Consider the following 57671-nt stretch of genomic DNA (forward strand, 5'->3'; position numbering starts at 1 on the left):
GATATTTTTTGATTCAATTAACATACGAGAATGCTCGTTTCCATATTCCTTTACAGGCTTAACTAATTCCTCTTGAATCGTAGCTTCACTTGCCTCATCTTCACTTTCTTTTATATCTTTCTCTCTATAAGTAAGAATAAATTTATCACCAGGCTCACCAAAACGCTTTAGACATTCTTGAACAAAATTTAATGTAGAGAAGAGATTCCAACAATAAATCACCAATAATTTATCATCATCATAAAAATACTTTAAGTATTCAATAGTATTTCTATACTTCTTAAAATCTTCAACACTACGATAAATACCATATCTCAAATCACTATCTGGAGTATATCTACATATAGGAAATGTTTCTTTCTCTTCTTCAGATAGATTAATAATTTGTTGTTCAAAAATTTGAAGAGCCAATCTAGGCATTGTTTGATTAGAATTCTTTCTTTCACCTTTATTATATTTACGAGTTATAATATCTCCATTTGATTTTTCGAATTTCACATCAAGAGTCTTATAATTATCCCCAAGACTTAAATTATTAATATCAAAACGTTCATCTGTCGACACTGCATTATCCGCAGTAATAGTTAGTACAAATTTTTCTTGCTTTACAGCGTTATTCACTATTAAATCCCCTTTTCATATAACTTGCTATGGAATATATGATTTACTTTTTCGCCCTTCATTCATCATATATTCATTTTATATCAAATATTGGAATAAATACATAGTAAATAACTACTTTTAGATAGTATGAATTTACTTGGGAACAGCGTAAGTTGTCAGAGGTAACTACTTGTTTTGATAATTTAAGAGTACCAGTCACAGCATCAGATAGGGTACCTGGTAAAATACCGTATTATGGAGCAAATGGTATACAAGATTATGTATCAGGATATACACATTCTGGTGAATTTGTCTTAATTGCAGAAGATGGTGCCAATGATTTAAATGACTATCCTATTCAATATGTAAATGGAGCGATTTGGGTAAATAACCATGCACATGTAATAGCTGGTTATAAGGAAAAACTAGAAAATAAATTTTTATCTTATTCATTAAAAACTGTAAAAATGAGTACTTTTATTGTTGGTAGTGGAAGATCAAAACTTAATTTGAAAGCATTGTTAGAAATACCTATATCAATGCCTAATCATGATGAACAGTGTTGTATAGGAAAATTTATAGAGACTATAGATAAAACTATTACCCTTCATCAGTAAAAGCCATTTCTACAAAATAAATCTCAAGCTAATCCAGCCATCGACCGCATCACCAGATCAATATCTCTATTTTCCATTTCCTGAATTATATGTATATATGTTTTCTGTGTTGTTGTCATACTTGCATGACCAAGTCTTCTTGCTACGCTTGCAATCGACACACCTGCAAAAAGTAATAATGAAGCATGTGTATGTCGTAAACCATGAATCGATATGACTGGTATTCCTAACTTTTTACAATACCGTTCTAATACACCATTAATTGTTGAATTAAAGACACGACCATTCACAAATATAGGCTTATCTTCAGGTAAGCCTTTAATTAATTCTGAGAACTTTATAATCGTTTGCCAATCAAGTTGTATTTTTCGTACTGATGATCGATTTTTTGTTGGTAAGAATCCACCAATTCCCTTATAGTCCCAAGTTTTATCTACAATCAATGATTGATGTGAGAAGTCAAAATCTTTTGGAGTTAATGCTAAAGCTTCTGAAAATCTCATTCCAGTTTTTGCTATTATCAATATCAACCAATCCCAATTAATTTCTGACGTCAATTTCAAATTAACTAACAATGTATGTAATTCAAACTGATTCAGATATTTGATTTTCTTAATTCTCGGTGACCTACCTTTTATAATAGCCTTTCGTGTTGGATCTCTATCTATTAACCCTTCATCCACGGCATCTAATACAGCTGCTTTTATTTGATGATGAAAGTCCATCGTTGTTTGTCGTTCATGAAACTCCGCATAGTCATTTAATAGTTGTTGATATGATATCCTATTTAATTGTGAAAGCCTAAGTTCAGGGACCAATCTCTTTAGCCATAGTAGCGTTATCTCATATTTTCGCATTGTTACGTCACGAATAGCGCCTTCTTTATATATATGTATCCATTTTTCATAATAAATATAAAATAGTTCGGACTTTTCCTCTATTGTTAACATAGTTTCACCCCATAATTTACGCTGTTCCCATATAGAAATGGCTCTTGCTGATGAAGAGTAATAATACTATCTATTTTTGATAATACATTGGAAATCAGGTGTTGTTCTTGGCCCGAGCTAGGTATCGATATACTTTGCTCAATTAATTCAGTTTTTGTAATCCCTTTTATTGATGTTCCTTGAAGTACTTTGGCATTTTCTTGCATTAATCGATATAGTTGATATGCAAGAAATTTAATATCACTTCTATCAAAATCACTCAAAGACAAAAAATCTTGACTAGTAGTAAAATCTTGATTTATTACTGCAACTTTACCAACACCCACTCTCGTAACTAAAGCAATTGAATCACGAGAGATCAATTTAGCTGCTGAATTCTTTAACGCATTATTGTTAATAAATTTATTTATATTAACATGTGCAATATCACCTTCAACTAAATCTGATGACTGTATCCAAGGTATATTACCACTCCAATATTCAGGATTAGCTGTTTTAGGAGTTCCTCCACCAGTTTTAATTTTGGCAATATCATCTAGCTTACGCTGTTCCCAAGAAAACAAAAAGCCGTATTAAACACCATATTATGTCTAATACGACTTAAAGTAAACGTTCTTGACCATATATGGACAAAACTTCGGGTATTCTATTGTTTACAATTATAAATTAAAATTTTATCTTACTATTTCAACTCATCTCTCAAAGGAATAATATCTTCAAATAAACATTTTCCCCATGCTTCAATCATATGTTGTGGATATGAAAAGGGATCTGCATCTGGATGTTGTTGCACATAGGTAGGGTAATCTATACTATCTATTATTCGTTTCTTATTATAAATATCCTCCCCAACGGAAGATTGATTAACAGAGATTACTAATTCATCGATACTAACACACCACATATTAGAAAAATTCTCTACTACAGAATCATACTTATCAGTAAAATAGTCTCGTTTAAGCTGTAAAAAATTACTATCCTTTTTAATAACCTGTGCATCTATATCATCAAGTATCTGTTTATATATCTCACGAACTAACGCACTCTTATTTAACTTGGTAAGTGCATTCTCTATTTTTACACGAGTATCCTGACTATTAGGCTCATACTCCTTCAATAAAGCATCTATATAACTTTTATCAACAGTATAAGTCTGTACGGTGCTAGAATCAAAAAAGTCTATAAGTTCAATACCGGGGTCATTTTTATCATCAGGACTTAATGATGCTTTTATTGTATTATAAAGCCCAATATTATCTTCTATAATTGCTATCTTCTTAGCAAATTTTCCTGATTTATCAGAATCAAATTCTATATTAAATTCATCATATGAAGCAATCGCTCTATATGCTTTATTTAAATCTTGAAAGCATTTTACAAAATTAATACGATCTGATTTTGGCGCATGTTCTGTAATTGGATTATTCACATTAATTGCATCCAGCTTTATTAAAGCATTATATGCAGCATTAAACTTCTTTTTAGATTCTTCATAAGTTGGATAAATCAAACTATCATTATTATTGGCTTGCGAATACAATCGTGTTGCTGCAAAAACATGTTCTTTCATTGTTGCAGGCTTTCTAAAAGTTGTAATAAGCCCTTTCTCTTTACCTTTATAGGTTCGGTTAGTTCTAGAAAATGCTTGTATTAAACCAGCATATTGTAAATTACGATCTACAAACAATGTTTGACATCTAGGTGCATCGAACCCTGTAAGTAATCGATCAACGACAATAACTAAATCTAAATGATTACCAAACTCTTTGAACTCACCCTTCTTACGTGCTAAACGATTATTAATATCTCCATTATAACGTTCTATACTTTCAACACTCCAAGACGTCCCATACATTAGATTATATTCATCAATAATCCCTTGCATTTCAGACTGTTTTAATGCCGCACCTTTTGTATTTTCTTCTAATGAATAAGTAATAGCTACACGAGGAAAATCTGGGTCATTCATAACCGCCCCTTGTCGCAATGGGTGATGCGGAAATTGTGTTTCTAACCAATTTTTATCAGCTGTAAATTTCTTAATAGCCTTATAATAACGTTTTGCCATATCGATGGAACTAGTTGTCAAAATAGCAGACATGGTAGGCTTACCATCTTTAAAGACAAATTTCCTATATGCATTGTTGGGGCTTAAAATTTTACGAATTACAGATTGAATGTGATCATCAGACTCATAGTGTGCACTTTGTAAATATTTTTCTTTGTCAATATCCTTCATGGATTCAACCGTAGACACTAATTCCTCATCAGTATAATTAAGATTCTTTTCTTCTGAGCGCATTGCTCGATACACTACATTCGCAAGCTCATCCTTATGTATAGTTGATTCATGCTCTACTTGAAATCCTAATACGGAGCCATCTTCTAATGCATTTTTTATCGTATATCGATGTAATACTTCACCATACTGATCGTGTGTAGTACGTGCATATTGTCCATCAGAACTCTTTTTATTCTCTTCAAAAATAGGTGTACCGGTAAATCCAAACCATGTCGATTTTGGAAATACTTTTTTTATATCATCCATATTTTGAGCACTAATAGCTCTATGACATTCATCAACAATAAATACGATATGTTTTCCTCTAAGGTTAGCTAATTTACCTCGTTCTTTTTCTTTTAAAGACTCAATAGCTTTATTTAATTTTTGACGTGTAGTCACAATTACAACGTTGGAGCTTGAATCCAATTTAAGAGCTCTAGAAAGAGCTTTGGTATTCCCTGTTCCCACTATAAGTGTATTATCATTAGTATTTATACCTGTTGAATAAGCAGATGCAAACTTAGTAAACTCCGATGTTGTTTGATTATCTAAATCTTTTCTATCTAGCAACATAATAGTTCTATCTATACCACTTCTTTGGGCAAGTAGCTTTGTAGATACAAAACTTGTTATAGTCTTACCTGAACCAGTTGCATGCCAAATATACCCAGACTGATGTTTACTTGCAGCCTCAAAAATAGCTTCTATAGCATGAATTTGGTATGGATGTAAAACCATTAATACTTTACTACTTTGTTCTTCACTAAGAATCATATATTCAGATACTAGTTCATGAGCTCTTGGGATATTCAATACTTGCTTTGCAAATTCATTAATGTTCTCAACTCTTGTATTATCTCGAGTTCGCCAAGCGAACATATACTTCTCTTGTAACTCACCTTTTGGCGCAGCAGCCATATATCGAGTCGTTTGTTCATTAGACATAACATATAACTGTAACGTTTGGAATATAGTGTTTGAAAAGGTTCCTTCATCAATATATTTTTCTATTTGATAATAAGCTTGCTTAATCCCATCCTTAGCAATTGCTGTTTTTAATTCTATTTGAATAATCGGCAATCCACTTATCAATAAAGTAACATCAAAACGACGATTACGTTCTTCTAAGTTAGATTTATTTTTTGCAATTTGGTGTACTACCTCATAAGAAGAAAAACCGCCATTTTTCTCATTACTAGAATAAATAACTAATTCTATACGACCTAATCCATTATCTCTTTCAAGAATAATAGAACATTTTCCCATTTCACCACGCAACCATTTTGCTGCTTCAAAAGGCGTTTTCGTCTTTGCCAATATTTCTGATTGAACTCTCTCAAACTCACTATCAGTTAACGCATTATCATTAAGTTCACTTTTGTTCCGAATCTCAATAATATTACGTAAATTATTCCACAAATCTTCTTCTGTTTTTAAATCAGGGCGAAAAGTCCATTGTCCATGTCGTGCACAAAGTAAATCAATAAGATTTTGTTCTAGCTGCGCTTCTTTTGTATTATTTAATTTCCCCATATATCTATTCCTGTCATTCTATACAAACATTTTTTGAAACAAGCCTTTTTTCACTTCTTGTAATCTTTCTAACTTACGCTGATGAAGGGTAATAATAGAATTAACATTATTAAGTAGCATACTAATTTTAGTTTGTTCTTCTATAGACGGAATATCTATAATTAAATCTTTAATATCATTTGAATTAATTGATTCAAATGTCGACCCAGAACTAAGAGATACCCAATAGCGATTATTTTGTAGTTTTTGTAAAAACTGATATATATAATTGTTACCTTTAATCCCAGCAACACCACGACCAAGTACAACCTTATAATCAGTTTTAGCCACATCCCCTACTGGTGCACGAACAGTTAATATTATTCCATCTTTATCAATGGTTTTTGTAATCTCTTTAGTCCATAATCTAGGTACTACTTTTCCATCTTTTAAATCAGCATTTCCTTGAACTAAAATATTATCATTCGGATTATCTGTATAATTTTTAGAAGATGGAGATTGTCCCATTACAATCTCTGTAATATCAGACAACTTACGCTGTTCCCAAGCATCAGTAAAACCTTTAAATCTAATTTCAGGAATATGTTTTCCATTTTTAGGAAATAATTTTTGTAATAAAGCTTTTTTCGTTAATTTTAGCTTTTCAAGCTTACACTGATGAAGGGTAATATTTTTACTTAATATGCTTAATAGAGTTCCTATTTTCTTCTGTTCTTCAATATTAGGAACTAAAAGTTCCTGATTTAAGAAATGATTATGATCCAATTTATTTGATGAATTTCCTGATGAGGTAATAGATTTTGCAAATATAGGAGCCATCACTCGTTCACGTTGAATCGCATATTTCCAAAAATCCAAGTCATATTCAGTAATAGGTCTATAAATGGGAAATAGCTCTGAAATGATACCTGTACCTATATCATTCAATACAAATCGACCAAATTTAAATTCGTTATTTGGATGACCTTCAAAAGCTATATCGCCTTTTTTCATCACATAGGTGCGAGTATCTAAATTATTTGATTGTACCTTATCGGGATCCTGAAAATACATCTTTGCAACAGAAATCCATTTATCTCGCCCTAAAGTTCCATCATTACGGTCATTTACACGTTTATATAAATCCCCTAACTTACGCTGTTCCCAATCTTCAGTAAATCCTTTAAATCGTATTCTCGGTTTATTTCCCATGATTGAACACCTCGAGTACACCATTTAACCAGTCTTTATCTTCATCAGCACAGTCTAATTGAAGAAGCATATCATAAATTTCTTTTTCTAATTTTGCTTCTTCTTCATTAATAGATTTCATCTCTTTACCAAGTGCAACCATGTCAATAGGAGCTTCTTCTACGAATGTATCAACATAGCGTGGGATATTTAAGTTAAAATCATTATCTTTAATTTCATCAAACGATGCCAAATAAGAATATTTTTCTATACTTTTACGATTTTTATAAGTATCAACAATACGTTTAATGTGCTCTGGTTCCAATTTATTCTGATTTTTGAATTTTGTAAAATCATTGCTTGCATCAATGAATAATACATCACGTCCTGGGCGATTCTTTTTAAGAATAATTACTGTTGTCGGTATTGATGTACCAAAGAATAAATTAGCTGGCATACCAATAACAGCATAAATACTGCCATCTTCTAATAACTTTTTACGAATTGTGCCTTCTGCAGCCCCTCTAAATAACACACCATGTGGTAAAACAATTGCCATAGTACCTGATGTTTTTAAGTGATAAAATCCATGTAAAAGGAATGCAAAATCGGCTTTGGACTTAGGTGCTAACTTACCATAACGATTAAATCTTGCATCATCCATAAATGTTGGATCAGCAGACCACTTTGCGGAATATGGTGGATTCATAACTACTGAATCAAACATGTACGGTTCATCAACCGGCCAGTCTTTATTTAAAGTATCGCCATTATGTAAATTTTGATCATCCGAATTTACTTCATGCAAAATTAAATTCATACGTGCCAAATTGTAAGTTGTTACATTAAGTTCTTGACCATGGTATTGCACACGATCTGGGTTCTTCAGATACTTTCGCACATTCAACATTAATGAACCAGACCCCATTGTTGGATCATATACAGTAAATGCAGGTGTACTCTCTTGTCCTATTGTTACAATTTGAGCCATCATATCTGATACTTGTTGTGGTGTATAAAATTCACCTGCTTTTTTACCAGAGCCAGCCGCAAATTCACCTATTAAATACTCGTAAGCGTCACCGATAACATCACCATCATGACCTAATACATCAATATCATCAAGTTTCTTAATAACATCACTAATTGTGATATTGCGTTGATTTGCATCAACACCTAATTGTTTAGAATCTAAATCTATATCATCAAATAGCCCTTCAAACTGTGTATATGCTGTTTCTAGGCGCACAAAAGCATTTTTTAAATGTACTAATTCAAAAGAATTATTTTTAACAGAATTTGCTAATTCACTAAATAGATATTGAGGCTCAATATGATAACCTAATGTATCTGACATAGTTGCAATAAAAAATTCTTTACTTTTATCATTTAAAATGTAAGATTTATATAATTCTGTTTGCTTATCTAAAGTATTGTACTCATCAAGAGATTTATAGGCTTTTACCACTGTTGCTTCAAGTAGTTTATCTGACAAATATTTATAAAATATTAATCCTAATAAATAATCTTTATATTGATCAGCACTCATTTTGCCACGCAAACTATCTGCAGCACTAAATAATTTTTGATTTAATTCCGCCCCCATGATATCTCCTATATATTCATAATTTATTCATACTAATTAAGTTAATTTTACTATAAAAATAGCCACATATAAACACTTTACTACAGTAATAGTGAAATATGTGGCAAAAATAAAACATCTTCAAAATCAGATATTACCATATTCAATTGACGTTAAATTACTATATTACAATATACCAATATATTCCATAAATGGCACTCAATATAGATAGCGCACATAAGACTTCATCTATATATTCTGGCAATAACTTAATACGATATATATCAAGATATCTATATATAACTTTTACAGGAACATTCTTTGTAAACATAGATACAAAATAAAGATAAAACTCACAAGTACTTTCTACTGCTTCTATAAAGGCTAGAATCATAATGACAATAAGTAAATAATACATAAAAACTGGCATACTTATTGTTTGAATGATTAAATAAAAACCTACTGCGTTAATAAGGTTAAATATAAAGATGCCTAGACTAACAAGCGATATAATAACTCTTTTAATTTCAGGTGTGGCATTAGCAAAAACTATAAATCGATTGGACTCAACATAATCTTCCATATCCTCATTAATAGCATCTTCATCATCACTTTTAATTGGCCACCATGTAAAATCAACAGGACCACGGTATAACCGAACTACTAGCCAGAGTATAAAATACAATAATACTAATCCTGTGTAATGTTCCATAATGCAATACCTCCCATGAATCATATATAAATAAAATACCACATCATACGGGACAAAAAATTCCTATATGATGTGGTATTATTTTCTTTACGATCTACTCTATCACTATATATTCAATGTAATACTACTTTTAAGATTCTTCAATTTTGGAAAGCCATATTCCTCCAACGCATGTAAAATCTTTTGAATAGTCTCTTTGATAGTATCTTTAGAAATAGGTATAGAAATTACGATATATATGATTCCATCAGCTTTTGCAGGATAAATGCTTACAACACAATCATGACTATGTATGATACGAAGCAGATATACATCATAAGTAGACTCAACATAAAAATCAAACTCCTGATTTTCATGTATTACATCAGGTATGTCGTGAACTGGTGCTACAGTACAATCAGATATCTGAAAAGAATCTTCATCAAAATGTACTCTACAATTACGCTTTCGTTTCATCCGTTCAAATCGTTCATCTATCATGTTTCACCACATCACTAATTAGTCGTCCTAAATCAATAGCATTTTTAGATGTAATAACAGGTTTACCAGTTCTAGCTTCAATCGATTTACGTGCATCACCAGCAATAGAACCACCATCTTGAGCAACTTGTTTATTCTCGTCTAATCCTTGAGGATTAGTTGCCTCCGCAATATCCTTTGTAGCCGTTTCGGCTAACATATTTAAGATAAGTTCTGTAGATATCTTTTTTAGCATATCCTTCTAAGGCTCTATCTATAGTTAGCTCTGGGTCAATTATTTCATCAATACGTTCTTTATCAACTTCTGCTAACCACATTTTAAAAGGTTCTGCCTTAGGCGATGGAACAGATTGTATGATACGGAAAATACCTTGCATATCGGCAACATCTGTTAATCGCATTTTACCATCTGGAGCTTTCAATTTTAACTGTCGACAAATTGTCGACAGTTCACTTCGTTCCTCATCTGACATACGTTTTTTCACTCGATACCAATAATCACGTGGATTATTGCTTTCAGTCAAAGAACCTATAACATCGACTACACTAAAATACCACTCTTCCCTTTCATTATCCCACACAGAACGAATTTGACTACCTTCAAACATCTTTACATCATCATTCATACATCTTCCTCCTCTCTTTAAAAGACAAATATATGTTCTGTATTATTGCCTATAGTATACGCCTTTTAGCATAAGAAATAAAGATATTTTTAGCTTCCCTTACATTATCATATTTCGTTTGACTTATAGTTTGACTTATAGTAGTATAATATAAGTATGAAAACTAGGAGATGATTACTATGAAATTTACTAAACGTATACTCGTCATGACTACCCTAGCCGTGACTGCTGTAGTGTCCACAGGATTTGCTTACGATTATGTATGCAATAATTCTCAGTACAATTGCAATACTAGCACGCAATACAACTGCAATAACAATGCTAACTATGCACCATGTAACAATAACAACCAAAACTATTGCGGTCCAAATTCTAATACTAGAGGATGCGGCGGATATAGAAGATAAGATATTAGACATGACAGAAGCCTATAGTACGATTTTCGTGCTATAGGCTTTATGTTTTAATTTAGATAAAACGCCTAACGTATAAAAGCATTCGCAGTGCTTACACGTTAGGCGCATTTTAATGTATAACTAGTCCCGCTATCCCCCACATCACGGCCATAACGCCAAATATAAATCCCCATATACTAAGGAATAAATGGACCATAGAATAATGTGGATAGACTCTAATAGAATACGACCTATAATCATCATCACTACTAATTAAATAGCGACGAATCGTACCAAATATCTTTGCTATCCGACTAGGCTTATCGTTAAATAATAGCTGATACGTCCCCGGCTCAGCATGAAATGTATAGAGCTCGAGTCGTACGTCGATTACTTTAGCCACACTAACGGGTATCAAGTTAGCTCTTAATGGGACTTCCTTTTCCGTTTCACAGTTAATAAGCTGTAGTCCAAATAGCCCTAACGGAGCTTTTTTAAACCGATTACCATTAAGCCATATACCATAGCGACCAGCTGTTTGTATAGTAAATATCCCTTTGTCTGTTCTATAAGGCATATCATGTATGGCCGTTACCGTATACACTTTCACAGTATGCTTAATGCTCAGTACGAGTAACAACAGTCCTAGGGGAATCATCAGTCCGAAAACAAACAATATAACGCCACCTTTATTACGAGTTCATGCGGTTAAAGTATTCAATAGATTGCGGTGTAAATCCAATATAGGTTGTTCCATTAGAATAACCTCCCCATTGCAAGGTATGTACCTCACACTAGAGAGCCTAATGACATTATTTATTTATATACCTATTAATCAGCAAAGTGTGTATGTTTAACGCGCCAATGTGTCATTTTATTAAATAACCAGAAGCCATAGATGCCAAAAGTAATGAATGTTAACAGTAACCATTTAATATAATTGCCGAATAGTTGTGAACCCGTTCCATCAAAACGTAGACGTCTGCCATCGATAATGGTATTGCGGCAAACCCAACTTTGGAACATCACTTCCACCCAAGGGAATGCTAATCCAAACGTAAATATAGTTACTAAAGATGCTAAAATGCTATAACCGATATACTCAATTACAGATCCTTCAAATCTTGATTCCATAATTCTACCTTCTACTTTCTTCTTACAAATTAAAATATATACGAGGTTTATTATACAATAATTATTAAGTTTATTCAGCTTCTACAATAAAATAATGATTTATATTTTTGTACCAGTAAGTACTGCTAATATAATCCCTCCTACAAAGCTAAAGAATCCTAGTATAATTAACCAAGTGCATAGGAATAATAGTATAGTGGGTTTATTCTTATAGATTTGTATGGAGAACTGTGTATAATCAACGGCCTTTTTGCTCACCACTTTACCTAGAGCACCTGAAACTGTATCTAATAGAGATGGATCGTTCGTAAGTGATAAGGTATAGCTGCCAGCATTAGCACTAAAGGTGTATAATTCTATTCTAGAGTTTGTAAAGCCATTTACCCTAGTTCTCATGATGGATGGCATTATAGAAATACGCTTTCCTGTCTGTTCATTAACGATAGCAAAACCAAATTCCCCAATAGGTGCTTTAGTAAACATTTTGCCACTAAGCCAAATACCATATGTCCCACTTTCATCTAGCTGAAAGTTGCCCTCTTTATTCACATAGGGCATTTCAAACAACATCTTAGATTTAGCAAAGCGAAGTGTGTATTTAATGCCATTGTACAAAAGAAAAAGCCCTAATGGTATCAATAGGTAAGGTAGGTATTCTATGTATTGCATATATTCCATGTGTTCCATGTCTCTCTCCTTTTAACACAATACAACATAATTCTAGTAAGTCTCCCTTAACTAGAGTTCTAGATGGCACTAGGAATCTAAGGGGACTAGTACATATAGATACACTATATCATATTTTTACGATACAAAAAAGGACCCTCATTAGAGAGCCCTTAGTGTATTATATTATGTTATTAAGCGTTTTTAGCTACTTCAACAAGTTTAGCGAATGCTACTGCATCGTTAACTGCCAAGTCAGCCAACATTTTACGGTTAACTTCAACGCCTGCTTTAGTCAAACCAGCGATGAAACGGCTGTAAGTTGTGCCATTGATGCGAGCCGCTGCGTTGATACGAGCGATCCACAATTGACGGAATTCGCGTTTTTTCGCACGACGGTCACGACGAGCGTAGTACAACGCTTTCATTACTGTTTCGTTAGCTTTTTTGAACAAACGGGAACGTGTACCGCGGTAACCTTTAGCTAATTTTAAAATCTTTTTATGACGTGCATGAGCTGTAACGCCCTTTTTCACTCTTGCCATTGTATATTCCTCCTAAATTACGATGTTGTCGATTTAATAATTAACGATTAAGCGTATGGTAAGCATTTAGCTACGCGTTTGTGGTCAGCTTTTGCAACCAATGTAGCTTTACGTAAATTACGTTTACGAGCTGGAGATTTTTTCTCAAGAATGTGGCTTTTGAAAGCTTTTGCACGCTTGAATTCACCAGTACCAGTTACTGCGAAACGTTTAGCCGCTGCGCGACGAGTTTTAATTTTTGGCATAATTATAATCCTCCCAAAACATTATTTACTTACTAAAATCATGGTCATGTTACGACCTTCTAATTTAGCTGCTTTTTCAATAGACGCTGTTTCTTTGAGTTCTTCAGCGAAACGTGTCAACACTGCCATGCCTAATTCAGGATGTGAAAGTTCACGACCGCGGAACATGATAGTTACCTTTACTTTGTTACCTTCACCCAAGAATTTGGATGCGTTTTTCATTTTTACGTAAAAGTCATGGTCTTCAATATGTGGACGTAACTTAACTTCTTTTAAAGTTACGGTTTTTTGTTTCTTTTTCGCTTCTTTCTCGCGTTTTTGTTGTTCATAACGATATTTACCGTAGTTCATAATACGAGCTACCGGTGGTTTAGCGTTAGGTGCAATTTCCACAAGATCAAGATGCTTTTCTTCAGCCAATGCCAACGCCTCACGGCCAGACATGATACCGATTTGTTCGTTTTCAGGACCTACTACACGAAGTTCACGAGCACGAATCTCTTCATTAATGCGTGGTGTATCCTTGCTAATAGCGTTCACCTCCAAGAGAATAAAAAAAACGGATGGCAAACACCATCCGAATAGAGTTCTCTATATTAACCTTATACTTCGTGGTATTAGGTGAGTGGCGGATGGCCTCTGCTTCATAAATTACTTAATTATAATAACAAATAGAATTGTGAAAGTCAAGAACAATCTTAATAACTTTCAGCAAAACTATATATTTTTATAACTACTGTAGTATAACAAAAATTCTTGTCCTTGTACACTCTTTATTATATCGACAAATTTATATATATCATTATATAATAATAGTAGTTATAAATTATTTTTATGTTATTATTCTTTGTATTTATAGTATATTCTAAGGAGGTTTTATTATGAGTGCAACAAATAGTACTCTCCCACCTAAAGCACCATCTAATCAAGCCCCTCAAAAGGCTCGCACAACGGTGCAAAATATAGGTCTTATTCTTGCCTTTATCGTACTAGGCGCTATTTTATTAGTACCAACACCTGAAACATTATCTACAGGTGGTCATCGCATGATTGGAGTCCTCGCATTCGCCATCATCTTGTGGATGACGTCGGCTGTATCCTATCCTGTAAGTGCGACCATGATTACAGCACTCACAGCATTGCTATTAGGTTTCTCACCAAATCCAGAGGCACCAGCCAAAGCAATGGGCACAGCTAATGCTTTGAAATTGATTATTTCGGGTTATTCGTCCCCTGCCATGATCCTCGTTGGTGCGGCTATGTTTATCTCTGTAGCTATGCGTAAAACGGGACTTGATCGCCGCATTGCGATGCTTGTATTATCTAGCGTAGGCACTAAGGTGAGCCGCATTTATTTAGGCGTTATTATCACTGGTCTCATCCTCGCCTTCTTCGTACCGAGTGCCACAGCACGTATCGCCTGCTTAGCCCCGATTATTATTGGTATTGTTGAGAACTTAGGTATTGAACGTAAAAGCCGCGTTGCGGCCCTCCTTATGGTAGGTGCTGTACAAGCAGATACGTTCTGGAACATCATGATTCAAACAGCGGCAGCTCAAAACCTTGTAGCGGTAGGGTTCATGCAAACCCAAATGAAAGGCGCCGTAAGCTGGATTGACTGGCTCATGGCAGCGGCTCCATTCTCCATCATTATGGTTATTATTACGTACTTCTTAACACAAGCTTTCATTAAACCAGAATTCAAGGAACTCATTGGCGGTGATGTACAGCTCGCTAAGATGCGCCAAGAAATCGGGCCTATGAGCACTGATGAAAAAAAACTATTATGTATCTCCATTATGCTCCTTGCTTTATGGGCAACAGGTGGTAAATTACATTCCATCGATACTACAACTACAACAATTGTAGCTGTCGCATTATTCTTCCTTCCTAAAATAGGGATTATGGACTGGAAATTTGCTCAACCAAATATCGATTGGGGTTCCATCGTTATGTTTGGTGCTGGTATTGGTCTTGGCTCCGTATTACTAAAAACAAAAGCAGCTACTTGGCTCGCTCAAGTATTCGTGAATGCATTCTCCCTTGAAACAGCCAGCGTATTCTTATTAATTGCGGTTATGGCTGCATTCCTTATTCTAATTCACCTAGGCTTTGCATCTGCTACAGCCCTCTCCTCTGCTATGATTCCAATCGTTATTTCTATCGTTATGGGACATAACGCAGAAGGCCTTAACCCATTAGGCGTAACAATGCTCATGCAATACGCCATCTGCTTTGGCCTAGTACTACCTGTAAACTCACCACAAGGTATGGTGGCTTACGGTACAGACACATTCGACGTAAAAACATTTATGACTACTGGTATTCCATTGACTATTATTGGCTATGTAATGATGCTCGTATTTGCTCTTACATATTGGCACTGGATTGGAATCGCATAATACTATACTTTCATAACAATCATATATAAACCAAAAGGCTCTGTCAGAAGACAGAGCCTTTTCGATATTCACTATATTATTCTAATTCCTTACCTTTAAGTTCAGGGATTAAGAATAGGGTTGCAAGAATATCAAGTACGTAGATAATAGCTAGGAATGCAATTGCTACTTGGAAGGAGTACATAGAGATAATCATGCCTACTACCATTGGGCTAAAACCACCTACAGCACGACCGATATTAAATAGTACGTTTTGAGCCGTTGCACGAGCAGTTGTTGGGTAGGCTTCTGCCATCAAGGCACCGTAGCCACCCATCATACCATTTACAGAGGCGCCTAAAATAGCACCGGCAAATAGCATGGCAGTTGGATCAGATAGTTGAGAATAGATTAAAATAGATGCTACAGCACAGACTTGGAATAGGATGAATGTAGGTTTACGACCTATTTTATCAGCTAAGCGACCAAATAACCAAATACCTACCATCATGCCACAAACAGTAACCGCTGTCCACAAACCGGATTTTGTAAGAGAGAAGCCTAATTGCTTACTTAAGAAATTAGGTAACCAAATCATAATACCGTAATACCCAAAGTTTTGAACAGATGTTAAAATAGCAACACCAATAGATGTCTTTGTAGTTCTTACATCTTTTACTAATAACTTGAAAGAGTTTGTATGTGAATGCTCTTTATCTTCTTTACTTTGTACAAAGATTTCTGGTTCATGTAGTTTCGCACGGAATACCCAAGCAACTAGTGCTGGAATAATGCCAACCATAAACATACCACGCCATCCAATGATAGGAATGAGTAATGGTGTTAACAAGGCAGCAGCCAACACGCCTAATTGCCAACCAAGAGCAACATAGCTTGTCGCTTTTGCACGATGTTGTGCAGGCCAAGCTTCAGCAGCGAGTGCCATACCAATACCAAATTCACCACCTAAACCAATACCGGCTATTGTACGGTAAATTAGAAGATCCCAATACCCTTGAGCAAAAGCACAGAGACCAGTAAATACTGCAAATAGCACGATAGTCCAAGTCAATACGCGAACGCGACCAAATTTATCTGACAAAGTACCGAAGATGAAACCACCAAGTACGGCACCAACCAAGGTCCACGTCACCAAAGAACCTGCTTGACCAGTGGTCAAGCCTAAATCTCCAGAAATCAAGGTTAGCATAAAACCTAAAATCAAGAGATCAAAACCATCCATGGCATAACCAACGGAAGAACTAACGACGGCTTTCCAGCCATATGAATTTACTTCTTTCATAGCATTTCCTTTCGCTACTCACAGGTAACAATTAAAGAGATAGCCCCCACTATACAAATGACTAACTCCTAGACTTAAGTCTAATGAAAGGCTTTAGTATATGGGGGCTAAATTTATATCTGTTTATTTTGATGCATATAAGAAATTAGATCATAACAATTTCAAACATGACAACTCATCCATCAATAATATTGATGGATGAGTCATAATAGTCAATTAGTTGCGTTCTTTGATTTCAATTTTAATAGCATTGAAGAATTCTTCGAATGGTACGGAACCTAATTCGTCACCGCCGTGTTTACGAACGTTAACAGTGCCTTCTTCAACTTCTTTATCGCCTACCACAAGCATGTATGGAACTTTTGCCATTTGTGCTTGACGGATTTTGTAGCCAATTTTTTCGCTACGATCATCCACTTCTACACGTACATAGTCGCGATGCATTTGTTTTGCCAGTTCTTTAGCATATTCAACATGTTTTTCAGAGATAGGCAAGATTTTAACTTGTACAGGAGCCATCCAAGTTGGGAATGCACCTGCATAATGTTCAGTCAAGATACCAATGAAACGTTCCATGGAGCCGAAGCATGCACGGTGAATCATGATAGGGCGGTGTTTTTGACCATCTTCGCCAACGTATTCAATTTGGAAACGTTCAGGCAAGTTCATATCTAATTGAATAGTACCACATTGCCATGTACGGCCCAAGGAGTCTTCGATATGGTAATCAAGTTTAGGACCATAGAAAGCGCCATCGCCAGGGTTAATTACGTAAGGAATACCTTTGGCTTCAATCGCATTACGCAATGCTTCTGTAGCGGCTTCCCAAATTGCATCATCACCCATTGCATTGTCTGGTTTAGTGGACAATTCAACATGGTATTTTAAACCAAATTGGCTGTAAATCCGGTCAAACAATTCGATGACTTTCATCAATTCAGATTGCATTTGATCTGGCAACATGAATACGTGAGCATCGTCTTGAGTAAAGGCACGTACGCGGAACAAGCCGTGTAATGCACCGGATAATTCATGACGGTGAACTAAACCAAGTTCAGCATAACGCAACGGGAAGTCGCGGTAGGAATGCATTTCATTTTGGTACACCAAGATACCGCCTGGGCAGTTCATTGGCTTAATTGCATATTCTTCTTCGTCGATGATTGTAGTATACATATTTTCACGGTAATGGAACCAGTGACCAGATGTTTCCCACAATTGTTTATTTAAGATGATTGGTGTACGAATTTCTTCATAGTCAAATTCATGATGAACTTCACGCCAGAAGTTTTCCAATTCGTTGCGAAGAGCCATACCTTTTGGTAAGAAGAATGGGAAGCCAGGACCTTCTTCTTTGATAACGAACAAGCCAAGTTCTTTACCAAGTTTGCGATGGTCGCGTTTAGCCGCTTCTTCAAGCATGTGAAGGTATGCATCAAGTTCTTCTTTTTTCTCGAATGCTGTACCGTAAATACGTTGCAACATTTTGTTCTTTTCATCGCCGCGCCAGTATGCACCTGCAATGCTTTGTAATTTGAAAGCTTTTACCTTACCAGTAGATGCCACGTGAGGACCTGCACAAAGATCGATGAAGTCGCCTTGCGCATAGCAAGAGATAACAGCATCTTCAGGAAGATCTTCAATTAATTCTACCTTGTAGTCTTCGTTTTTAGATTTGAAGAACTCAATAGCTTCTTGACGAGACATTACGGATTTAGTGATAGGCAAGTTTTCTTTTACAATACGGCTCATTTCCTTTTCGATTTTGCCTAAATCTTCAGGAGTTAAAGTATGTTCCATATCGATATCATAGTAGAAACCTTTATCGATAGCAGGACCGATAGCCAATTTAGCTTCAGGCCATAAGCGTTTAACCGCTTGTGCCAAGATATGAGAAGCTGTATGGCGCAAAGTATGTTTGCCACCATCTTCTTCGAATGTTAAGAACGCTACTTCAGAACCATCTACGAGTTCTTCGCGAAGGTCTGTTAATTCGCCATTTACATTAGCAGCTAGTACTTTTTTAGCCAAGCTGTTAGATAGTTGTTTTACTGCTTCCCCAAGAGTAGTGCCGGCAGCGTATTCCTTTGCACTACCATCAGGTAAAATGATTTTTACATCTGCCATTTTTCTTTCCTCCAATTTATAAACTAGGATAGTCGGTTTTAGGTAATAAAAAAAGACCCTCTATCCCTACAAAACAAGGGACGAAGATCATTCGCGGTTCCACCCTAGTTAACTACCTATACGAATATATATGTATAGTAATTCACTTCATTAAGCCCGATAACGGTGGCGGCCGTATTTGCCTACTTAGGTTCGACAAATCAGTTTAAAGGGGGTAACTCTGATATATGTGTAAGGCATTTCCAGCATCTGCCTCTCTCTGGTACACAGGGATATGAGAATCATGTCCTTTGCATCACTTTTACTCAATCATCTTATCATAGACATTAAAAAATTTCAACTATACAATAAAATCACAACAGGCCTGTACTATCTTGAAAGAGCACCATATCAGCGCACCTTCAAATGTATTACAGGCCTGTAGTATTTCTGGAGAGTGTTAAAAAATCCCACCCTCTGCGTCCAACTTTAGTTTACCACTTCATTATTTTCTTTCAAAATGAGCGGACAACATGGATCCAATCACTTTTTCAATTTTAGCATTTGTAATGTCTGGGCCTTTGAACAAGATTAACATTACATCGTCAGAGTTGTCTTGCTTAGATACCATCAATACGCCGCTACCACGAGCACCATTATCATCGTAGTCTTTTGCAACGATAACCATATTGAGGTAATGATCTTTCATGTATGTGTATACCTTGCTTTGTTTAGCAGAGTTTCCAATGCTGCTAGCCATACCCATGGCACGATTAAATACGATTGTATTTGCATTGTGTGGATTGTTGCGAAGTTGTTGTTTTTCTTCGTCATTAAGTGGCAATAGGTTCACCATCAAGGATTCACCCATGCGGCCACGGAGCATAGCGGGCATTGTTTCACGCACATCGGCCGGAATATCGGTGCTAGGATTCAACTTTAATTCTTTAGGAACAGTCATGTACAATGTGCCTTTGCTATTTTCACCTAACACAGTCTTACTGTTATCGATAGCACCCATTGTAAAAGTATCTTTAATGATTTCCATTTGTACACCCAATGGTTTTTCAGGTACGCCACGGCTAGCCACTTGGATGTCACCAGATTTTGTTTTCTTAATGGTTTCTACGGACCAAGCTGCACCTGGTTTACCTTCATCACTAGGAGAGGTCAAAGCAGCAGGCACTTCTTTAGCACCTGTGAACACATAGGTTTGGGCTGGTACGATTGTATCAGGCGCACCTGCTTTGTTGAATACAGCACCATATAATACATTTGGCACTACAGCAGAACCAATTCGTAAGTTATTGTTTTCTTGGCTTTCAACATCAAAATTGATATTGCCCGCAAAGGTTACGTCTGGATTATGGTTAATAATAACAACAGTGCCTGGTTGTGGAATCATAACAGGACCAGTTGGCGCTGCAAAAGCAGCTGTTGCCATGGATGCCCCAAGAGCAGTTAATACCAATGCGCGTTTTAATACATTACATTTCATTATTATTCTCCTAGATTCGGATAATTCTCTACGCTACGTTTAGCATACTAAAGTAACTATAGGCAGGCTCGATAGAATATCAATAGCCAGTTCTCGTGTGTCAGGTGTACATCTAAGCATACAGCGTCCAGCTGTATCGACAGTAGTCATGACACCTACATATTCATAGCCTTCTAAGATTCGATTGACATAATTTGTATGTTTCGGATCGATGTGAAAGTACAAATAGGATTCCTCCCCTGTCCCTGTATAAACAGTTGGTTCTGGAAAGCCTTGTAACGAGCGAGATGCTACTAAAGGCACTTCATTAGAAGTTCTATAGGCCTCTTCATTACAAGCGGTCATATCAATGGTATGTGACTCCACCATATTAGTCTTCTTTCACCTTGCACTCGCGGCGCATCATGGAATACGGTTCTAATTTTGTATCCATGTACAAGCGAACCTTCATTTGTGCATGAGGTGCTACGTCGATAGGATTACCATCTTCGTCTGTCATTTTTTCAATAACCGCTTCTATAAGGTCACCCTTAGGTTGGCAGAATTCTACCTTATCACCAACCTTAAAGTTATTACGTTGTTCAAGGTCAACATATTTTTCTTCGTCGTTATAACCAAGAACTAGACCAATGAAGTCATGTGTTTGGGTATTCGTAGATTTGCCGTAGTTTTGAGCACTTTCATCAGGACGGCCATCAGCAAAACCATCTGTGTAAGGACGATGAGAAATTTTTTCTAACTCAGCAATCCATTCAGGACGAACGTACCAATTTTCACGCTCTTTCAAGTATGTATCGATAGCCGTGCGGTATACCTTAGCCACCGTTGCACAATAGTGAACAGATTTCATACGGCCCTCTACCTTAAGACTATCGATGCCTGCTTCGTATAATTCAGGAATGCGATGGATGAGGCACAAATCTTTGGAGTTAAAGATGTATGTACCATGTTCATCTTCCTCGATTGGATAGTATTCACCAGGACGATTGGATTCTACAATACTATATTTCCAGCGGCAAGATTGAGAACATTGACCGCGGTTAGCATCGCGTGTACCTGTCATATAGTTAGACAAAAGGCAACGACCAGAGTAAGAAATACACATAGAGCCATGTACGAAAGATTCGATTTCAATGTCTACATTCTTCTTCATCTCTTTAAGGTCTGCTACAGATACTTCACGAGCTGCTACAACGCGTGCTGCACCAAGCTCCTTCCACATTTGTACCGTATGCCAGTTCGTAGTAGATGCTTGTGTACTTACATGAAGCTCAAGACCTGGAGCCACTCGTTTAGCCAAGCTAAAGATACCCATGTCAGCCACAATAATCGCGTCTACACCGATACTTTCAAGAAACTTCAAATAATCCTCAAGGCCCTCAAAATCTTCATTATGAGGGATGATATTACATGTAACATGGATTTTTTTACCATGTTCATGCACAAATTGAACGGCCTCCTTCAATTCTTCGTCGGAAAAATTGGAGTTACCAGCGCGCAAGCCAAATCGTTTACCTGCACAATAAACGGCATCCGCACCATAGCGAATGGCCATTTTTAGCTTGTCCATATTACCTGCCGGACAAAGTAATTCCATAAAATGATCTGCCATTATTTGTTGTGTCCTTTCCACACACTCACACTCATACCATCCCCCATAGGGTAAATGGTGGTGTTAAATAATTCTTTATTTTCTACATATGCCAAATATGATTGTAATCGTTTAACAATCGTTTTAAAGCGATGTGGAGCCTCTTTATCGCCTCGTACATAACCTCTAAACAGAACATTATCTGCGAGGATGACGCCCCCTTCTTTCACATGAGGTAAAATCACCTCTAGTTGACTTAGGTATTGCCCCTTAGGACCATCTAAAAACACGAGATCGTATTCCCCTTTAATCTTAGTTAATACGTCCTTCGCATCCCCCTTAATCAATGTGATTTGATCCTTATAATCAGATTGACCGATATAATATTTCGCCATTTCGTAACGTACCTCATCAAGTTCGATAGACGTAATCCGTCCGCCTTGCTCAATAAGGGGTGCCATCAGTAATGTTGAGTAACCAATGGCGGTGCCCACCTCCAACACAGAGGTGGGCCTGTATAATCCAACCAATTCTTCAAATAAATGCACCTCAGATTCCCGAAGGATGGGCACATTATTAATCATCGCGTAAATACGCTGCTCATTTAGTATTTCATTTAATTCCATAAAATATATTATAAATTCCTAGTACATATATAACTGTGAAAGTAATCATATACGCGCAAAAGGCTGCACGTATATGACATAAGAATTAATGTAATGATATAGATACACTATCTATCAACACCGCCCTGTGTATTACCTGTACTTGGTAACGTTTGTGTGCTAGGGGTTGTACTAGGTCTCACAATACGAGGTTCCTCTACTGCTGGCGCAGATTGAACAGGTACAGATTGTTGAGGTACTACCTGTTGCATACTAGGTGGTATTTGACTATCTGTAGATGTTGTCGCCGGTTGTTGTTCTGGTGTAGGAACGGCAGCTGGCGTAGGTGTTACTTGTGTTGTTGACGGTACTGTAGATGGTTTATATGTATTTGTTGGTTCTACATCAACATATTTAGCATCCGCCTCTACAGCCTCTACAGGGCTATAGTTATAGTCTGGCTCAGACGTAGCCGCCACGTCATAGTTAGGCCCAGCCTGTGCCAATACAGGAGCTTGTCCTTGATCAGAGGATGATGTAGTAGCTTGATCCCCACCATAGATTTTTTCAATAGCTGCTAGATGTTCAGCATAAGTCTTGGAAAAGTGATTATGCCCTTCCTTGTCAGCTACAAAGTATAGATACTCCGTATTTTCAGAGTACAATACCGCATCTAAGGATTTTTTACCAGGATTTGCAATAGGTCCTGGCGGTAAACCTTTACTTACATATGTATTATAAGGACTTTGTAATTGCGTATCGCCAATCGATACATTTTCTTTTGCATAACCAAGTACATAAGAGATTGTTGCATCAGACTGTAATGGAATGCCGTGGGCTAAACGCTTTTTAAAGACCCCTGCAATAGTTGGGCGATCTGCATCAAATAAAGATTCACGTTCAACGATAGATGCCAAGGTTACAAAGTCATGAATACTCATGTGTTGCGCTTGAATTTGCTTTTTTACAGCTGGCGTTAAATAGCGATTCATTTCATCAGCCATCATCATAATGACATCTTTCGCCGTAGCACCTACAGGAATCTCATAAGTGCTTGGGAATAAGAATCCTTCTACAGGATATGTTGTCGGTTTAGTGCCTTTCATATAAGGGTAAGGAGTAAAGGTTTTTGCCTCTGCTAAGAATTCGGAAGCCTTCATAATTTGGGCTTTTTCTAGAGCGATAGCAATATCCCCTACTGTATAGCCTTCTGGAATTGTCAATTTAATAGACTCTACATGGCCTTCTTGTAATAAGTTTATTAATTCATGGACAGATACCTTATTTGGAATCTGATAATGACCAGATTGCAATTTTGAACCTGTCCCACTAAGAGCTAACCATAATTTAAAGACCTGTGTAGAACGAATAAGCCCATGTTCATAGAGCATATCGGCAATTTCTGTTCCTGTTGCATTCTTGCCTATCACTAGGACTTGCGAGCCACCATCATTAGAAAATGTGTTAGGTACGAAATAAGTTGCACCTAAGGCACCTCCACCTAAAATGGCAAGGCTAAGAATACCTACGGAAACATATTTTAAGGCTTTTCTCATGGATGAGTTCCTTTCTATTACAAACTATTGTAAATCATCTTATTATACCATATTAAAGCCTTTCGATGTATCTATTCTTTTACATAAAAAAGCCCTGATATAACATTTGCTATATCAGGGCCTTAGTATTATTCTTCTTCACCCATTGATTCGTATAGGTTTACTAATGCTTCGAAGTTTTCATCATCTTCATCTAAAGGAACGTATTCTTCTACGCCTTCATCATTTGTTTCGATGCGAGCCAAAATCATATATGTATCATCTTGACCTTCATGTTCTTCATCTTGTACATGAACGAGTACAGCGTATTCTTGACCTTCGTGATTTAAGATAACATCTTCAGTGAAATATTGTTTGTTACCATCTTCATCTTCAAATTCAAGATAGAAAATTTCGCCTTCATAATTTTGATCAACCATGGGAATTCCCTCCTTTATAGTTTATACACAAGGACTTTTTGTGTTCGTTACAATTAGGATTTACTAAATTGTAATCGGTCCAAATAGCCTTGTAAAATAACGACAGCTGCCATCTTGTCGATAACGTCCTTCCGTTTTTTACGGCTCACATCGGCTGCGATGAGCTGGCGTTCTGCCATTACGGTAGATAAACGTTCATCCCAAAAGGTAATCGGTAAATCGATGACCTCTTTCATTTTTTCAACAAATTCCTCGGTCTTTTCAGCTCGTTCACCTTTTGTGCCATTCATGTTTTTAGGCATGCCTACAACAAGTTCATGCACTTCGTATTCTGAAATCAATTCGCTTAGTCGCTTAAAATCATTTTCTAAGGATGTACGGCGAATCGTTTCAATGCCTTGTGCAGTCATCAACAATGCGTCGCTACATGCGATACCAATGGTACGACTGCCCACATCTAATGCCATAATTCTCATTATAGTTGTTTAGCCTTTGCGTATTCTTTTAATAATTCTTCGATTAAATCATCCCGCTCTAAACGGCGAATATCACTACGCGCATTATTATAGCTTGTAATGTACGCTGGATCCCCAGAGATTAAATAGCCTAAGATTTGATTAATTGGATTATATCCTTTTTCTTGAATAGATTTATAAACGCGAGTCAACACCTCTTCGGCCGTCATCGGTTCATCGTCTACTTTACGGAATAACATAGTTTCATCTGAAACGTTCATGGGTATCCCTCCTTGGTATGAATGGGCCACTATAGTGACCCTCATATGTATATTCGTGTATCTATTATAGCATATACTGCTATTATACCCCATTATTTATGCGTTAAGAGCTTCCTTAACAGCATCACCAGCCGCTTTTAAAGCATCCATCAATTTAGCTGGTTCTTTACCACCTGCTTGTGCCATATCTGGACGGCCGCCGCCATTACCACCAGCTACTTGAGCTGCCGCTTTAACGATATTACCTGCTTTTACGCCTTTACCGACAACATCTTTGGAAACTTTACATACAAAGTTTACCTTGTCATCGCCCATAGCAGCACCTACTAGGACTACGCCAGAACCGTCCAATTTATCGAGGCCCATATCTGCAAAGTCACGCAATTCATCGATAGAAGACGCTTTCACAGAAGCAGCAACAAATGCCACATCACCAATCATAACCTTACCAGCTACGATATCAGCAGCACCAGCAGCAGAGATTTCCTTGCGGATTTGGTCTAATTCTTTAGCTGTTTCTTTAGCATCTGCCAATACTTGGTGTAAACGTTCTTCTACTTGAGGCGCTTTCGTTTTAAGTTCCCCTGCCATGCGTTCGATAGTCAAGCGATCTTGTTTAGCTGCATCTAGAGCTGCACGGCCAGTGATAGCTTCGATACGGCGTACGCCAGAACCGATGCCAGCTTCAGATGTTAAGCGGAAGGAACCAACGAATGCTGTATTACCTACGTGAGAACCACCGCACAATTCAACAGAGAAACCTGGAACCTCTACTACGCGAACTACATCACCGTATTTATCGCCAAAGAGTGCCATAGCACCTTTTGCTTTTGCTTCGTCCATGGACATTTCAGCAATCGCAAGGTCAGTTGCTTTAAGGATTTCTTCATTTACAAGGGCTTCGATTTGATTAAGTTCCTCTTGTGTTACAGGGGAGAAATGAGTGAAGTCAAAACGCAAGTAATCTGGAGTTACTAAGGAACCAGCTTGGTTTACATGGTCACCTAGAATTTGTTTGAGTGCAGCATGCAATAAATGTGTTGCTGTATGGTTACGAGCCATCGCAGAACGACGGTTTGTATCCACCTCTAGTTCTACATCATCACCTTCTGAGATAGAACCCTCTATAACAGTACCGATGTGGTATACAGTACCTTCTGGTAAACGTTTTGTATTATGAACCTCTACCTTGCCCATTGGACCAACGATAAAGCCAGTATCGCCTAATTGACCGCCCCCTTCTGCATGGAATGGAGTAGTGCGAACAATTACAGTAATTTCATCGCCATCAGCAGCTGTTTGTAAGCGTTCAGAACCTTTACCAATCATCAATACAGAGGATGCTTTAATAGCTTCATCTTCAAGAAGTTCTTCATCTTTTAAGAATGTAATATCTGGTGTTGCTACCTTTGCATCTTCTTTTACACGTGCTTCACGAGCGCGTTCACGTTGTTCTTTCATGGCAGCTTCAAAGCCTTCATGGTCGATTGTGAAACCACGTTCACCGGCGATTTCCTCTGTCAATTCCCAAGGGAATCCATATGTATCATATAATTTGAATACTTCAGAACCAGGAAGTACAGTCGCTTTTTCAGCAGCTAATGTATCGATTAAGGAATTCAACAACTCAAGACCTTGTTCCAATGTTTGGTTGAAACGTTCTTCTTCGTTTTGAACTACACGTTTTACAAAATCTTGTTTTTCTGCAATGGATTTAATGCCAGGGCCAAGGATTTCTACAACTACATCAACAAGCGGTGTTAAGAAGATACCGTCGATGCCAAGCAAACGACCATGACGCACGGCACGACGTAAGATACGGCGCAATACGTAGCCACGACCTTCATTGGATGGTAATACACCATCGGAAATCAATGCTGTTACAGCACGAGCATGGTCAGCGATAACCTTCAAAGATACATCTGTATTTGGGTTTTCGTTATATGTAACACCAGCACGTTTTGCGGTAGCTTCGATGATTGGATAAATCAAATCTGTTTCAAAGTTTGTTTTGCAGCCTTGCAATACAGAAGCCAATCGTTCAAGGCCAGCGCCTGTATCGATGTTTTTATGTTGCAATGGCTCATATGTGCCATCTGGCATTTTATTGAATTGCGTGAACACAAGATTCCAGATTTCAAGGTATCGATCGCAATCGCAGCCTGGTGCACAGTTAGGATCGTCACAGCCATGTTCAGGGCCTTGGTCGAAGAAAATTTCACTATCTGGACCACATGGACCTTCACCGATTTCCCAGAAGTTGTCTTCTAAGCGGGAAATGTGGCTTTCTTCTACGCCACAATCGTTATGCCATGTATCATATGCCTCTTGATCATCTGGATATACCGTAACATATAATCTGTTTTTGTCGAGCTTAATAACCTCTGTTAAGAACTCCCATGCCCAGTGAATCGCTTCTTTTTTAAAGTAATCACCAAAGGAGAAGTTACCAAGCATTTCAAAGAATGTATGGTGACGTGCTGTGCGACCTACATTTTCAAGATCACCAGTACGCATACTTTTTTGACTTGTTGTAATACGACGACAAGGAGGTACCAATTTACCTGTAAAGAAAGGCTTTAATGGCGCCATACCTGCCCCAATCAATAATAGAGACGGATCGTTTTCTGGGATAAGAGAAAAACTTTCTAATTTTAAATGTCCTTTGCTTTCAAAAAACTGCAAGTATGCTTGACGCAGTTCATTACCTTTCATGTGTATATTCCTCCTAAAATAATTTACTCTTAATTATAACGTAAAATACAGAGAAAATCTATTATAACCTCTATTTATCCTTATATAATTGACTATCATTAGCCATGAATATTCTTTACGATTATAGTTAAGATAGATATAGAGATACATATAGATAATTAGCAATATAACATACAGAAAAGAGGTTATACAAATCAACAAAACTTAATTGATTCGTATAACCCCTCTTATGGCTTATATAGTTCGCCAATGGATTCCATTGTGGGAATACCAGGATATTACATAACGCGTTTAGCGCCGATATAACGTTCACCCCAATAGCCTGTGTCAAGATCAGCAACTGCTACGCCACGACTGGATGTAGCACTGATAAATTGACCATTGCCGATGTAAATGCCGGAATGAGACGGACCTGGTTCATATGTTTCAAAGAATACAAGGTCCCCAGCCTTAAGGTTTGCACGAGATACAGATGTACCTACATTGTATTGCTCATCCGCTAGACGTGGTAAAGCAATGCCTTGTTTCGCGAATACGTATTTAACATAACCGGAGCAGTCGAAACCGCTAGGTGTAGTACCGCCAAACACATAAGGAACGCCACGATATTTGTCAGCTTCCGCTAAAATAGCGTGAATGTTGCTTGGTGTTTGCACCTTTTTCAAGTTATTCAATTTAACGTTTTGGCCTGCAAGACGTTTAGATTGTGCATTTTGATTTGTGAAAGCAGATTTTGTTGCTACTGCTTTTGTAGCTGCATTATTAGACAATACTGCCTTAGTTGTACGAGGAGCACCCATCAACGCATTGTACGTTGCTGGTCCAATAATACCATCTACAGGTAAACCACGATCTTGTTGGAACAGGCGTACAGCCCATTTTGTTTCCTTACCATACACACCATTTTTATCGGTTGCATTGTAACCGTGTTTAATTAATTGTTGTTGTACAGCAATTACGTTTTTACCTTTATCACCATATTGTAATGTTGTGGCACTTGCCATCGCAGTGGTAGCGCACACAAACGTTAATGTTAATGCCGCAATTTTACTCTTACTATATTTTGACTTCATATTCTGCCTTCCTATACTTTAAAGTGAGTTTATTTATTCAAAATATACTAACCGTCTCATTATTTGCATATCCAACAAATACAGCTAGTCTTTATTTTCTTCAGGGCCAGGTACTTGATTGGCTATAAATACATCAGCTTTTGATGGTTCATAAGCTATTTCTGGATTTTCACCATCAAAATTTATAGCAGCTTTCACCCAATATAAAGGACGTTGTTTTACCTCTTCGAATACGCGCCCTACGTATTCACCAATGATACCAAGTCCTACTAATTGGATTCCGCCGATAAACAATATGGACACGCCCAAGGTGGTCCACCCATTTAATGCTTGCCCCGTTAAGTACACATAGAGTAAATGTAGAATCAAGAGAAAACTCAAGCCACCACATAATACACCTACGTACAAAGCCGCACGCAATGGTACACGAGAAAACGCTGTAACCCCATCAAGAGCAAAGCGAATCATTTTACGTACACTGAATTTCGAAACCCCTGCAAAGCGAGGTGGCGCTACAAAGTGAAGTTCTGCTTGGCGATAACCAAGGGCCCCCACGATACCACGCAAGAAACGTCCATGTTCACGGAAATGTTTCAATGTTTCTAGCGACTTACGATTCATTAAACGGAAATCAGATCCCCCTTCTACGATGGGAACATCTGCCATTTTATTCATCAGCTTATAATAATATTTAGAAGTAAAGGATTTTGCCCAGCTGGCATCCTCTGTAGAGTCTCGAATGGTGCGCACTACATCATACCCATTCTCCCACAACCGTATGAGTTCTGGAATTAATGCTGGTGGATGTTGCATATCACCGTCCATCGTAATTACTGCATCCCCTTTGGCGTAATCAAGACCACAAGTCAATGCAGTTTGATGTCCAAAGTTTCGCGCTAATAAAACGACTTTAACACGAGCATCTAATTTTGCAATTTCTCGCAAAATAACGACCGATGAATCTGTAGATCCATCATCAACATAGATAAGTTCATATTCATATGATAGGCCTGACATAACCTTTGTTACGGCATTGTAAAAAATAGCTATATTTTCTTCTTCATTATATACAGGCACAACAATTGAAATTAACATATATCCTCCGTCGATTACCTTTATATTTTACAGTCAAATAGTCAATATAGGCAAATCCAAAAGGTTAACAATAGCGAAGATGAACCCCATAAATCCAGTAAATAAGCTGTTTTATTGAATTTTGAGGTTTATTCTCTTCATTTTTATTTGTCATTATGACAGCTTATCAATAATACATATATTTATTAAAAAGTTATATTTATACAGTTTTATACATACTATATAAATAGGTGTTAAACCCTGATTTTATAGCCCTGCCGCATCAATCCATGTAGTAAGATCCTCTTCCGCAGTTATGATATCCTCATCATATGCTCCTACAACCTCAGGGTACCGAGATACTTCTACAGTGTGAAGAATTGAGTCATCACGGCCATTTTTGTAGGTACCAATCCAAATTCCAGAAAACTGGGACTCGTACCACTCTACTGGTTGGTCTGTTTCATTAAAGTTAATCGTAATATGTCCACGACCTAATGTTTCTAGTACCTCTACCTGTTCTTCTTCAGTAAGACCGGTTTTCTCAATATATATGGAATAAGTTTCACCTGTTTCACGTAATTGCTTTAATGCTTGACGTAATTCATTCAATATAGCACGCACATTATTATAATTCTCTATCATGCCATCCCTCCTCTCTTGTTAGTATTTTTTAACTTATTTAATCTATAAATACGTTTATCTATCAGATTTTATTTAGGTTCTATTTGTATGCCCCAGCCGCGAAGCACAGAAAGCACACGAGCCTTCACCTCTGGTAAGGCCTGTTGCACAGCTGCACTGGGTTCAAATCCAATTTCTAAGGATTCTGGCTCTACGCCAATGACGATAGCATCCTCTAAAGGATTTTCCTGAATGGCACGAATACGCAATATATCCTGCATACCTACTTCGTGAACGGAAATATGGTCCGTAAAATATTGTTCCAATTCCCGATGTGGAAATTCATATACAGTCCCAGGATTTTTTCCACCATTGATAGCATCGATTAATAGAATTTTTTTCATGCCCCTCATATAGGTCAGCAGTTCCATGCCCATCGTACCACCATCAATCAAGGTGACTTGAGGCGTGAAAGTATAATTAGCTTTTAAATCTTCTACGACATGAACGCCAAGGCCCTCATCGGTAAGTAAGATATTTCCTACCCCTAGAACCACTATGGAGTTATCATAATCATCATAAATGGCTTGTAAATCAATACGCGGGCTCTCAGAGCCCGCGTATTCTTTCAAGCCACTGATGTTTTCAGTACTTGTATCAATCATCTTCTTGTAATTCTCTTTCTCTTGGATCGTCAGGATTGCTTGGACGATATGTTGTGCCAGATGGTTTTTCGATACGTTCACCACGCCGGCGTTTACCATTGAGGTCCTCTAAATCAATTGGATCATGAGCATAATACTTCATGCCAGAAACCATGGCAGATACTTCGCCAGATTCTTCCATAACGTCTTCTCGGAATGCCATGTATACGTGAACGATAGTAAAGAACAAGAATCCCCATGCAATATAGTGATGGATTAAATGAACCTTATATTCACCACCGAACATTGTAACCAATGGTGCAAATATAGAACCTAAAATACCATTTGGATTAATCATGGAATACATTGTAATACCGGTGATGATTTCAAAGAAGAACATGATATACACCATCAAATACGCTGTTCTCGCCAAGGAGTTACGAAGCCAGTGATGTTCATGTTTTTGAGGAATCATCAAATAGTGCAATGTAGTTTCTCGAAGACCGTACCAATATCGTTTTTGACGGAATTTAGGTAATAATCTATCGCCGCGATTATAGAAACCACCCGCCACACGGAAGATAAAGGAGAATGTTAAAATAGCTCCAGCAGTGAAGTGAATACGGCGCATAGTCTCCATAGAGAACCAACCATCTATTGCAAAGGTTGGTTCAGGATTTCCTGTAATCGCCGCAAAGCCTGGGTCACCGATATATAGACCAGTCCAGAACAATGCAGTTACGCTAAGCACCATAGTCCAGTGGAATATACGCAGCCATAAACTAAATACGACATACGCTTTTTTGTCAGTATGTATTAACATAAGCCCACCACCCTTTATTTACACAATGCATCGGTATTGACGGAAACAATCTTTTCGCCTTTTTTATTGTATAAATGGGTTGCACATGCGAGACATGGGTCGAAGGAGTGAATTACCTTCAAGATTTCAAGTGGTTTATCCGCAATTTTAACATGTGTATCAATCATGGAATCTTCGTATGCGCCATGTTCATTGGCAACTGTCTTAGGACATGCATTCCACGTGGATGGTACGATACATTGATAGTTTGCAGAACGACCATCTTTGATGTGAATCCAGTGTCCCAAACCACCGCGAGGTGCATCTACAAGACCAACACCTTTTGCATCTTTAGACCATGTGTTAGGTTCAAATTTAGTCATATCCGCAACGGCAGTATCACCATTTTTAATATTAGTAACAAGTTTATTATAGAAATATTGGCTAATATTTGCTGCCACTTGTGCATCAAGGCCACGACATGCTGTACGACCAACCATTGTTGTCATCCACACATGAGCTGGTACACCCAATACTTGAGATACTGTATCGATTTGGCGAACAATCATCGCTTCTGCCCAAGTTGGGTCTTTAATGATACCCTGTTTTACCTTTGTATAGACTACAATGTATTTTGCTAATGGGCCGACCTCTGCAGTTTTACCTTTGAAAGTCGGAGATTTAATCCAAGAGTATTTTTTATCTTCATCAAGGAATTCCCATTTTTCTTTTGTACCAGATTTAGGGCCTGTGAATTTTGGTTCAGTCACACCATCAATGGGATGAAGTGTGCTTGTACCATTTGGATACGTAAACCAGGAATGATCAACCTCTTCGCTAAGGTATTGTGGATCCATGAAATCCTTACCTTCTAACGGAATAAATGTTGCTTTATCTACGCCAAGGGCAAAGTTCTCTACAACACCATTAGAGCGAACGATACATTTTTTGTGGTAATCGCCATCAGAAATGCCTGTATAAGACTCATCAGGATAGTCACCATAAGACATAACGCGTTTTTTCGCAAGGCCACCACCATCGATCATGCCTTTTTCAACGTACATCTTACCAATTGCTAATAAGTCTGGTACATAGAAGTTGTCTACTAAATCTTTAGCCAATGCAATAGATTGCTCTACTGCAGCAAGACGTTGTGTATTAATAGGTGCATTCATGTCATTCATAGAAATGGAACATGGCATGCCACCAATGATGTAATGTGGATGAGGGTTTTTACCACCGAATACAACGTGAGGAATTACGATGTCACGTTGACGGTCAAGAATATTCAAGTAATGGGATACAGCCATTAAATGAACCTCTGGTGGCAACAAATTATAATCAGGGTGATCCCACCATTGGGCGGAGAAAATCCCCAATTGGCCAGACTCAACGATTTTCTTAACCTTTTGTTGTACCGCTGTAAAGTATGCAGTGGTAGCCTTAGGGAATTCTTTAGGATATGCAGAATCCTTGGATGCTGTTTCAGCAGGTGCTAAACCACTTACATTGTAGGTTGCTAATACATCATTTTGTAATTGAGCTGTTTTTGCTGGATCAGCACTGAGAGCAGCTACAGGGCTCACCCAGTCAAGCGCATGCAAGTGATAGAAATGTACAATATGGTCATGTACATCTAAGCAGCTGTGCATGATATTACGAATGTAGTTTGCATTTCTAGGTATGGTAATACCCAACGCATCTTCTACAGCACGCAAAGACGCTAGTGCATGTGTTGTAGTACATACGCCACAAATACGTTGTACAAAAGCCCAAAGGTCGCGAGGGTCGCGGTCCTTTGCAACGAGCTCAATACCACGCCAAGCAGTACCAGAGGATAATGCGTCCTCTACTTTACCACTTGCTTCATCAACTTTTATTTCTACCCGTAAATGACCTTCAATACGGGAAATCGGATCTACTACTACGCGTTTCATTAGCGACCTCCTCAATTATTATGTTTCTTCTCATCCCACAAACCTTGTTCTTTCAAGCGTTTTTCCTCTTGAATATCAATGTATTTATTGCGAGCAAGGGTTGCAGCACCATGGACGATAACCGCCGCAGTAGCGCCAACAGCTGCTACTGTGCCGATTGTATCAGCCGTAGTAATGGTGTTTGCCAATGGAATATCAGGTAATCGTTTGTAGAATACGTCATTATCCCAAAAACCTTTTTCAGAGCAACCAATACAGCCGTGGCCGGATTGGATTGGGTAGGATAAACCATTCCACCAACGCAAATTACCACAAGAATTATATGTTTGAGGTCCACGACAACCTACTTTGTACAGGCACCAACCTGATTTAGATGCATCATCGTCAAATTTTTCAACGAAAAGACCGGAGTCAAAGAAGGCACGACGATAGCAAGTATCGTGAATACGATTGCCATAGAATTGTTTAGGACGACCTTGAGAATCTAGAGGCGGAATTTGACCGAATAATGCATAGTGCATAACTACACCAGTCATAACCTCTGGGATTGGAGGACAGCCAGGAACCTTGATAATAGGTTTACCAGATACAACAGAGGATACGGATACCGTATTTGTTGGATTTGGTTTTGCTGCTTGAATACCACCCCAAGATGCACAGGAGCCATACTCGATAATGGCCGCTGCACCTTTAGCAGCTTCTAATAAGGACTCCTTAAATGTACGGCCCCCTACTGTACAGTACACACCGTTTTCATCTAACGGAACGCCACCTTCAACAGCAAGGATATATTTGCCATTTTTCTCAGCAATGATTTTTTTGAGGTGTTCCTCTAATGGTTCCCCAGATGCTGCAGCCAATGTATCATCATATTCCAAAGAAATCATATTTAAAATTACATCGGATGTAAACGGTGAAGAAGAACGAATAAAGGATTCACTACAACCTGTACATTCATGACCATGAAGCCAGATTACTGTAGGTAATTCTGTCGTTTCCGCAGCTTTTACCACCGTATTAAGCATGGTAGGTGGCAAACCTAAAATAGCAGTCAGTGCCACGCAAGACTTCATAAATGTACGTCGACTGAGACGTCTCTCTTGAAAGAGAGTCCATAAACTGTTCACACGATTTTTCATGGAATGCAGCCTCCTCACAACAACTTTGAAGCAATATTTCTATATTACCTAATTAACTATTACTATCGAGAAATATCATCTCTTAATTAATTTATTATAACATTTTAATAATTATAAAACTATGACATAATACTCAGTTCTCTATATGTTTATCAAAAAAAATGCCCAGCTAAGTAATTATTATAATTACCTAGCCAGGTGTTATTCATGTATAAATTATTTTATCACTTCATTAATCAAAGCTTCTAATACATTTGCTTTTTTATAGCCAGCAATGCGATCCAATAATTTGCCATCTTTAAAGAATACCATGGAAGGAATACCTTCTACATCTTCTTTTAACAAGATAGGCCGCAAAGCTTTATCTTCTGCATCTACTGTGAAGAATTTAACACGGCCGTCCAATTTTTCTGCTACTGCTTCTACTTCCGGACGCATAACTATGCAAGGTTCACACCAACCAGCCCAGAAATCTACAATAACGAGCTCTTTAGAACCTAATACTAATTCATCAAATTGTTCTACACTAGTAATAGCAGTGATAGCCATCGAAAGGCCTCCTTTTTATAGTTCAATATAAATATCAGGTAAGAAGCAAGCAATCATTAAGCCGAGTTCTGTTCCGCTTGCGCGGTGACGATTATCTTTCTAGGCGTACAGTCGCCTGCACGCTCGAGCGACACAACCCGGAAGGTAGGCGGGACCACCGTTAACCCTTCCCTATTCGGTCTTGCTCCGGATGGGGTTTACCGAGCCAGCCTGTTACCAGACTGCTGGTGAGCTCTTACCTCACCTTTCCACCCTTACCAATTACGTGGCGGTTTCCTTTTCTATGGCACTTTCCCTAAGGTCACCCTCGCCAGACGTTATCTGGCATCCTGCCCTATGGAGCTCGGACTTTCCTCGAATCCAATGGACTCGCAACCGTCTTTCATACTTGCTTCAATTCAGTTTATCATAGCTCTATGCACTATGCAAGAATATCGAATTTTTCTGTTAGGATTATGAAAGTCTCTAATCAAAGAAAAAATCACATTGATTTTCAAAGGACTGTATAGTAATGCCCCAGTTACTTTCTGCTGATTGATTCATTAAATAATCACGAATTCCATCCGCTACGATTTCTTCCGTACCAAAATGTCCTGCATCAACAACGAGTACACCTAATTCTTTTGCTAATTGAGCATCGTGATATTTCAAATCACCGGTGACATATGCATCAGCCTTGATTGCATTCTTAATAAACTCTGCACCACCACCGGAGCAAAGTGCCACAGTTTTAACGGTCTCTTTTTTTATGCCTCCAAATCGTAAATTAGCATGAGGCAAAGACTCTTGTATATGCTCGCGGAAGCTTTCAAAATCCATAGATTCAGGCAATTCACCAACTCGCCCCAAGGTGCGACCCATATTCGGCTCATACATAGCAAATACCTCATAAGCCACCTCTTCATAAGGATGCGCTGCTTTCATAGCCTCAATAACAGCTTGTTTATGATTACTGTCCACAATAACATTGATAGCTACCTCAGGCACTACCGTTAATGAACCCGCTTCGCCTACTACAGGATGGGATTCATCATTACCTCTGAATCGACCTTCGCCGGTAAAACTAAAGCTACAAGCCTCGTAATTGCCAATGCGACCAGCCCCAGCCTTAGCCATTGCGTCGCGCACCGCATCAGCCGCATCAACAGGTACAAAGGTGGTGATTTTATATAGCGTATCAGCCCCTGTAGGAACAAATCCTTTCACATTAACTAACCCTAACCGGCTCGCCAACATATCATTGAGCCCCCCCTCAGCAATATCGAGGTTCGTATGAGCACTATATACAACAATATCGTTTTTTATAAGTTTCTCAATCACATGGCCTTGAGGGCTATCTAGATTTAGGGATTTAATGCCCTTAAAAATAAAGGGATGATGGCTAATAATCATTTGCGCTTGCTCTGAAATAGCATAATCAACCACTTCAGGTGTAATATCAAGGCTAGTTATAATCTTAGAAACCTCACGTTGTTTCGACCCAACCATAAGACCTACATTATCCCAAGATTCAGCATAATGAGGTGGAGCCCATCGTTCCATTGATTCAATAATTTGTTTTGCTGTAACCATAGTATCACTCCTAACGTCTCTAAAAATCAGCGTAATCTCGCTAATTCATCGATTTCACCTTGTAATTCTTTATATTTTTCCGTATGTGAAAGTGCCTCTGTCATGCCGTCTAAGGCGCATTGACGTTGATAAATTAAATAATCTACGTATTCATTCCATAACGCAGGTTTTTCTTGAGCTAATAAAGCCCCTACAGACCAAAGAATGGAAGTAGTGGGTAAATCTATATAGGGATTATCACTTGAAATAGTAACATCAGCATCATTGTGACTAGGATTGCGACTATTCATATCATGACGAATTGCTAAAAATGCGGTGTACATTTTCCCCATATCTTTCATGATAATTTCTTTAATAATCTGGTATCCTTTTTTCACCATGTATTGGCGCAATTCTGCTTGACCATTTTGTGGTTGCAATACATAAAACTCTAGAGGTTCCGGTCCTGCTTTAACGATATCTCGCATCAAGAAACCACCCATGCCACAACAAATGGCACCATTTAGCTCTCCCTGTTTCGTCATCTGTAATCCATCTCCAAGGCGACAGTCGATTACATCACTTAAACCTCGAGATTGAATGTATGATTTTGCTGATTCAAGAGGTCCCTTATTCACATCGCCAGCTATAACACGCTTTGCTTTACCCCGCGTGATTAGCTCTACCGCTAAATAACCATGATCCGTTCCAATATCAGCAATAGCGTCTGCCTTTGGAACGATATCAAATACCGCCTCTAAGCGATTCATCATAGGTTTTGCTTTCATAATTGCCTCGTTTATAACAGGTCCATAGACCTATCTACTATATCACTAGATTAACAATAAAGAGTAATCAAATTTTTATTCTATATATCTGTATTATAACAAAAAACCTGCCCCTAACGGACAGGTTTTAGGTTCGTTTTATACAAGTTTGGTGGGCCCACCTGGGATCGAACCAGGGACCGACCGGTTATGAGCCGGTTGCTCTACCCCTGAGCTATAGGCCCAAGCTTGCGTATAAAATTATACTGAAAATTTTTAGGTACGTCAAGTTATCTACGGTGCTCCGGGCTTAAACAGGATAATTTATCTTATGCGTTTTTTAGTGTTAGGAATCGGTTGATCATATCGTCTTGTTCGAATATGCCTTTTGTGGCGAGGGTGGTTGTTTTGCTATTAGTGGATTTTACGCCACGAGCGCTGACGCAGCTATGGGAGCTGGTGATGTGGACGATGACGTCGTCGGTGCCGGTAGCGATGGAGATGACCTCCGCAATGTCTTCGCCGATTTTTTCTTGCAATTGTAATCGTTTACAGCACATTTCTGCAATACGTGGCATCTTAGAGAGACCGATAACGCGACCTCTAGGAATATAGCCTATACTGATATTCATATCGTACATTAAGGCCATATGGTGTTCACAGTGCGAAAAGCATGTAATGTCCTTTACCACAACCATTTGGTTTGTATCCACCTCAAAGGTTTTACCAAACATATCAGCAATCTCCGCGTTGGTATACTGAATGCCTTCGAACATTTCTTCCATCATTTGAGCTACCCGTTTTGGTGTTTCCACGAGGCCCTCACGGTTTGGATTTTCCCCTAATGCTTCTAGTAGTTGATACACTAGAGATTCTATTCGATTTGTGTCCATGTTATACTCCTTTCGCACCAGGGTCCCAAATAAATTTATGGATTTGCAGCTGAAATTTAACGTTCTGCCAATTATGGGCTTTCATATAATCAACAATCATAGCCCCTTCAATATTTCCCCACACAGGGGACACGAAGATTTGACCATTCGTAGGATATGTTTTAAGAACTTCATCCATACGGTCTAAATCTTGAACAGAACCAACTACAAATTTAATGATATCCTCAGCTGTTGCCATCTTGAAAATGTCTAGATTCATAGAATCTTCTGCCAATGATGATGGCGTTTTATAGTCATAGGTAAACCATACATTATCTCTTTGAAAGCTTGGTACGATAGTACCATTTGTTTCAATATTGAAATCATATTGAGGATTGCGTTTCGTCAATTCATCAATTAGTTCTATAACATCCTGTTCCTGTAAAAGAGGTTCTCCGCCAGTAATAGTGATGCGATGATTACCTAGTTGTTCGATAATATCCGCTACAGCCTGAATACTCATACTTTCAAAAGTACTTTGAGGACCATAACTATACAAAGTATCACAATAAGAACAGCGAATGTTACAATCATGGAGGCGTAAAAAGGTAGTCAAACAACCTTGGCGCTTCCCTTCACCATCAATGGATGCGAATATTTCAATCACGTTCATAGATAGCAACATTTCCTTCTGACTCTTGAACCTCTACCTTAAAGCATTTTGGACCTAATTCGTCGGCAATCCATTTTGCCATATTTTCCGCAGTTGGGTTAATATCCCCTAACACATCATTAATATGTTTATGATCCAAGCGACCATGAATCTTCTCTTTAATAATTGTAAAGTCAATAACCATACCATTGTGATCCAATTCTTCACTGCGTGCATGTACAGTAATAATCCAGTTATGGCCATGTAGGTTTTGACATTTACTTGGATAATCTAATGTTAGTTTGTGAGATGCACTCACCTCTAAACGTTTACTAACGGTATACATAAAAACTCCTTTTGTATATCTGTAATCTATCTTTTTATTATAACATGCTATGATAATACAAAAAATACAGTCCTCTCAAAGAACTCAATTGTCTCATAAACAGATGACATACGAGGAATGTTGAGAGGGACTGTATTTTGACTTTATAAGAAATCTTTTATTTTATCGCGTTTTCCACGATTGCGTAATTTCGTTAACGCTTTACCTTCGATTTGACGAATACGTTCACGTGTTACATTAAAGTGTTGACCTACTTCTTCAAGTGTACGTGGTTTACCATCTTTCAAACCAAAACGTAAAATCAATACTTGTTGCTCACGATCAGTTAAGCATGTAAATACGTCTTCGATTTGTTCTTGCAACAAGATATAGCTAGCCGCATCATCTGGTGCCACCGCATCTTGGTCTTCGATAAAATCACCCAAGTGGGAGTCTTCTTCTTCACCGATTGGTGTTTCCAAGGATACAGGCTCTTGTGCAATTTTTTGAATTTCACGAACACGTTCTGCAGTAATGCCCATGCCTTCTGCAATTTCTTCCGGCGTAGGTTCTCTACCTTTATCTTGCAATAATTGTCGAGAAATACGAATCAATTTATTGATTGTTTCAACCATATGAACTGGAATACGTATTGTTCTTGCTTGGTCAGCAATGGCCCGTGTAATCGCTTGACGAATCCACCATGTTGCATAGGTGGAGAATTTATAACCTTTTGTGTAATCGAATTTATCTACCGCTTTGATAAGGCCTAAATTACCTTCTTGAATCAAGTCCAAGAATAACATACCTCTACCAACATAGCGTTTAGCAATACTTACAACTAGGCGCAAGTTAGCATCTACCAATTTCTTCTTAGCCTTCTTGCTAAGCTGTATTTCTTTATATGTAGCATCCTCTGCTGCCCCAGCTTCGATTTGTTTTGCTAAAACAATTTCTTCATCGGCGGATAACAATGGAACACGACCAATTTCTTTCAAATACATGCGAACTGGGTCGTCGATATTAACGCTAGCATCCACACTTAAATCTATGGATATATGTTTTTCTGATGCGCCTTCAACATCTTCATCATCAGGTTCAGGTTCGAGGGCATCGTCTTTATCTTCGTCATCAACATCTGGAACAACTTCGATGTTTAATTTGTTAAAAGTAACATAAATATCATCCAATTGTTCTGCTGTTAAATCAGTTTGCTCATGAAGAGCATCTGAAATTTCCGATTGTGTCAACACACCGCTTTTACGGCCTTTTTCAAGAAGTTGTGCAACAATCTCCTCTATTTGACTTTTTTGTTCTTTCTTAGCCACAGCGCTCTCCTTTATCAATTACTATTTAGACCATTCTCTAATTAGATTTTGTATTTCCTGACACTTATGTAATTCGCTAATAAATGTCGAATCTCCTGCACGTTTTAATTGATCGGCCAAAATTGAGTGCATTTTATATTGTTCCCGTAGGGAATGAAGCCGTATTTTACGGATAAGTACAGGCACCGCTTCATTTACTTCAATCATCATAAGCCGTGAAAAAATTTCATATTCTTGAGGCGTTAGCACGACCTCTACAGATTCCGGCTGATATTGACCAGTTTGAGTAAATAAGGTGTATATCTTTTCTATTATACCGCGATATTGAATATTTTGAAAGTCCTCTAAGGGTAAATACTGTATAACCTCTTGTAAGGCCTGTGGATTTGTAATGGCTAATGCCATTAATAACTCTTCATCACCACTGACAATATCCTTGGGCTTTGTGGCCCCTTCATTCACTAATTCAATATTTCCCTTTTGTGTGTAGTTTCTAAAATAACGAAATATAGTGCTATTATCTAACCACAACGGCAATGCTAGTGCCTTTAATGCATCATCTCGCACGGTTTGGCTATGGATATTCGCAATGAATGGGAATATATCCTGCATAACCGCCTGCTTACCTTCCGCTTCATTGGTATCATGTTTTATAAGCGATTCACTCAATAAATAGTCTAGAGGTTTAACCGCTTTTTCTACGAGTTCTCTAAACGCCTGTCCTCCATGATTTCGCACATAATCGTCTGGGTCCTTACCATCTGGCATAGCTAATACGCGAACCTTAAAATCTGTATTCTGCAATAATTCAATGGCTCGAGCAGCAGCTTGACGTCCGGCACCATCCATATCATAAGCTAATATAATTTCATCTGCTTGGCGCATCAAGATATGACCATGATCCTTTGTATATGCAGTTCCCAATGAAGCCACTACATTGGTGACGCCCTTATTATGAGCTGAAATAACGTCCATATAGCCTTCAACTAAGATGGCTTGTTTGTGCTCACGTATCGATTTATAGGCTTTATCAAAGGCAAATAGAATTTTCCCTTTCTCAAAGATTTGGCATTCTGGAGAGTTCAAATACTTAGGCGTGCTATCATCCATGACGCGGCCACCAAATCCCACTACACGGCCTTTACCATCCATGATAGGAAACATAACTCGGTTCCGGAAGAAATCATAAGCTTGACCCTTTTCATTCTTACGAATCAAATTGAGCTCAATCAAAATCGATTCCTCGATGCCTCGTTCTCTAAAGGCTTTGTATAACTTATCCCATCCATCAGGGGCAAATCCAAGCTTAAACTTTTCTATCGTTTCATCCGTAAGTCCCCGTTTTTTAAGGTACTCTAATCCCACCTTGCCAAACGATGTTTTGAGCAAACAATTATGAAAGAAATTCGCTGCTAAGTCGCACGCTTCATATAGTTTCTTTCGCCGCTCTTCTCTTGCCCGTACCTCTGGTGAAAGCTTTGCCTCTGGTAATGGTATATTCGCGCGATTTGCAAGGCGTTCTAAGGCCTCTACAAAGGTAATCCCCTCTAATTCCATCAAAAATTTAATAGCATTACCCGATGCATGACAGCCAAAACAATAATAAAACCCCTTATCTGGAGCTACACTAAATGACGGCGTCTTTTCATTATGAAATGGACAACATCCCCAATAATTTTTTCCTTTTTTCTTTAAAGCAACATGTTCTGATACGACGGATACGATATCATTAGCATCTTTAATTTGTTCAATTAATTCATTTTCAAAATATCGACTCACCAGAACACCTCCCCTGCTTTGTATCCCTATTTTTATCGACTATACAACCATAGACGAAAAAGGTCTATAATTCTATATTCGATAAAACTTTCAAAAATCCTCTAAAAAGAATAGATAAGAACTAAAAAGGATAGGCTGCAATATAATATTGCAGCCTTAATTTGATATAATGCTTATTTAGCGTAATCTACAACGCGTGTTTCACGAATGATAACAACCTTAATTTGACCAGGGTATTCTAATTCGGATTCAATGCGTTTTACGATATTCCGAACAAGTAATGTAGACTCAGCTTCATCAATCTTATCCGGTTTTACTACAACGCGAATCTCACGGCCAGCTTGAATTGCAAAGCATTTTTCAACACCTTCGAAAGATTCGGCGATTTCTTCCAATTTAGATAATCGTTTTAAGTAATTTTCTAATGTTTCTCTACGCGCGCCTGGACGTGCTGCAGAGATAGCATCTGCAGCTGCTACGAGAACAGCTTCTACTGTTTGGAATTCTTCATCGCCATGATGAGCACCAATACAGTTGATTACAGCAGCGCTTTCACGATATTTACGAGCTACATCGACACCAATTTCCACGTGGGAACCTTCGATTTCACGATCCAGAGCCTTACCAATATCATGTATTAAGCCGCCCCGTTTAGCTAATGTAACATCACAGCCAAGTTCTGCTGCCATAAGACCTGCTAAATGGGATACTTCAATAGAGTGTTTTAACACATTTTGACCGTAACTAGTACGATACTTCAAACGACCTAAAATTTTAATAATTTCAGGATGTAAACCGTGAACATCAGCCTCAAAAGTAGCTTGTTCACCAGCCTCTTTAATTGTTTGGTCCACCTCTTTACGAGCCTTTGCCACCATCTCTTCAATGCGAGCAGGATGGATACGACCATCAACAATTAGTTTTTCCAATGCGATTCGTGCTACTTCACGACGAATTGGATCAAAGCCAGATAAAATTACGGCCTCTGGTGTATCATCGATGATTAAATCGATACCAGTTAATGTTTCTAGAGCGCGAATATTACGGCCTTCACGACCAATAATACGACCCTTCATTTCATCGTTTGGCAATGCTACTACAGAAACTGTTGTTTCTGCTACATGGTCAGCTGCACAGCGTTGAATTGCACCAGAAATAATTTCCTTTGCTTTCTTTTCCGCTTCATCTTTGGCTTGCTGTTCCATTTCTTTTACCATCATAGCCGTTTCATGACGGATTTCTTGTTCCACATTGGTTAACAAGATGTTCCTTGCCTCATCAAAGGTTAAGCCAGAAATACGTTCTAATTCTGCCATTTGCTTTTCATATAAAGCATCAACCTTTTCTTGGCTTTGAACTAAGTCAGCTTCTTTACGATGTAAAGCTTCCTCTTTGTGCTCAATATTGTCTAATTTTTTGTCCAAAGATTCTTCTTTTTGAAGAATACGGCGTTCCATACGTTGTAATTCAGAACGACGATCTTTATTTTCTCGTTCCACATCAGAACGGAGCTTATGAATTTCTTCTTTCGCTTCTAATAAAGCTTCTTTCTTTTTAGACTCGGCCATGCGCTCACCATTTGCGATAATGCGCTCAGCCTCTTGCTCAGCTTGATTCAGTTTTCCTTCTGCGATATTTTTTCGTAAAAAATAACCTACACCTAGTCCAATCAGTACCATTACCACTGCAATTAGACTATATTCTAAAATCAGACCCACCTCCTGTATCGTCACACACGGGCATTTGCCCCTTGATTCCAGATTTTCAAAATACCAAATTACATAACCTTATAACTAAATTGTATATTTACAAGGCTATTTTAATTTTAGACTTGAATGCCTATTCTGTCAAGGTTGACAGGCCTCTGAAACCTTTGTAATGGTGCTCATAGAGAAGCCTCTATTGCGAAGAAAATTCATTACTTTTATGCGTGATGTATCACTGATATGTTCACCGTATTTTTTATCTACTACGCGATACGCGGCCGCTAACTCATCATAGCTTTCAATATCACGAGGAACCTCAAGACCACGCAATTTCATTTTTTGTCTAATAAGAAAGGCACCATATTTCTGTTCTCTCATTAAGTACGATACAACTTGTTTTGCTAATCGTTCATCGTTTATATAATCGTAGTAAATCAGCCGTTCTTCCACGTAATCAATCAATTCTGATGCAATTTGTTTACGTTTCATTTTTTGGCGTAATTCATAAGAGCTCAAAAACCGTTGTCCTAAAAATCGATATGCTTGATCTAAGGCCGCCTGTTTCTCTTCTTCTGTAAACATATTATCTGTCATAATAACCTCAGTAAAAAAGGGCTACCTAGTAGCCCTTTCAGTATATATGATGTAACAATTAATCTTCTTCAGGAGTAACATCTTCCCCTACAACATCAAATGTTTCTGGTTCAGCTGCTAATGTATCGCGAATGATACGATCGATTTCTTCTGCTACTTGAGGGTTATCAAAGAGATATTGTTTAGCCGCCTCTTTACCTTGGCCCATGCGTTCACCATTATAAGAATACCATGCACCGGATTTTTTGATAATTTCCATATTAGTACCGATATCGATTAAAGTACCTTCTTTGGAAATGCCTTGGCCATACATCAAGTCAAATTCAGCGGTTTTGAATGGAGGTGCCACCTTATTCTTAACAACCTTAACCTTTGTACGAGCCCCTACGTTCTCATTATTAGCCTTAATCAATTCGCCCTTACGTACATCGAGACGTACAGAAGAATAGAATTTTAAAGCGCGACCACCAGTAGTTGTTTCTGGGTTACCAAACATTACGCCTACTTTTTCACGCAATTGGTTGATAAAGATAACAACGGTTTTAGTTTTATTAATAGTACCTGTTAGTTTACGCAATGCTTTACTCATCAAACGAGCGTGAAGGCCTACGTGAGCATCGCCCATTTCCCCTTCGATTTCCGCTTTCGGTACCAATGCAGCAACTGAGTCAACTACTACGATATCTACAGCACCGCTACGAACAAGAGCCTCTGTAATTTCTAGAGCTTGTTCACCATTATCTGGCTGAGAAATCAATAGATTATTGATGTCTACACCAAGATTGCGTGCATAGATTGGGTCCATAGCATGTTCCGCATCAATAAATGCAGCAACACCACCTTGTTTTTGTGCTTCTGCTACGGCATGAAGAGCCACTGTTGTTTTACCAGATGATTCAGGACCATAAATTTCGATCACACGGCCACGCGGAAAACCACCTACACCTACAGCAAGGTCAATAGCAAGAGAACCAGAGGAAATAACCTCTACATTCATACGATCTGCCGCTTCACCTAGGCGCATAATAGCACCTTTACCGAAATCCTTTTCTATTTGTTTTAATGCGTTATCTAACGCCGCTTGTCTACCATCAAGAGCCATTATTTATCCCCTTTTTCTTGAATATATAAGTTCACATAATATAATGCTAATTCAGCCGCACTAAGGCGGATATCTTCACGATTACCAATTAAATTTACTTTGTGTGCCACTGTTCCTTGTGGACCAGTTACACCAATCCACACAAGACCTACTGGTTTATTGGCTGTGCCACCACCAGGACCCGCTATGCCCGTTGTGGACACTGCATATGTAGTATTACATACGCGCTTTGCTCCTTCTGCCATCGCTTTCGCCACTGGTTCACTAACAGCACCATATGTGTCGAGTAATTTTTGTGGCACACCTAGCACTCGATGCTTTACATCATTGCTATAGGATATAATGCCTCCCATATAGTAATCACTACTACCGCTTACATTGGTTAATAATTTACCAACAAGTCCCGATGTACAAGATTCAGCCGTAGCAATTGTGGCAGATCCATCTTTTAAGGTATTACCTAAGGTTTCCTCCATAGAAATATCTAGTTCTCGGCCAATATGCGAACCTAAACGCCGATAGATTATATGGGCCCATGGATCCAATAGATCATGTGCTGCTTTTAAAGATTCAGCCTTAGCAGTAATGCGCAATTCGATGTAACCTTTTTTAATTAACAGAGCTATGGTCGGATTGGATTGTTGTTTAATCAAATCCATAACACGCTCTTCTAAATCGATTTCTCGAATATCATAAACCGCATATCGATAAGAGGTTACAACCCCTTGAGAGCCAAAGCGCTTAGAAAGATAAGGGACAACGCTCTGTTCAAACATGCCTTTCATTTCACCAGGAGGTCCTGGTAACAAAATGTAGGTTACATCCCCATCTACGGTTACTACACCAGGTGCGACACCGACAGGATTTTCTAGGACACTAGACCCTTCTGGCAACATAGCCTCTCTGCGACTCGCATCAGGCATTTCACGACCAACACGCTTAAAGAATTGTCTCACCTCAGCCATGGCATCTTCATTATATACTACATTGCGATCCAATGAAGAAGCTAATACTTGTCGTGTTATATCACCTTGAGTTGGTCCCAATCCACCGGTACTAATGACAATATCAGCACGTTGACCAGCTTTTCTAAAGACCTCTGCCATGCGTCCAGGATTATCGCCTACTACGGACTGATAGGCAACGGAATAACCTAATTTATTAAGCTCCTGTGCTAACCAGGAGACATTTGTATTCACCGTATCCCCTAGTAATAATTCAGAGCCTGTAGAAATTAATTCTACAATCATCGTAAATACCTCCCATCACTTCATATGTGTTAGTAGTGGTATTACCTAATACACTGCTTATTATTCTACGATAGTAGCTACTACATCATAAGCAAAACCTTGTTCTACTTGAACTTTCAAGATATCCCCAGGTTTAACTTTGTCGCCACAATCCTCAATATACATATTGCCATCTACATCAGGAGCTTGCGATTTTAAACGACCTTTAGCAAGAAGCGTATCATTATCGCCTTCTTCTAATTCTTCAACCATTGCATAATCAATAGTTCCTTCTAAATCGCGGTTATTTTCCTCTGAAATGGCAGCTTGTATGGACATCAATGTGTGATAACGATCTTCTTTAACCTCTTCTGGCACTTGGTCTTCACGGGCGCCAGCAATAGTGCCCTCCTCTTGAGAGTACGTAAATACGCCCATATTATCAAACTTGATATCTTTCACGAATTCGCAAAGTTCCTCAAATTGTTCATCGGTTTCCCCAGGGAAACCTACGATGATAGACGTACGAAGTGTTACATGAGTCGAAGCATTACGGATTTTTTTCAATAATCGTTCAATGTCCTCGCGAGAATCACGACGATTCATTTGTTTCAGAATATCATTGTTAACATGTTGTAATGGAATATCCACATATTTACAAAGCTTAGGTTCGTTAACGATGATATCCAATAATTCGTCACTAAAGAATGTAGGATATAAATAGAGCATGCGAATCCATTCAATACCTTCTACCTTAGTTAATTCTTTTAATAATTTTGTGAGCAATGGTTTACCATTATTCAAATCAATACCGTAGCTAGTCGTATCTTGCGCAATGAGAACGATTTCCTTAACGCCGGCATCAGCCAATCGTTCAACTTCAGCCTTAATAGATTCAATGGTACGACTTCTAAAAGCACCACGAACCTTAGGAATGATACAGAATGTACAACCATTATTACAGCCTTCAGCAATTTTTACATACGCACTGTAGCGAGGTGTTGTTTGAATACGCGGCATCCGTTCATCATATATATTAGTGATGTTTTCCATAATGCAACTACGGTTACCATGTTCAATAGCATCAACGGCAACCATAACTTGATCCCACGCGCCCGTACCGATAAGTGCATCAATTTCAGGAATTTCCTTAAATAATTCATCTTGATATTGTTGACTTAAACAGCCCGCTACAATCAAGCCCTTACAACGGCCCTGTTCTTTATATTGAGCAGCCTCTAGAATCGTATTAATGGATTCCTCCTTCGCTTTCTCTATAAAAGTACAAGTATTGATGATAATCAAGTCAGCCTCATTTAAATCATCGGTAATAGCATAGCCATTATCCTTTAATAATCCCAGCATGACCTCTGTATCTACTAAATTTTTAGCACAACCTAGGCTAATGTATCCCAATAATTTGGTCATTCTAAATCCTTTCTTTATAGAATGTAACTATTTCAATTAGAGTCCTGTATCAAACTCAATATCTATTAATCTTATCTGAAACTCAATAACTATTGATCTTTTCTAAAACGCACTTGACTTACCCAGTGATTTAGTAAAAGCTTTTTCCCCTCTACTGTATAGCCTCCATTAACAGGCCATAATACTACAGATTTCCCTAGAGAATCTAATGGTTCTACTACCTCTGGATTCGCGAAAATATAAGTAAAATTATTTTCCATCATATACTTGGCTGTATCGTTAGATAATAGCCAAGTAATGAATTCAATACTTTCATTTTTATGTTTAGAGTCCTTTTGTATAGCCGCACCAGTCAAATAAAATGATGTACCATCACTAGGGTAAATCATTTTTACCGGATATGAATGGCGGATATATTGTTGGGCATCAGATAGATTGCCAATACCAATATCAGATTCGCCAAGAGCGGTTAAACGTATCGGAGTAGAAAGAAATTTAGCATGTTGCATAACATGTGGTTTTAAAGCGAGCAAATATGCTAGTGCATCTGGTTCGCCTTTATATTCCACCATATTATACAAAAGATTGGCCGCATTTTGAGAAGCTACAAAATCTGTCATCACGATGCGCCATGTCCCTGGTTTCTGTAATGTATCCCAAGTCGTAATATGTTGGCCTAAACCTTTATAAAAGGTTCCATTTTGGACAAAGACAATAGGATCATACCAAAGACCAACCCAGTATCCATTGGAATCCTTTAATCGGTCTAAAACCTCATCAATACGTTCATTAACAATAGGTACAAATTTATCCTGACTGGCGCCAATAACTAGATTATCTTCAGATGTAATGACCACATCGCCAGAGGTATCTGCCAACTTAGAGGAAACACGTTGCTCCATTTGTTCCTCTGTAAGAGGCATAATAGTAACCTTTACATTCTTTTCCACTAAATATTTATCAGCAAGCAATGTAGTTAAATTGTTAGGTAAATCGGTATATACTGTGATTTCACCACGTACGGGGGCCTTCGCTTTTTCAAGTTGCTCTGCCCGATAAAAGTATATGCCATATCCTAACATCCCTATGACAAACAGCATGAGTATGCTAAAAGCCATCCATCGTTTCATCGCGTAAATCTCCTTTTACGTCCACCCTTGGATTCGCTTATATGAGACGGATTAAATCCTCTTGAGTGTCCCATTTTTTTATGACCAATACTTTGTGATTTGCCCTGTCCAATAGGTCTAGGTGGAATTAAACATTCAGGCCCAAATCCAATTAAATCACGTCGTCCAGCCTCAATAAGAGCTTCCTTTACAAGATCATAGTTTTCAATATTTTTATATTGCATCAATGCCCGTTGCTTAGCCTTATCGCGCCCTTTTTTTGCTACATATACAAGTTTACCATCTAATGGATTAATGCCCGTATAGTACATACAAGTAGAAAGGCTTCCCGGTGTAGGAATAAAATCTTGCACCTGCTCAGGGTACATATGTTGATCTCGTAAAAATTCAGCCAATTCAATGGCATCCTCTAAGGTACATCCTGGATGAGAGCTCATGAAATAAGGCACAAGATATTGCTTTTTCCCCAATTCACGATTTGCTTCTTCAAACCACTTTTTAAAAAGTAAGAACTCTTCTTTTCCAGCCTTGCCCATCATGGTTGTAACACGTTTAGAAACATGTTCAGGGGCCACCTTTAACTGCCCACTCACATGATGTTCACAAAGTTCCTTAACAAAGGCTTTATTATTATCAGCTAGCACATAATCATATCGCAGGCCAGATCTTACAAATACCTTTTTTACGCCCTTTAATTTTCGTAATTTACGTAACAAAGATACATAATCATCATGATTTGTATTTAAGTTTTCACAAGGTATAGGTGCTGCACAAGTACGTCCTTTACACGCACCATAAGCAGCTTGTTTATCACAAGCTAAGTGTCTAAAATTTGCCGTTGGCCCACCCACATCGTGGATATAACCTTTAAACCCATCCATATTAATCATCAATTTTGCTTCATCAATTAATGATTCATGGCTACGATTTTGGATGATACGGCCTTGGTGATTCGTAATGGCACAGAAAGAGCAACTACCAAAACATCCCCTCTGACTAACGAGGCTAAATTGAACCTCGCTCAATGCAGGGACACCACCCTTATCATCATAGGAGGGATGCCATTTACGAGTATACGGCAAATCGTAGGCACCATCCATTTGTTCTTGTGTTAATGGTAATGCTGGGGTATTTTGCACCACATAGCGATCACCATGTTTTTGAGCAATTGCCTTTCCATAAAATGGATCTTGCTCATCATATTGAATGCGAAATGCCTCAGCAAACGCTTTTTTATCAGACTTGATATCTTCAAAGGACGGACACTCAATACAATAAGATGGTATTTCTTTTGCCATATAGCAAATACCGCAAATATTTGGCAAAGACTCATCAAATCTATTTTTATCAAGGGCCTCTGCTAACTCAATAATTTGTAATTCACCCATCCCATAGACGAGTACATCAGCCTTAGAGTCAACCAGAATGGATCTACGCACTGTATCAGACCAATAATCATAATGTCCAAATCGGCGTAAGGATGCTTCAATGCCCCCAATAATAAGAGGTACATCACGATAGGCCTCTTTCATTCGATTCGAGTAAACCAATGTGGCTCTATCAGGACGATGTCCCGCCTCACCACCTGGCGAATAATCATCTTCACGACGAATTTTTTTAGCCGCCGTAAATTTATTGAGCATAGAATCTAAATTTCCGGCGGTTACAAGGGATGCAAGTCGAGGCTTGCCCAACCGTTTAAATGCATTCACATCATTCCAATCAGGTTGAGCAATAATGCCTACACGATACCCCTTTGATTCTAGATAACGACCGATTACGGCAGGCGCAAAAGACGGATGATCTACATACGCATCGCCACTGATAAGCACAAAGTCAAGCTCTGCCCATCCGCGTGCTTCCATATCTGCGCGTTCTGTAACTAAAAATGTATCCATCAATGTAACCTTTCCTTAAACGTAATGATTTATCTTAGAATAAAAACAACCAAATCATAAATATGACTATGAATACAGCAATAACAGCTAACATCACGCGTTCTTGTGCGATAGACCGTTGACGCTTTTTTTGTCGTGTCTCTAAAGACATGCGGCGTTTTGCCATCTGATGCTCTACGTATTCACTTTGTACAGAGTTGATAGTTCCCTGCTTTTTTTGACGCATTATAGGACGTATCGTAAAAGTATCTACTTCACCCACTTGATTTTGATAAGCTTTTACTAAACGCTCTCCATCAAGTCCTAGATAATTTCCATAGTTACGAATAAAACCTTTGGCGTATACACGTCCTGGGATAACTGCAAAATTCCCATCTTCGATGGCTTCTAAATAGGTTGTTTTAATATGAAGTACTTGTTCAATATCTTTAAATGTGAGATTTCTACGTACCCGTTCACGGCGTAGTTCTTCACCTAATTCAGCCACAGTATATCCCTTTCTATTCTTCAGAATCAGAGAAATATCTTGCTTTCACCTGTTCTGGACTCATTAAAATCTCTCGAGCCTTACTACCCATATTAGGACCTACAATTTTAAGGTCCTCCATCGTATCTACAAGACGTGCCGCCCGAGTATAACCAATACGGAATCTACGTTGCAACATAGAAACTGACGCTTGTCCAGATTCCATAACAAGATTAACCGCTCTCTCTAGTAATTCATCGCGATAAATATCTTGTTCATCATTATCTTGCGATGCAGATTCCTTTTCTGCTTCAGCAGTCACCGTATCGTCATATTCCGGTTCTCGTTGTTGTTTTACAAATTCTACCAAATGCTCTACTTCATCATCAGAGATGAAAGCCCCTTGTACACGAATTGGTTTATTTGCACCAATTGGAGAGAACAGCATATCACCTTTACCAAGAAGTTTTTCAGCCCCTGCCATATCGAGAATTGTACGAGAGTCTATTTGAGACCCTACGGCAAAGGAAATACGGCTTGGTACATTAGCCTTGATAGAACCGGTAATAACGTTAACAGAAGGTCGTTGCGTAGCTAGAACCATATGAATACCAGCGGCACGAGCCATCTGTGCTAATCGACTAATGGACTCTTCTATATCATCAGGAGCAGTCATCATCAAGTCAGCTAACTCATCGATAATCAATACGATGAGTGGCATTGCCGCTTTTGGATGTGCTTCATTATAGCTTTTAATATCACGCTTGCCAGATGCAGCAAATGCCTTATAACGGGCTTCCATTTCACGCACGGCCCAGCGCAATACAGCTGCTGCCTTTTTCATATCTGTTACAACTGGTGCCATCAAATGAGGAATCCCATTATAAACAGATAACTCAACCATCTTAGGGTCAATCAATAGTAATTTAACCTCTTCTGGTTTACGACTAAAGAGAATACTAGAAATCAATGTATTTACACATACAGATTTACCAGACCCTGTTGTACCAGCCACCAATAGATGCGGCATTTTAGCAAGATCCGTAATAACAGGTTTACCTGCAATATCTTTGCCAAGACCAACAGGAATACCCCCCCGTGCCTCTTTAAAGTCACTGCAATCTAGTACATCACGAAGATGAACCGCTTCAGTTTTCGTATTTGGTACCTCAATACCAATAGCAGATTTACCAGGAATCGGCGCTTCCATACGAATATGTTGAGCCGCAAGATTCAGCGCAATATCATCTGTCAAATTGACGATTCTACTTACCTTAACACCTTGAGCAGGCTCGATTTCATAACGTGTTACAGTTGGGCCTTGCGTAGCATTCACAACCTTAGCAGCTATCCCAAAGCTTGCCAACACCTCTTCGAGACGCATTGCATTATAAGCAACCTCATCATTATTGTTTTGACCTACCTCTCCTTTCGCCAAAATATCTAGGCTTGGGAAATGATATGGTCTGTCATAGGTTCTATGAATATGTCCATCTTTAGAAACAGCTACTTGCGCTGTATCCTCAGCAGTACTTGCTAAGGAAGGAACTGACAATGGCATACCACTCATACCAGCACCTGCGCTAACGGCACTGGCTGCTGCACCAGTGCCAGGAACGGCGCTAGCTATAGCAGCATGATTAGTCTCAGTAGGCCCCATTGTGATTGGTCGATAAGAATATTCCTCTGGATTTGTTTCCACTACAATATGCTCGTCATCCTCAATAGGTTTCCCCCCATCTGTATCAAAATCTTCATCGTCAAAGTCATTTTGATTATTTAGCCACGCGGGAACAGCATCAGATTCTCTATCAGCTGTAACATCATCATCTTCACTGCTATTATTAGCATCACCAGATTCTTCAGATAATGTTGATAATTGCTCTGCTGCGCGATTGCGAGCCTCTAAATCTGCCAGTTCACGCCAAGAGGATGGACTATGTGTATCCATAGCTTCAACTACATACTCGTCACCAGACTCTAGTACGCCACGGTTCTCAAGGGACTCTACAGCCTTTTCCGTTGCATTGGTATACCGTTGATCCTTTTCACGATTATACGCCTTGCGTTGAGCCGCCTCTTTTCGTTGCTCATTCCAATCTTCTATAACCTCTTTTGCAACAGCAACCTTTTCAACAGCTACTTCTTTAGCCTTATCAAGACCTACCTGAGTCTTATCAGCTGCCTTACGCAACCCACTACCCAAGGATAAACGGGTAATAATGATACCACAGCAAAGCATAAGGATGGATACAACAATAATAGAACCTAGCTCACCGAATAAAGTTCTAAAAAATGTAGCTAATAAACCACCTACGACGCCACCTTCTCCCGCTAATGCAGTAGTCATTAATTCATCCCCTACAGGCACGCGACACAATGGTACTAAGGTAATAGCTAATAAGTAGAACACAGTTATAATAATGCCCCGTCTAGTAATGGACATAAATTGACCTTGATATAATAGACGCCAACCAAGCCATAACAAAGCAAGACACGGAATAAAGCCCCCAAAGCCAAATCCATAGCGAAAAACACCTGTTAATACTTCGCCTACAACGCCTAATTCATAACCAAAATAGCCCAATAGTGCCAATATAGCAACGCCAATGACGATAATGCCTTTCACTTCATTGCGCAGTGAAAATCCTTCCTTTTTAGGCGCTGATGTAGCCCGTTTTTTACGGGGCTTCCGCCCTCGTGTAGAAGTTTTTTTCTCTTCTGCCATAATCTTGTACAAACCCCTTACTTTAATATAAAAATCTATTTTAAATCATCATTATATTATACCATATATTGGCCATTCTATTTACCATTACAACGGTTGTTCCAATCTTTTAACAGTATTGCTTCCGTACCTCGTTCAATACCTTTATAGTATTCAGCCTTAACTAAAGGATCTGGTAAATATTGTTGCTTTACATATCCATTCGGATAATTATGAGCATATTTATAAGTTACACCATGTCCCAATTTGCTAGCCCCACTATAATGACTGTCTCGTAAATGATCTGGAACTTGACCACAATCCTTATGACGCACATCAGAAATAGCTGCATCAATGCCAACATACACAGAATTACTCTTAGGAGCTAATGCTACATAGCAGGCGGCCTCTGATAAAATAATGCGCGCCTCTGGAAATCCGACCATATGAGACGCTTGTGCCGCCGCATTTGCTAAGATTAAGGCTTGTGGATCAGCTAATCCTACATCCTCTGCTGCACAAATTACAATACGACGAGCAATAAAGTTAGGATCCTCTCCGGCCTCTATCATACGCGCTAGATAGTGAAGTGTAGCCTGTACATCGGAACCGCGCATACTTTTGATAAACGCAGAAATCGTATCGTAATGACTATCCCCTTTTTTATCGTATGTGTAAATGCGACGTCCTATGACCTTTTCAAGGATTTCTATGGTTATCTCTTCCCCATCATGAACCATTGCCGCAGCTTGCTCTAAAATATTAAGAGCCATGCGACCATCGCCATTAACAAAGATACCAACATCCTCTAATAATTCATCTTTTACTTGTAATTGACGAGATCCGAGCCCAACCTCAGTATCTGTAATAGCTCGTTTTAAAATTTGGCTAATCGCCTTAGGTGTTAAAGCCTCTAGTGTAATGAGCCTCAACCGTGATAATAAAGGCCGGTTAACCTCAAAAAAAGGATTTTCCGTGGTGGCCCCAATGAGGATAATCGTACCATCCTCTACACAAGGCAATAGTACATCTTGTTGACTCTTGTTAAAGCGATGAATTTCATCGAGAAATAAAATAGTACGTTGCTGTAATGAACGAACTCGTTTTCTCGCATCCTCAATAATATTTCGCAATTCACCAATACCTGCATTAGTAGCATTCAAATTGACAAAATGGCTATTGCTCATTTTAGCTATAATGCCAGCTAGTGTCGTTTTACCGGTACCACAAGGTCCATAAAACAACATGGATGGTATGGTATCCTTTTCTACCATAGCCCGCAAGAATGTCCCTTTGCCTACAGCTTGTTCTTGCCCATACAAGTGGTCTAGCTCTGTGGGTCTCATGCGTACCGGTAATGGTTCATATCTATTTGTAGGTAATGCATCAAATAAACTATCCATGCTACCTCCATTCATATTTTTACATGCAAAAAAGCCCCACCATGCCGTAATGTACCGCGTTTTGATCCTGCTAGAGCAGGTGGGTGTCCTCCTCATCCTGCAGTTTTCCCATAAGGGCATAACGTTCAGACGAGAGTTCCGGACTCCCGAAGAAAATGTGTTGGCTCAAAACTGCGATATCACACGCACATGGCAGGGATATCTTCTACATAAATAGTAGCAAAAAGATTTATCATTTACAAGACTTGACATTTAAAAATTTAGCAAATCTTGCGGACTTTTTATAATTCGTTTATCAACGATTATACTAAGGATTGTTCTTCTTCCTCTACATCTGGTTTAATATGTAGCTCTTTTAATTGTTTAGGTTCTACTGCTGATGGAGCTTGGCTCATGATATCAGAAGCGGATTGTGTTTTAGGGAATGCGATAACGTC

The 57671-nt window shown here is 38.4% G+C and carries 54 protein-coding genes, 1 tRNA gene, 2 other RNA genes, 1 pseudogene and 1 other annotated feature (2 of these 59 cut by a window edge); of the genes and pseudogenes, 2 read left to right on the forward strand and 56 right to left on the reverse strand.

Going from position 1 to position 57671, the window contains the following annotated elements; translation table 11 throughout:
• Nucleotides 1-621 carry the 5' portion of an McrB family protein gene (locus VTHSUH11_RS02560; RefSeq protein ID WP_105092547.1) on the reverse strand. Its footprint begins 1221 nt before the window's first position, so the window shows 621 of its 1842 coding nt (coding positions 1-621); it begins with the start codon at nucleotides 619-621; the stop codon falls past the left edge of the window.
• A 149-nt stretch (nucleotides 622-770) separates the two neighbouring features.
• On the opposite strand from VTHSUH11_RS02560, the pseudogene VTHSUH11_RS02565 reads away from it, so the two are divergent.
• A pseudogene (locus tag VTHSUH11_RS02565) lies at nucleotides 771-1220 on the forward strand (restriction endonuclease subunit S); the annotation flags it as partial.
• Nucleotides 1221-1243: 23 nt separating this feature from the next.
• On the opposite strand, the gene VTHSUH11_RS02570 reads toward VTHSUH11_RS02565, so the two are convergent.
• From VTHSUH11_RS02570 to infC, 15 genes are all read right to left on the reverse strand, one after another.
• Nucleotides 1244-2170, reverse strand: coding sequence for a site-specific integrase (locus VTHSUH11_RS02570; protein ID WP_105092549.1), 927 nt, complete (start codon nucleotides 2168-2170; stop codon nucleotides 1244-1246).
• On the reverse strand, nucleotides 2164-2733 hold the full coding sequence (locus VTHSUH11_RS02575; RefSeq protein WP_105092550.1) for a restriction endonuclease subunit S: 570 nt from the start codon (nucleotides 2731-2733) through the stop codon (nucleotides 2164-2166). Before VTHSUH11_RS02575 ends, VTHSUH11_RS02570 begins: the two co-directional genes overlap by 7 nt.
• Nucleotides 2734-2852: 119 nt before the next feature.
• Nucleotides 2853-5987 carry a type I restriction endonuclease subunit R gene (locus VTHSUH11_RS02580; protein WP_105092551.1) on the reverse strand — a complete coding sequence of 1045 codons (3135 nt, stop codon included), beginning with the start codon at nucleotides 5985-5987 and terminating at the stop codon, nucleotides 2853-2855.
• An 18-nt stretch (nucleotides 5988-6005) separates the two neighbouring features.
• Entirely contained in the window at nucleotides 6006-7178 is a 1173-nt protein-coding gene (locus VTHSUH11_RS02585; RefSeq protein ID WP_105092552.1) for a restriction endonuclease subunit S, read from the reverse strand.
• Nucleotides 7168-8763, reverse strand: a complete 1596-nt coding sequence (locus VTHSUH11_RS02590; protein ID WP_105092553.1) for a type I restriction-modification system subunit M — start codon at nucleotides 8761-8763, stop codon at nucleotides 7168-7170. Before VTHSUH11_RS02590 ends, VTHSUH11_RS02585 begins: the two co-directional genes overlap by 11 nt.
• 160 nt (nucleotides 8764-8923) lie before the next feature.
• The gene (locus tag VTHSUH11_RS02595) at nucleotides 8924-9454 is read right to left on the reverse strand and encodes a hypothetical protein (protein ID WP_105092554.1); all 531 of its coding nucleotides are present in this window, start codon (nucleotides 9452-9454) and stop codon (nucleotides 8924-8926) included.
• 105 nt (nucleotides 9455-9559) lie between these two features.
• The gene (locus VTHSUH11_RS02600; protein ID WP_105092555.1) at nucleotides 9560-9934 is read right to left on the reverse strand and encodes a hypothetical protein; all 375 of its coding nucleotides are present in this window, start codon (nucleotides 9932-9934) and stop codon (nucleotides 9560-9562) included.
• Nucleotides 9924-10133, reverse strand: a complete 210-nt coding sequence (locus tag VTHSUH11_RS09625; RefSeq protein WP_244899969.1) for a hypothetical protein — start codon at nucleotides 10131-10133, stop codon at nucleotides 9924-9926. Before VTHSUH11_RS09625 ends, VTHSUH11_RS02600 begins: the two co-directional genes overlap by 11 nt.
• Nucleotides 10090-10560 (reverse strand): BRO-N domain-containing protein, encoded by a 471-nt coding sequence (locus VTHSUH11_RS02605; RefSeq protein ID WP_244899970.1) that lies wholly within the window; start codon nucleotides 10558-10560, stop codon nucleotides 10090-10092. The genes VTHSUH11_RS09625 and VTHSUH11_RS02605 overlap by 44 nt, the downstream gene beginning before the upstream one ends.
• Before the next feature lie 525 nt (nucleotides 10561-11085).
• The gene (locus tag VTHSUH11_RS02615) at nucleotides 11086-11631 is read right to left on the reverse strand and encodes a hypothetical protein (protein WP_105092557.1); all 546 of its coding nucleotides are present in this window, start codon (nucleotides 11629-11631) and stop codon (nucleotides 11086-11088) included.
• A gap of 155 nt (nucleotides 11632-11786) precedes the next feature.
• Complete coding sequence (locus VTHSUH11_RS02620; RefSeq protein ID WP_105092558.1) at nucleotides 11787-12089, reverse strand: DUF6693 family protein; 303 nt, start codon at nucleotides 12087-12089, stop codon at nucleotides 11787-11789.
• A 99-nt stretch (nucleotides 12090-12188) separates the two neighbouring features.
• Nucleotides 12189-12776, reverse strand: a complete 588-nt coding sequence (locus VTHSUH11_RS02625; protein WP_244899971.1) for a hypothetical protein — start codon at nucleotides 12774-12776, stop codon at nucleotides 12189-12191.
• Nucleotides 12777-12949: 173 nt separating this feature from the next.
• Nucleotides 12950-13300 carry a 50S ribosomal protein L20 gene (gene rplT, locus VTHSUH11_RS02630; RefSeq protein ID WP_059363296.1) on the reverse strand — a complete coding sequence of 117 codons (351 nt, stop codon included), beginning with the start codon at nucleotides 13298-13300 and terminating at the stop codon, nucleotides 12950-12952.
• Between the two features lie 47 nt (nucleotides 13301-13347).
• Complete coding sequence (rpmI, locus tag VTHSUH11_RS02635; RefSeq protein WP_004696338.1) at nucleotides 13348-13545, reverse strand: 50S ribosomal protein L35; 198 nt, start codon at nucleotides 13543-13545, stop codon at nucleotides 13348-13350.
• Nucleotides 13546-13566: 21 nt separating this feature from the next.
• Nucleotides 13567-14085, reverse strand: coding sequence for a translation initiation factor IF-3 (gene infC, locus VTHSUH11_RS02640; RefSeq protein WP_059363479.1), 519 nt, complete (start codon nucleotides 14083-14085; stop codon nucleotides 13567-13569).
• A 341-nt stretch (nucleotides 14086-14426) separates the two neighbouring features.
• Here infC and VTHSUH11_RS02645 point away from each other — a divergent pair, with 341 nt between their 5' ends.
• Nucleotides 14427-15947, forward strand: coding sequence for a DASS family sodium-coupled anion symporter (locus VTHSUH11_RS02645; protein WP_105092559.1), 1521 nt, complete (start codon nucleotides 14427-14429; stop codon nucleotides 15945-15947).
• 76 nt (nucleotides 15948-16023) lie between these two features.
• On the opposite strand, the gene VTHSUH11_RS02650 is transcribed toward VTHSUH11_RS02645, so the two are convergent.
• From VTHSUH11_RS02650 to aspS, 40 genes are all read right to left on the reverse strand, one after another.
• The gene (locus tag VTHSUH11_RS02650) at nucleotides 16024-17229 is read right to left on the reverse strand and encodes an MFS transporter (RefSeq protein WP_059363305.1); all 1206 of its coding nucleotides are present in this window, start codon (nucleotides 17227-17229) and stop codon (nucleotides 16024-16026) included.
• A 216-nt stretch (nucleotides 17230-17445) separates the two neighbouring features.
• Entirely contained in the window at nucleotides 17446-19356 is a 1911-nt protein-coding gene (gene thrS, locus VTHSUH11_RS02655) for a threonine--tRNA ligase (protein WP_105092560.1), read from the reverse strand.
• A gap of 73 nt (nucleotides 19357-19429) precedes the next feature.
• Nucleotides 19430-19661, reverse strand: a binding site (T-box leader).
• Between the two features lie 179 nt (nucleotides 19662-19840).
• A complete protein-coding gene (locus VTHSUH11_RS02660) occupies nucleotides 19841-20833 on the reverse strand; it encodes a hypothetical protein (protein ID WP_059363309.1) in 993 nt (330 codons plus the stop codon).
• A gap of 39 nt (nucleotides 20834-20872) precedes the next feature.
• Nucleotides 20873-21202, reverse strand: a complete 330-nt coding sequence (locus tag VTHSUH11_RS02665; RefSeq protein WP_105092561.1) for a DUF4911 domain-containing protein — start codon at nucleotides 21200-21202, stop codon at nucleotides 20873-20875.
• 1 nt (nucleotide 21203) lies between these two features.
• Nucleotides 21204-22445: a peptidase U32 family protein gene (locus VTHSUH11_RS02670; RefSeq protein WP_105092562.1), complete on the reverse strand. Its 1242-nt coding sequence runs from the start codon at nucleotides 22443-22445 to the stop codon at nucleotides 21204-21206.
• Nucleotides 22445-23050, reverse strand: a complete 606-nt coding sequence (locus VTHSUH11_RS02675; RefSeq protein WP_105092563.1) for an O-methyltransferase — start codon at nucleotides 23048-23050, stop codon at nucleotides 22445-22447. Before VTHSUH11_RS02675 ends, VTHSUH11_RS02670 begins: the two co-directional genes overlap by 1 nt.
• 107 nt (nucleotides 23051-23157) lie before the next feature.
• Complete coding sequence (gene mltG / locus VTHSUH11_RS02680; RefSeq protein ID WP_105092564.1) at nucleotides 23158-24585, reverse strand: endolytic transglycosylase MltG; 1428 nt, start codon at nucleotides 24583-24585, stop codon at nucleotides 23158-23160.
• Nucleotides 24586-24713: 128 nt separating this feature from the next.
• Nucleotides 24714-25004: a DUF1292 domain-containing protein gene (locus tag VTHSUH11_RS02685; protein ID WP_059363315.1), complete on the reverse strand. Its 291-nt coding sequence runs from the start codon at nucleotides 25002-25004 to the stop codon at nucleotides 24714-24716.
• A 53-nt stretch (nucleotides 25005-25057) separates the two neighbouring features.
• Nucleotides 25058-25480, reverse strand: coding sequence for a Holliday junction resolvase RuvX (gene ruvX / locus VTHSUH11_RS02690; RefSeq protein WP_105092565.1), 423 nt, complete (start codon nucleotides 25478-25480; stop codon nucleotides 25058-25060).
• Nucleotides 25480-25740, reverse strand: coding sequence for an IreB family regulatory phosphoprotein (locus tag VTHSUH11_RS02695; RefSeq protein WP_059363319.1), 261 nt, complete (start codon nucleotides 25738-25740; stop codon nucleotides 25480-25482). The genes ruvX and VTHSUH11_RS02695 overlap by 1 nt, the downstream gene beginning before the upstream one ends.
• Nucleotides 25741-25836: 96 nt before the next feature.
• Entirely contained in the window at nucleotides 25837-28455 is a 2619-nt protein-coding gene (gene alaS, locus VTHSUH11_RS02700) for an alanine--tRNA ligase (RefSeq protein ID WP_105092566.1), read from the reverse strand.
• Nucleotides 28456-28733: 278 nt separating this feature from the next.
• Nucleotides 28734-29528, reverse strand: coding sequence for a C40 family peptidase (locus VTHSUH11_RS02705; protein ID WP_059363327.1), 795 nt, complete (start codon nucleotides 29526-29528; stop codon nucleotides 28734-28736).
• An 84-nt stretch (nucleotides 29529-29612) separates the two neighbouring features.
• Nucleotides 29613-30623: a glycosyltransferase family 2 protein gene (locus VTHSUH11_RS02710; RefSeq protein WP_059363332.1), complete on the reverse strand. Its 1011-nt coding sequence runs from the start codon at nucleotides 30621-30623 to the stop codon at nucleotides 29613-29615.
• 246 nt (nucleotides 30624-30869) lie between these two features.
• Nucleotides 30870-31247: a hydrogenase expression/formation C-terminal domain-containing protein gene (locus VTHSUH11_RS02715; RefSeq protein ID WP_059363338.1), complete on the reverse strand. Its 378-nt coding sequence runs from the start codon at nucleotides 31245-31247 to the stop codon at nucleotides 30870-30872.
• 68 nt (nucleotides 31248-31315) lie between these two features.
• Nucleotides 31316-31891: a HyaD/HybD family hydrogenase maturation endopeptidase gene (locus tag VTHSUH11_RS02720; protein WP_105092567.1), complete on the reverse strand. Its 576-nt coding sequence runs from the start codon at nucleotides 31889-31891 to the stop codon at nucleotides 31316-31318.
• Entirely contained in the window at nucleotides 31884-32693 is an 810-nt protein-coding gene (cybH, locus tag VTHSUH11_RS02725; protein WP_059363349.1) for a Ni/Fe-hydrogenase, b-type cytochrome subunit, read from the reverse strand. Before cybH ends, VTHSUH11_RS02720 begins: the two co-directional genes overlap by 8 nt.
• 14 nt (nucleotides 32694-32707) lie before the next feature.
• Entirely contained in the window at nucleotides 32708-34609 is a 1902-nt protein-coding gene (locus tag VTHSUH11_RS02730) for a nickel-dependent hydrogenase large subunit (protein WP_105092568.1), read from the reverse strand.
• A gap of 11 nt (nucleotides 34610-34620) precedes the next feature.
• Complete coding sequence (locus VTHSUH11_RS02735) at nucleotides 34621-35748, reverse strand: hydrogenase small subunit (RefSeq protein WP_105092569.1); 1128 nt, start codon at nucleotides 35746-35748, stop codon at nucleotides 34621-34623.
• Between the two features lie 216 nt (nucleotides 35749-35964).
• Nucleotides 35965-36297 (reverse strand): thioredoxin family protein, encoded by a 333-nt coding sequence (locus VTHSUH11_RS02740; RefSeq protein WP_105092570.1) that lies wholly within the window; start codon nucleotides 36295-36297, stop codon nucleotides 35965-35967.
• A 38-nt stretch (nucleotides 36298-36335) separates the two neighbouring features.
• Nucleotides 36336-36692, reverse strand: an RNA gene (gene rnpB / locus VTHSUH11_RS02745) — RNase P RNA component class A.
• A 70-nt stretch (nucleotides 36693-36762) separates the two neighbouring features.
• Nucleotides 36763-37869 carry a Nif3-like dinuclear metal center hexameric protein gene (locus tag VTHSUH11_RS02750; RefSeq protein ID WP_105092571.1) on the reverse strand — a complete coding sequence of 369 codons (1107 nt, stop codon included), beginning with the start codon at nucleotides 37867-37869 and terminating at the stop codon, nucleotides 36763-36765.
• A gap of 26 nt (nucleotides 37870-37895) precedes the next feature.
• A complete protein-coding gene (locus VTHSUH11_RS02755; protein WP_105092572.1) occupies nucleotides 37896-38636 on the reverse strand; it encodes a tRNA (adenine(22)-N(1))-methyltransferase in 741 nt (246 codons plus the stop codon).
• Nucleotides 38637-38785: 149 nt separating this feature from the next.
• Nucleotides 38786-38860, reverse strand: a tRNA-Ile gene (locus VTHSUH11_RS02760).
• An 84-nt stretch (nucleotides 38861-38944) separates the two neighbouring features.
• The gene (gene folE / locus VTHSUH11_RS02765; protein ID WP_105092573.1) at nucleotides 38945-39508 is read right to left on the reverse strand and encodes a GTP cyclohydrolase I FolE; all 564 of its coding nucleotides are present in this window, start codon (nucleotides 39506-39508) and stop codon (nucleotides 38945-38947) included.
• Between the two features lies 1 nt (nucleotide 39509).
• Nucleotides 39510-40172: a radical SAM protein gene (locus VTHSUH11_RS02770; RefSeq protein ID WP_105092574.1), complete on the reverse strand. Its 663-nt coding sequence runs from the start codon at nucleotides 40170-40172 to the stop codon at nucleotides 39510-39512.
• Nucleotides 40147-40485 (reverse strand): 6-carboxytetrahydropterin synthase QueD, encoded by a 339-nt coding sequence (gene queD / locus VTHSUH11_RS02775; protein WP_105092575.1) that lies wholly within the window; start codon nucleotides 40483-40485, stop codon nucleotides 40147-40149. Before queD ends, VTHSUH11_RS02770 begins: the two co-directional genes overlap by 26 nt.
• 143 nt (nucleotides 40486-40628) lie before the next feature.
• Nucleotides 40629-41792, reverse strand: coding sequence for an RNA polymerase sigma factor RpoD (gene rpoD / locus VTHSUH11_RS02780; RefSeq protein WP_059363365.1), 1164 nt, complete (start codon nucleotides 41790-41792; stop codon nucleotides 40629-40631).
• Nucleotides 41793-41813: 21 nt separating this feature from the next.
• Complete coding sequence (dnaG, locus tag VTHSUH11_RS02785) at nucleotides 41814-43571, reverse strand: DNA primase (RefSeq protein ID WP_105092576.1); 1758 nt, start codon at nucleotides 43569-43571, stop codon at nucleotides 41814-41816.
• A 173-nt stretch (nucleotides 43572-43744) separates the two neighbouring features.
• Nucleotides 43745-45304 (reverse strand): ribonuclease Y, encoded by a 1560-nt coding sequence (rny, locus tag VTHSUH11_RS02790; RefSeq protein ID WP_371851258.1) that lies wholly within the window; start codon nucleotides 45302-45304, stop codon nucleotides 43745-43747.
• Nucleotides 45305-45418: 114 nt separating this feature from the next.
• Nucleotides 45419-45871: a regulatory protein RecX gene (locus VTHSUH11_RS02795; RefSeq protein ID WP_059363370.1), complete on the reverse strand. Its 453-nt coding sequence runs from the start codon at nucleotides 45869-45871 to the stop codon at nucleotides 45419-45421.
• A 58-nt stretch (nucleotides 45872-45929) separates the two neighbouring features.
• Entirely contained in the window at nucleotides 45930-46973 is a 1044-nt protein-coding gene (gene recA, locus VTHSUH11_RS02800) for a recombinase RecA (protein ID WP_105092577.1), read from the reverse strand.
• A complete protein-coding gene (locus VTHSUH11_RS02805; protein WP_105092578.1) occupies nucleotides 46973-48223 on the reverse strand; it encodes a competence/damage-inducible protein A in 1251 nt (416 codons plus the stop codon). Before VTHSUH11_RS02805 ends, recA begins: the two co-directional genes overlap by 1 nt.
• A gap of 60 nt (nucleotides 48224-48283) precedes the next feature.
• A complete protein-coding gene (gene rimO / locus VTHSUH11_RS02810; RefSeq protein WP_105092579.1) occupies nucleotides 48284-49630 on the reverse strand; it encodes a 30S ribosomal protein S12 methylthiotransferase RimO in 1347 nt (448 codons plus the stop codon).
• 89 nt (nucleotides 49631-49719) lie between these two features.
• Nucleotides 49720-50760, reverse strand: coding sequence for an ABC transporter substrate-binding protein (locus VTHSUH11_RS02815; protein WP_105092580.1), 1041 nt, complete (start codon nucleotides 50758-50760; stop codon nucleotides 49720-49722).
• A complete protein-coding gene (locus VTHSUH11_RS02820) occupies nucleotides 50757-52658 on the reverse strand; it encodes a YgiQ family radical SAM protein (RefSeq protein WP_105092581.1) in 1902 nt (633 codons plus the stop codon). The genes VTHSUH11_RS02815 and VTHSUH11_RS02820 overlap by 4 nt, the downstream gene beginning before the upstream one ends.
• A gap of 34 nt (nucleotides 52659-52692) precedes the next feature.
• Complete coding sequence (locus VTHSUH11_RS02825) at nucleotides 52693-53145, reverse strand: helix-turn-helix domain-containing protein (RefSeq protein ID WP_059363386.1); 453 nt, start codon at nucleotides 53143-53145, stop codon at nucleotides 52693-52695.
• 13 nt (nucleotides 53146-53158) lie between these two features.
• On the reverse strand, nucleotides 53159-55852 hold the full coding sequence (locus VTHSUH11_RS02830; RefSeq protein ID WP_105092582.1) for a DNA translocase FtsK: 2694 nt from the start codon (nucleotides 55850-55852) through the stop codon (nucleotides 53159-53161).
• A gap of 77 nt (nucleotides 55853-55929) precedes the next feature.
• On the reverse strand, nucleotides 55930-57234 hold the full coding sequence (locus VTHSUH11_RS02835) for a replication-associated recombination protein A (protein WP_105092609.1): 1305 nt from the start codon (nucleotides 57232-57234) through the stop codon (nucleotides 55930-55932).
• A gap of 29 nt (nucleotides 57235-57263) precedes the next feature.
• Nucleotides 57264-57436: non-coding RNA, 6S RNA (gene ssrS, locus VTHSUH11_RS02840), on the reverse strand.
• A 100-nt stretch (nucleotides 57437-57536) separates the two neighbouring features.
• Nucleotides 57537-57671 carry the 3' portion of an aspartate--tRNA ligase gene (aspS, locus tag VTHSUH11_RS02845; protein WP_105092583.1) on the reverse strand. It continues 1668 nt past the right edge of the window, so 135 of the gene's 1803 nt are visible here — the last part of the coding sequence; its start codon lies off the right edge, out of view; its stop codon occupies nucleotides 57537-57539.

It is taken from the genome of Veillonella tobetsuensis, assembly GCF_002959935.1.
GTDB lineage: Bacteria > Bacillota > Negativicutes > Veillonellales > Veillonellaceae > Veillonella > Veillonella tobetsuensis.

Coding starts and splice junctions, on each gene's coding strand:
- VTHSUH11_RS02570 (WP_105092549.1), bottom strand. CDS start 2,170: ATGTTAACAATAGAGGAAAAGTCCGAACTATTTTATATTTATTATGAA.
- VTHSUH11_RS02580 (WP_105092551.1), bottom strand. CDS start 5,987: ATGGGGAAATTAAATAATACAAAAGAAGCGCAGCTAGAACAAAATCTT.
- VTHSUH11_RS02585 (WP_105092552.1), bottom strand. CDS start 7,178: ATGGGAAATAAACCGAGAATACGATTTAAAGGATTTACTGAAGATTGG.
- VTHSUH11_RS02590 (WP_105092553.1), bottom strand. CDS start 8,763: ATGGGGGCGGAATTAAATCAAAAATTATTTAGTGCTGCAGATAGTTTG.
- VTHSUH11_RS02595 (WP_105092554.1), bottom strand. CDS start 9,454: ATGGAACATTACACAGGATTAGTATTATTGTATTTTATACTCTGGCTA.
- VTHSUH11_RS02600 (WP_105092555.1), bottom strand. CDS start 9,934: ATGATAGATGAACGATTTGAACGGATGAAACGAAAGCGTAATTGTAGA.
- VTHSUH11_RS09625 (WP_244899969.1), bottom strand. CDS start 10,133: ATGTTAGCCGAAACGGCTACAAAGGATATTGCGGAGGCAACTAATCCT.
- VTHSUH11_RS02605 (WP_244899970.1), bottom strand. CDS start 10,560: ATGAATGATGATGTAAAGATGTTTGAAGGTAGTCAAATTCGTTCTGTG.
- VTHSUH11_RS02620 (WP_105092558.1), bottom strand. CDS start 12,089: ATGGAATCAAGATTTGAAGGATCTGTAATTGAGTATATCGGTTATAGC.
- VTHSUH11_RS02625 (WP_244899971.1), bottom strand. CDS start 12,776: ATGGAACACATGGAATATATGCAATACATAGAATACCTACCTTACCTA.
- rplT (WP_059363296.1), bottom strand. CDS start 13,300: ATGGCAAGAGTGAAAAAGGGCGTTACAGCTCATGCACGTCATAAAAAG.
- rpmI (WP_004696338.1), bottom strand. CDS start 13,545: ATGCCAAAAATTAAAACTCGTCGCGCAGCGGCTAAACGTTTCGCAGTA.
- VTHSUH11_RS02645 (WP_105092559.1), top strand. CDS start 14,427: ATGAGTGCAACAAATAGTACTCTCCCACCTAAAGCACCATCTAATCAA.
- VTHSUH11_RS02650 (WP_059363305.1), bottom strand. CDS start 17,229: ATGAAAGAAGTAAATTCATATGGCTGGAAAGCCGTCGTTAGTTCTTCC.
- thrS (WP_105092560.1), bottom strand. CDS start 19,356: ATGGCAGATGTAAAAATCATTTTACCTGATGGTAGTGCAAAGGAATAC.
- VTHSUH11_RS02660 (WP_059363309.1), bottom strand. CDS start 20,833: ATGAAATGTAATGTATTAAAACGCGCATTGGTATTAACTGCTCTTGGG.
- VTHSUH11_RS02665 (WP_105092561.1), bottom strand. CDS start 21,202: ATGGTGGAGTCACATACCATTGATATGACCGCTTGTAATGAAGAGGCC.
- VTHSUH11_RS02670 (WP_105092562.1), bottom strand. CDS start 22,445: ATGGCAGATCATTTTATGGAATTACTTTGTCCGGCAGGTAATATGGAC.
- VTHSUH11_RS02675 (WP_105092563.1), bottom strand. CDS start 23,050: ATGGAATTAAATGAAATACTAAATGAGCAGCGTATTTACGCGATGATT.
- mltG (WP_105092564.1), bottom strand. CDS start 24,585: ATGAGAAAAGCCTTAAAATATGTTTCCGTAGGTATTCTTAGCCTTGCC.
- VTHSUH11_RS02685 (WP_059363315.1), bottom strand. CDS start 25,004: ATGGTTGATCAAAATTATGAAGGCGAAATTTTCTATCTTGAATTTGAA.
- ruvX (WP_105092565.1), bottom strand. CDS start 25,480: ATGAGAATTATGGCATTAGATGTGGGCAGTCGTACCATTGGTATCGCA.
- VTHSUH11_RS02695 (WP_059363319.1), bottom strand. CDS start 25,740: ATGAACGTTTCAGATGAAACTATGTTATTCCGTAAAGTAGACGATGAA.
- alaS (WP_105092566.1), bottom strand. CDS start 28,455: ATGAAAGGTAATGAACTGCGTCAAGCATACTTGCAGTTTTTTGAAAGC.
- VTHSUH11_RS02705 (WP_059363327.1), bottom strand. CDS start 29,528: ATGAAGTCAAAATATAGTAAGAGTAAAATTGCGGCATTAACATTAACG.
- VTHSUH11_RS02710 (WP_059363332.1), bottom strand. CDS start 30,623: ATGTTAATTTCAATTGTTGTGCCTGTATATAATGAAGAAGAAAATATA.
- VTHSUH11_RS02715 (WP_059363338.1), bottom strand. CDS start 31,247: ATGATAGAGAATTATAATAATGTGCGTGCTATATTGAATGAATTACGT.
- VTHSUH11_RS02720 (WP_105092567.1), bottom strand. CDS start 31,891: ATGATTGATACAAGTACTGAAAACATCAGTGGCTTGAAAGAATACGCG.
- cybH (WP_059363349.1), bottom strand. CDS start 32,693: ATGTTAATACATACTGACAAAAAAGCGTATGTCGTATTTAGTTTATGG.
- VTHSUH11_RS02730 (WP_105092568.1), bottom strand. CDS start 34,609: ATGAAACGCGTAGTAGTAGATCCGATTTCCCGTATTGAAGGTCATTTA.
- VTHSUH11_RS02735 (WP_105092569.1), bottom strand. CDS start 35,748: ATGAAAAATCGTGTGAACAGTTTATGGACTCTCTTTCAAGAGAGACGT.
- VTHSUH11_RS02740 (WP_105092570.1), bottom strand. CDS start 36,297: ATGGCTATCACTGCTATTACTAGTGTAGAACAATTTGATGAATTAGTA.
- VTHSUH11_RS02750 (WP_105092571.1), bottom strand. CDS start 37,869: ATGGTTACAGCAAAACAAATTATTGAATCAATGGAACGATGGGCTCCA.
- VTHSUH11_RS02755 (WP_105092572.1), bottom strand. CDS start 38,636: ATGAAAGCAAAACCTATGATGAATCGCTTAGAGGCGGTATTTGATATC.
- folE (WP_105092573.1), bottom strand. CDS start 39,508: ATGGACACAAATCGAATAGAATCTCTAGTGTATCAACTACTAGAAGCA.
- VTHSUH11_RS02770 (WP_105092574.1), bottom strand. CDS start 40,172: ATGTTGCTATCTATGAACGTGATTGAAATATTCGCATCCATTGATGGT.
- queD (WP_105092575.1), bottom strand. CDS start 40,485: ATGTATACCGTTAGTAAACGTTTAGAGGTGAGTGCATCTCACAAACTA.
- VTHSUH11_RS02795 (WP_059363370.1), bottom strand. CDS start 45,871: ATGACAGATAATATGTTTACAGAAGAAGAGAAACAGGCGGCCTTAGAT.
- recA (WP_105092577.1), bottom strand. CDS start 46,973: ATGGCTCTTGATGGTAGACAAGCGGCGTTAGATAACGCATTAAAACAA.
- VTHSUH11_RS02805 (WP_105092578.1), bottom strand. CDS start 48,223: ATGATTGTAGAATTAATTTCTACAGGCTCTGAATTATTACTAGGGGAT.
- rimO (WP_105092579.1), bottom strand. CDS start 49,630: ATGACCAAATTATTGGGATACATTAGCCTAGGTTGTGCTAAAAATTTA.
- VTHSUH11_RS02815 (WP_105092580.1), bottom strand. CDS start 50,760: ATGAAACGATGGATGGCTTTTAGCATACTCATGCTGTTTGTCATAGGG.
- VTHSUH11_RS02820 (WP_105092581.1), bottom strand. CDS start 52,658: ATGGATACATTTTTAGTTACAGAACGCGCAGATATGGAAGCACGCGGA.
- VTHSUH11_RS02830 (WP_105092582.1), bottom strand. CDS start 55,852: ATGGCAGAAGAGAAAAAAACTTCTACACGAGGGCGGAAGCCCCGTAAA.
- VTHSUH11_RS02835 (WP_105092609.1), bottom strand. CDS start 57,234: ATGGATAGTTTATTTGATGCATTACCTACAAATAGATATGAACCATTA.